This is a genomic window from Rhizocola hellebori, assembly GCF_016862955.1.
Classification (GTDB): domain Bacteria; phylum Actinomycetota; class Actinomycetes; order Mycobacteriales; family Micromonosporaceae; genus Rhizocola; species Rhizocola hellebori.
This window is the reverse complement of record NZ_BONY01000011.1, coordinates 1-53,864: the sequence shown is the minus strand read 5'-3', so window position 1 is coordinate 53,864 and position 53,864 is coordinate 1. Positions and strand designations below refer to the sequence as shown.

Genomic DNA, 53,864 nt, shown 5'->3' with positions numbered 1-53,864 from the left:
GCGCTGTGGGTGGTGCGGCCGCAAACGGTGATCGCTGTCGTGGAGGCCGAGTTCACCCAGCGGGCCACCAGATGGACCTTCGATGACTGAGGTCCGCCGCCTCGATCTGGGCTACTTCGTGCGCCCGGCCACCGAAACCGGCGGTGACGAGCCGCGCGTGGAGCCGGTGCTGGGCTACCTGATCCGCCGTGACGAAGGCGTCATCCTGTTCGACACCGGCATGGGCGAGGGCAGCCCTGAGGTCGACGCGCACTACCGTCCGCGGCGGCGCGCCATCCAGGCCGCCCTCGCCGATGCGGGGCTGTCGCACGCCGAGGTCGATCTGGTCGTCAACTGCCACCTGCACTTCGACCACTGCGGCGGCAACCTTCACTTCCCGGGCACGCCGATTCTGGTGCAGCCCAAGGAACTCGAGCTGGCCCGCGGCGAGCATCACACCCTGCCGTGGCTGATCGACTTCGCTGGGGTTTCCTATCGCGAGGTGGTCGGCGAGGCCGAGATCTGGCCCGGGGTGTGGGTCGTGCCGACCCCGGGTCACACCGCCGGGCACCAGTCTTTGGTGGTGCGCCAAAGCGACGGCACGGTGGTGGTCGCCGGGCAGGCGCACGACTTCGCCAGCGAGTTCGGCGCAGCCCGGCTCGCGGTGCGGGCCGGGCTTGACGGGGTTGGCGAGCCTTTGCCTTCGTACCCGAAATGGATGGAAACGCTGTTGGCCTTTGATCCCCGCCGGGTGCTCTTCGCCCACGACCAGTCGGTGTGGGAGCCGTAAAGCTAGAACTGCCAGCGCTTCTCGGCGTCGGCGAAGGCGTGCTCGTCGAAGAAGGTCAGCACCATCATCTCGCCGCCGGTGGGGTGCTGCTCGGAGACGGGCACCTGCCCGGCCACCAGCAGGCCGTCGCCCCAGCCCTGCACGGTCAGGCCCACCTGGTTGGGCGAGCGGAACCACACCTGCCCGGTCAGCCGCTCCCCGTTGGCCGGGGTCACGTCGTAGCCGGCGCCGACCGGGCTGTCCTTGACCAGCTCGAGGATCTCGCCGACCCGTTCGGTGGAGCCTTCGTGGTTGAAGTAGTGCGTGAGCCGGTCGACGCCGTCGTGGCGCTCCAGCGCGAAACGCAGCTGCTGCATGAATGTGGTCCAGCCCTCGTTGATGTCCTCGTAGTAGGCGTCCCATTCCGGGTTGCCGCCCTTGGGCGCGCGGACCATGCGCAGCAGAGCGCGGCCGTCCTTGGCGATGACGGTGAAGGTGGTCCCGTCGCCCAAAGTCAGCAGATGCCCCGACTCGGTGGCCCGGGTGAAGTAAATGAGCTCGATCTCCTCGTCGAGGCCTTCGGTGTGCCAGCCGTGCCAGCGCCTGAGCTGGTCTCGGTCGCGCAACGCCGCCCACACCTGTTCGGGTGACGCGTCGATGAAGACCTCGTATTCGAAACCGGTCATTGCTTTCCTGCTCCTATCTGCGGATGTCCGCCCACCACGAGACGGAACTCCCGCCCCTGCGGCTCGTCGAATTGCGCCACCACGGTGGCCACCGCCTGGGCGAGCGCGTCGCTGAACGCGTGCAGGTCGGCGGGTTTGCCGAGGCGCACCTGCGCCTCCAGGGTGAAGGTCAGCAACCGGCTGCCCTGCTCGTCGGCTTTGGCGCGCATGCGGGCCACCTGCCGCACGGTGTCGGCGGCCAGCGCCACCAGCTGCTCGGCGGCGAACTGGTCGCCCCGGTGAAGGTCATTCATCACCCCCGGGTCGACCAGGAACGACCCGGCCGTGGTGCGCATGATGCGCTCGACACAGCCGCGGCGCTGCCGCTCCTGCACCAGCTCGATGAGCCCGGCCTGCTCCAGCAGCCGCAGGTGATAGCCGACCCGCTGCCGAGGCATGTCCAGCTCCCCGGCCAATTGCGCCGCCGACGCAGGCTGGCGCAACCGCTCAAGCAGCCGCCTGCGCAACGGCGAGAGCGCCAACCGCACCCGGTCAGCCCCCTCCACCAACGCCATACTCGCCGCCACCCCACCAGCTTTCCATTAGACAGTTTTTCCTGTCAATTACCGACCCCGCGAACCACCGCAGCGCCGCCTTGGCCGGAGCTGCCCGCGACTTGCTTTAGCAGGAGCAAAGCTGGCAAGGAAACAGCCCGGCGGTGCGGGCCGGGCTGTTTCGTTTACACCAACGAGCTGTGCCAGCGGGCGAAGGTCATCCCAATGGTGAGAAGTTTGCGTCTTACGGATCGGCCGGATCAGGCGGGCAGCCAGCGGAAGTGGGTGGTGACCCGGCCGTTGTCGGCGATGACGTGGAAGGCCAGCGCCGGGGGCGGCCCGTAGTCGACGGTGTTCTTCCATGTCAGCTCGCCGCTGACTTCCCAGGGCAGGTTGAGGGTGGACGTCACTCCGGGCGCCATGAGCACTGGGCGCCCAGCAAAGGTGGCCGCGGCCGCGCTGTGGACGTGGCCGCAGAGCAGGGCGACGACTTTCGGGTGTTCGGCCATCAGTGCGGCGAGGCGTTCCTGCGAGCGGCGGCCGAGGTTGATCGTGTCGAGCAGGCCGTGGTGCACGTCCACCGGCGGGTGGTGAAAGCCAATCAGGACAGGCTTTTCCTCCGCCGCCGCGGCCAGGGTGGCGGCCAGCCAGTCAAGGGTTTCGTCGCTGAACTCGCCGTCGTCACGTCCCATGATCACCGAGTCGCAGAGGATCAGCGTCGCCTCGCCCAGGTCGTGCTCGCTGTTGAGCGGCCCGGCGTAGGGGGTGTAGCCGTCGTGGTTGCCCGGGCAGGTGTGGACGGGCAGCGAGGAACGCAGCACCTTTTCGGCCTGCTCGTGTTCTTCGGGCAGGCCGTGGTCGGTGATGTCGCCGGTGACGATGATGGCGTCGAGGTGGCCGGGCAGCGCGTGCAGGTAGTCCATCACCTGGCCGGCCCGGGCGGCGCTGCGCTGGCCGCCGTCGAAATGGGTGTCGCTCAGATGGGCCAGGACGATCACGGCCCCGTCTGCACCTTCGGCTCGTGGGTGACCGGGAAGTTCACCGAGTTAGCGATGTAGCACTTCTCGTGCGCCGGGTGGTGCAGCTGCTCGGCCTTGGCCACCATCGAGGCGTCGGCCACGGTGACCCGTGGGCGCAACACCACCGAGGTGAACTTCTCGTCGGTCATGGTTCCTTGCGGCAGGTCGTGGTAGTCGGTGACGACCACCCCGGCGTCGGCGCACAGGTGCAGGTACCACAACATATGGCACTGGGAAAGCGCGGCCACGAGCAGCTGTTCGGGGTTCCAGCGCTGCGGATCGCCGCGGAACTGGGGGTCGGAGGATCCGGCGATGTCGGGCCGGCCCGGCGCGCTGATCTCATGATTTCGGGAGTAGCCGCGGTAGGTGGCCGTGCCGGTGCCCTGGTTGCCCGTCCACACGACCTCGACGCTGTAGTGATGCTCGCCCACCCTTGCGAGCCTGCCACATCGGTGCGCCTGACGGTGTACCACCGCGAACCTCACAATTGCCCTAAACTGGATTCGTGGAGCTAAGCCTGGCCGAACAGCTGCTGTTGCTGAGCTACGACGATGTCACCGGGAAACCAGCGATCCCGATGAGCAACCTTGATCACGGCCTGGCAGCGGCGCAGCTGCTCGACCTGCACTATCAAGGCAAACTGACTCTCGATCACGGTCGGCTGGCCGCGGTCGACCGCGCCGACACCGATCCGGTGTTGGCCAAGATCAGGGCGCACAAGCCGCACACCCCTGACTGGTGGGTTTACCACCTTGCCGATCCGCATCGCCGCGAGCGGCTGCTCGACCGCCTGATCGACGCCGGGATGCTGGAGCGGCGCGAGCATCGGATCCTGGGCATGTTCCCGGTGCGCGCCTATCCGGAGGTCGACCCGACAGAGGAACGGGCGCTGGTCGACCATCTGCGCGACGTGGTCACCGGGCAGGCCGAGCCCGACCGGCGTTCGCTGGGCCTGCTCGCGTTGGCCCACGGCTGCGGGCTGGACCGGCACCTGTTCCCCACCCTCGACGCCACCCTGGTCAGGCACCGGCTCAACGAGCTGACCCAGGGCGACTGGTGCGGGCAGGCGGTGCGCAAGGTCGTCGAGGCGGAGAACGTGGCCATGCTCGCCGCGGTGTCGGGCGGGATTGTGGCGTCCACCGCAGGAGCTGTCGCCGGAACATGATCGAGGGCTAGCGTTCGTCCATGGGGATGAACGGACTTCCGCAAGACGGCGTCGACCTGGCAATCACCTACCGGACATTCGCGACGCGGGAAGCGGCCGGTCATTGCGCCATCTACGAAACGCTGTGCCTGGGTGTGGCCGGCGACCCGGAGTTGCTGGCCCGCATCGGCACGCTTCCGCTGCCCAAGCGTCAGCCCAATCTGCTGCTGGCCTCGGCGCGCTGGCACGGCGGCCCGATGGACAGCTATCCGCGGTTTCGGGCCTGGGTGCTGGAAAACTGGGAGCAGGTCGCCACGACGATGGCGCAGCGGCGCACCCAGACCAACGAGGCCGCCCGCATGGACACCATCCAGCCGGTGCTGGCCACGCTGCCGCAACCGTTGGCGCTGCTGGAAGTCGGCGCCTCGGCCGGTCTGTGCCTGTACCCGGACGACCCGAACGTCGAGGTGGTGTGGCGCGCCGGGATCGACCTCAACCCGCTGTCGGTCGCCAACCCGGACGATGTGCGCTGGCTGGAGTGCCTGGTGTGGCCCTCGCAGCCGCACCGGTTGCAGCGGCTGCGCCAGGCCGTGGAGATCGCTCGCCGCAATCCGCCGCTGCTGGTACAGGGCGACCTGAACCACGACCTGGATCCGCTCGTCGAGCAGGCGCCCAAGGACGCGACGCTGGTGGTCTTCCACACCGCGGTGCTGGCCTATGTGCAGCCCGCGCAGCGGGTCGCCTTCGCCGCCAAAATGCATGCGCTGCATGGACATTGGGTGTCCAACGAGGCGCCCGGGGTGATCAACGACGTGGTGGCCCCGCCCGGTCTCAACGTGCTTGCCCTCGACGGCACGCCGGTCGCGTTCACCGGCCCGCACGGTCAGGTGTTCCAGTGGATATAAGCTGCTCAGGTGTCCACTGACGACGATGCCACCCGGCCCTGCGCCCATTGCGGCAAGCCGGTGCCGCAGCGCGCCGCGGCCGGGCGACCGTTTCGCTACTGCCGCGACAACGACGGCGCGTGCCAGACCGCGGCCCGTAACTCGCGGATGCGCCACCGCAACTCCCCCGGCCTGGCCGGGCAGGTGGCCAAGGCCTATGAGGTCGTGGAGCGGCTGGAGCAGGTCGCCGAGACGCTGACCGACGCGCTGGCCGCCGAGCTGTCCCCGGTGGGTGTGGAACGCCAGCTCGCCGAGGTGCGGGCCGAGGCGGCGGCGCAGGTGGCCGCCGTGCAGACCGAACGCGATGCCGAAGTGACGCGCTTCCTGGCCGAACGCGATCAGGCCCACGAGGATGCCGAGCGGGCAACGCGGCTGGCCCGGTCGGCCGCCGAAGCCGCCGAGACCTCACGCGCCCACGCGCTGGCGGTGCAGGCCGCGGCCGATGCGGCGGTGGCCGACGCTGACGCCCGTGCGCAGCGGTCGCAGGATGAGGCGGCGCAGGCGCACGAGGGTAAGCAGGCGGCCATCGCCGAGCGTGACAGCGCGAAGCGGGACGCGGCAGCGGCCGAGGCGCTGCGGGTCGAGGCCCACCGCGACCGTGACGCTTCCCGCGCCTCGGCCGAACAGGCGGCCCGTGACGTAGAGGCGATCCGCAGCGCATTGTCCAAATCAGAAGAAGCACTTTCCGTGGTACGCACCGAGCACGCCACCGTGACCGAGCAGCTGCGCCAGGCCCAGGCCACCGTCAGCGCCCGCGAAAACGAGTTGGCACAACGCGACACCGAGCTGGCCAGGGTCAACACGCAGCACGACAATGATCTGGCCCGCCTCAACGCCCAGCGCGACAGCGACCTGGCCCGCGTCGAGGCGCAGCGCGCCGGCGCGGCAAGCGAAGCGGCGGCGCTGCGCGGCGAGGCCGCGGCCTTGCGCGCCGAGACCACCTCGGCGCGGCAGGAGGCCGCCGCGCTGCGTGCCCGGGTCGATGAGCTGACCGGCCAGGTTGGACAGTTGGCCGCCACGCTGACCCAGCTCAGCGCCCGGTTCACCGTGCCGGCCCAGGAACCGGCAACTGTCGCATTACCGACAGAGCAGGTCATGGCGGAGCGTTAGCCGGGTTACGTTGCCTGGCCGTGGCCCCTAGACCCCAGACCCCGCTTTCCATCAGCGTCAAACCGGGGGTCAAGGTGAGCGCGGGCCTTGGCCTGCTGGCCCTGGCGACGGCGGCCCTGCTCGGCTGGGCCACCGTGCACAGCCCGCTGCGGTGGCTTTTCCTGCTGGTGCTCGCGCCGGTGGGGGTGGCCGCGCTGCGGGTGGCCCGGCACCGGTGGTGGCTGGAAGGCACCGTCATCTACAAACAGCGGGCGTTGCGCGCCAAGCGAATCGACCTGTCACACGCCAATGTGGAGCCCGGCTATGTGGCCGGCGGCACCCGGCTGACCACTTTCAAGGCGCATGACCCGATCGCGAAACGGCGCATGACGGTGCCGCTGCTGACCGCCGCCGGCCGCCCGCTGCCTCCGCAGCAGATCCAGGGCTTGCACGACGCCATCGTCGCCGGGCAGCGCTGGCGGCAGAAGCGCAACGCCGAACGCGCGTTGCTGGTGCTGGCCTATCTCAGCGCGACGCTATGAGGTGGAACAGGCGCGCGGTCGACACGTAGGGCATCCGGTCGGAGAGCGCGATTTCCAGGCGCTCCAGCTCGGCGAAGAAGGTGGCGTCGTATTTGCGCTGGTCGTCGGGGATGTAGTCGCAGATGGAGCGGATGCCGTAGTGGCCGAGCAGGCCGCAGCCCAAGCCCCGCAACACCGCGGTCACCTCTTCGGCGGTGCGGGGGTAGACCGGGGTGCCGAAGGTCTTGGTGTAGTGGCGGGTGGCGTCGAGCGCCTCCAGCGCCGCGGTCAGGTCCAGATCGCGCACGGCCATGCGGATCGGCTCGGAGTGGGCGTTGGCGGCCAGCACGCTGAGCAGCCCGCCCGGCTTGAGCGGCTGCAGCACGGTCACCAGAATCGACTCGATGTCGGGCACGAACTGCAGCAGGTTGTGGCAGAGCACCAGGTCGTAGGCGCCCTCCTCCACCACGTCGGAAAGCTTCGCCGCATCCGATTCGATGCAGGTGACCCGGTGGGCGACTCCGGTGCTCACGGCCAGCGCCCTGGCCGAGGCGAGCATTTCGGTGGAATAGTCCACGACGGTCACGTCGTGGCCGGCGGCGGCCATGCGGGCCGCTTCGACGCCGTTGCCGCCGGCCACGTCGAGCACCTTGAGGGGGCGCCCGTCGAGGTGACGGCGCAGGTTGTGTTCGGCGAGGGTGTACCGCAAGCGCCCCCACGGGGCGTCCTGCCACTGCCGCCAGGCGGCCATCGCCGCGCCAAAGATGTCCCTGGTCGGTCCAGCCATGGACTCGACCCTAACCGCCCAGCTCGCCCCGCCGATAGTGCTGACGGCACAGGACCTGATATCGCACCTGCTCGTCATCGGCGGCCGTATCGCCGATGACAATCTGCTCGCCCTCCCGGGCGACCTGGCCGTCGACGATGCGGGCATTGAGCCGGCCCGGCGCGCCGCACCAGCACAGCACCTGTACCTGCAGCCGGTTCACCTCGTCGGCGAGCTCGAAAAGCCGTTGTGCCGCAGGGAAAAGGCGGGACCGGAAGTCGCTTGCCAGACCGAAGGCGTAGACGTCGACGTCGTGTTCGTCGGCCAGCTCGGCGAGCTGTTCGATCTGCTCGACGGTGAAAAAGCACGCCTCGTCGCAGATCAGGTAGTCCACCCGTTCGGGTTGCGCGCCGACCAGCTGCACCAGATCGAGGTCGGGTTCGACCTCGATCGCGGCGGCGGAGAGCCCTATCCGGGTGGTGATCTGTGGTTGCAGAGAACGGTCCAGCCGGGTCAGCACCAGCCCCCGCCGGCCCTGCCGGGCATGGTTATGCCCGATTTGCAGGGCCAGCGTCGACTTGCCGCAATCCATTGGTCCCCAGAAAAAGCGCAGCGCAGACACGAGGCGCGAGAGTACTACAGCTTCGCTGGTGGGTTGTTGCCGGCTGCGATGATGGCGCGGCGCATCGGTACCAGTAGCAGCAAAAGGAACCCGAGCACGAAGAAAAACAGCACGACTCCCACACCGAGGCGGTAGTTGCGCGTCGCTTCGAAGACCAGGGTGAACGCCAGCGGGCCCATCCAGCTGGTGCCCTTGTCGGAGATCTCGTAGAAGCCGAAGTATTCGCCCTCTTTGCCCTTCGGGATGAGCTGGCTGAAAAGCGACCTGGACAGCGCCTGGCTGCCGCCCAGCACCAGGCCGATGGTGGCGCCCAGCGCCATGAACGGCACCGCCTCGCCGTGCGGCAGGCTGTAGGCGGCGAAGATGATCGCGCACCAGATCACGAGGCTGATCAGCACGGTCTTCTTCGCGCCGATGCGCCCGGCCAGCCAGCCCATGCCCAGCGCGCCGCCGAAGGCGAGGAACTGGATGATCAGGATGGTGATGATCAGCGTGTTGGTGGTCATGCCCAGTTCTTCGGTGCCGTAGATGCTCGACACGTTGATGACGGTCTGGATGCCGTCGTTGTAGACCAGGTACGCGCCGAGGAAGAACAGGGTCAGCGGGTAGGCCCGCATGCCCTTGACGGTGTGCCCGAGCTGCTTGAACCCGTCGGTGAGCACGTTGCCGCGGGCCACCCCTTCCAGCGGCGGGCGGTCGCGCAGCCACTTGAGCGGGAACAGCGTGAACAGGCCCCACCAGATGCCGGCCGAGGCCATGCTGGCGCGGGCCATGAAGCCGGTGCCGTAGGTGTCCTCCAGCAGCGTCAGCGCCGCCAGGTTGAGCACGAGCAGCAGGCCGCCGCCCAGGTAGCCCCATGCCCAGCCGAAGCTGGAGACCCGGTCGCGGTCCTCCTCCTTGCACAGCTGGGGCAGGAACGACTGGTACACCACGACGCTGGAGGCGAACGCGATGGTGGCGATGACGGTGAGCACGCCGCCGAGCATGAAGTTGCCGTCTTTGACGAAGAACATGCCGGCGGTGGCGCCCGCGCCGATGTAGGCGAAAACGCCCAGCATCCGCCGTTTGTGCGGGGTGCGGTCGGCGATGGCGCCGACGATGGGCAGGGTGAGCACGTTGAGGATGACCGCCAGCGCCAGGACGGTGGTGTAGAACGAGCCGGCCTTCAGATCCATGCCCAGCACGTTGATCGGCGCGGACAGGCACTCGTCGACCTTGGTGGCCTCGTCGTTGACGCAGCCGGAGGCGTCCTTGGCCATCGCGGTCAGGTAGGGGCCCAGGAACACCGCCACGACGGTGGCGGAGAAGGCGGAGTTGGCCCAGTCGTAGAAATACCAGCCGGTGCGTTCACGTTTGGTGCTCTGGCCGTAGTCGGGTGGGCCCTGCTCGCTGGTTTCGGCCAAAGCCGTCATTGGCTTTCCTTCCAAAGACCTCGCTGGATGAAGACTTCTCGCAACACCTCGATGCGATCGGTCATGATGCCATCTACACCGAGATCAAGTAACCCGGCCATTTCGCCAGGATCGTCGACCGTCCACACATGGACCTGAAGCCCGAGCCGGTGGGCATAGTCAATAAATCTACGTCTGGCGATGCTTCGTGGGATCTGAGCGGCCACGATGTTGGGCGGCAGTTTCAGCCGCAGGCCCACCCGGGAGGCCAGCCAGACCCGGGCCGCTTCCCGCTGGGCCAGCGAGGTGGCCACCGCGCCCCGGGTCAGGGCTCGCATCCGGCGGAGCCGGCTGTCCGAAAAGGACGCCAGCAGCACCCGATCGCCGGCCCCGGCCCGCAGCACCGCCTCGACGGTGGGCTGCACGGCGGCGTCGGACTTGACGTCGATGTTGAATTTGATCTGCGGCCAGGCGTCGAGAACCTCGTCCAGGCGGGGAATCGCCGAGCTGGCGGCCACGCGGAAATCGGCCAGCTCGGCGTAGCTCAGCGACGCGACGGGTGTGCGGTGCGCGCCGGTGACCCGGTCCAGCGTGGCGTCGTGCAGCACCACCGGTACCCCGTCGCGGGTGGCGTGCACGTCGGTTTCGACGTAGCGGTAACCGAATTGGACAGACCTCGCGAACGCCTCAGCGGTGTTCTCATCACCTTCAGCGGCACCGCCCCGATGGGCGAAGGCCAGGGGTGGCGACTCCAGATAGGGGAAGATCACGCGAAGAGTGTGACACTACTTCCAGTTGACGGGTCGCCAACAATGGGTGAATCAGTGAGAATGTCGGAACCACCCACGTTGAGGATAGTCGATCTGTTGGAGGAGCTGTGGCCGACCAAGAGCCAACCGACTGGCTCAGCCGCCTTTCCCCTATGGAGAAGGCGCTGCTGGAGCGGCTGGCTTCGGGTGCCACCATCGCGGCTGCCGCTACGGCGGAGTTTCTTTCGCTGCGTACGGCCAACCGCCGCATCGCCGAGCTGCGCCGCCGCGCCGGGGTGGGCACCACACGGGAGCTGGTCGGGCTCTACAAGGCGGGGCGCTGAACCTTCCGCCCGCGGGGACGTCCAACCACGACGGTGGGCGGGGTGGGCGGCCCTCACCGGTGTGGTGTCCACGGAAACCGGGGCGCGCGGCGCTGCAGGAAGGCCGCCGCGCCTTCGGCCGCTTCGCCGCTGTCGCGCACCTGGTCCATCCAGGCCTGCACCTGGGCGGCGGGTAGCTGCGGATCGGCCATCATCTGTTTCATCGCGACCTGGCTGAGCAGCGATCGGCTGGCCAGGGTCGCCGCCACGTCGGCGGTGCGCTGCTGCAGTGTGTCGGCGGGGCACAGCTCGTGGACCAGGCGCAGCTGCTGGGCCTGGGTCGCGTCGAGCAGCTCGGCGGTCAGCAGCAGCCACTGCGCGGTGCTGAGCCCGGCGACGTTGACCAGCCGCCGGATGCTGGTCGCCGGGTAGACCACGCCCAGCTTGGCCGGGGTGATGCCGAACCGGGCGTCGTGCGCGGCGAGCCTGATGTCGCAAGCCAGGGCCAGCTGGCAGCCGCCGCCCACGCAGTCGCCGCGAATCTGGGCGATGGTGGGTTTGGCGAAGCCGGCCAGGGCCTCCTCGGCCGCGACGGCAAGGTTGTCCCCGGCGGTTTCGGTGCCGATGGTGGCCAGGTCGGCGATGTCGGCCCCGGCGCAGAAGGTGTCCCCCGCGCCGGTGAGAACTACGGCCCGGACCTGAGGGTCGTCTTGCAGCTGCGCCAGCAGGACCGGCAGGGATCGCCACATCGCGGCGGTCATGGCGTTGCGTTTGGCGTGATGGTCGATGCGGATGGTGGCGACCGGGCCGGCCGTTTGCACCGTCAATGTGCCTGTCATGACGCCACCCGGGGGTGGGTGCGCCGGGTCTCGACGTCGCGGGTCGGGTCGACGTGGCGCGGCAGGTCGGGTTCGCCGGCGCGCAGCGGCGCCAGCTCGTCGATGATCGCGTTGAGGAGCCGGTCGGTGACCTGTTGCGCCGCACCGGGACGGGCGGGGTCTATATCGGACAGCTGCAGCGGCGCGCCGAAGCGCACCGACACCTTGGGCCGGTGCCGCATCGCCTTGAACACGGCGGGCCACAGCCCTTTGGGCGCGGCATAGGGCAGCACCTCGTGGGTGCCCCAGATGGCGACCGGGATGAGCGGGGCTCCGGTGGCCAGCGCCAGCCGTCCGGTACCGGTCTTGCCGCGTTCGGGCCACAGCCCCGGGTCGCGGCTGATGCGTCCCTCCGGGTAGACGATGATCACCGCGCCTTCGGCCAGCGCTTGGCGTGCGTCGGCGAAGGCCTGCGGGGCGGTGGGCTTGTCGCGGTCGACCCGGATCTGCCCTGCCCGCTGCAGCAGCCAGCCCACCACCGGCGTGGTGAACAGCTCTTCCATGGCCAGGTAGCGCGGGGCTATGCCCAGTCTGGAGCAGGCCGCGGTCAGCGCGATCGGGTCGAAGTTGCCGATGTGGTTGCTGGCCAGGATGACGCCATGACCTATCTCATGGCCGGGCGCGACACTGACCTCCAACTTGGATACCAGGCCGGTGAGCAGCCGAGAGACGCGCAGCGCGGCCCGCCACAGCAGGGGTGGCTGCCAGCTTGTGAAAGTATTCACAAGCGAAACCTCCTTTCAGGCCGTTATCGCTCAGTATGGTCAGCTCATGGACGCGACAGAGCTGGCCAGGTGGCAGTTCGGCATCACCACGGTCTACCACTTCCTGTTCGTACCGCTCACCATCGGCCTGTCGTTCATGGTCGCCGGGATGCAGACCGCCTGGGTACGCAGCGGAAACGACAAGTGGCTGCGGCTGACCAAACTGTTCGGCAAGCTGTTCCTGATCAACTTCGCGATGGGCGTGGTCACCGGCCTCGTGCAGGAGTTCCAGTTCGGGATGAACTGGAGCACCTACTCGCGCTTCGTCGGCGACATCTTCGGTGCTCCGCTGGCGATCGAGGCCCTGCTGGCATTCTTCCTCGAGTCGACCTTCCTCGGCCTGTGGATCTTCGGCTGGGATCGTCTGCCCAAGCGGTTGCACCTGGCCTGTATCTGGATCGCGGCCATCGGCACCGTGCTGTCAGCCTATTTCATCCTCGCCGCCAACTCGTGGATGCAAAATCCGGTCGGGTTCACCTTCAACGCCGAAAGGGGCCGCGCCGAGCTGACCGACTTCTGGGCGGTGCTGACCAACAAGGTGGTGCTGGTCACCTTCCCGCACACCATCGCCGGGGCGTTCCTGGCCGCCGGTGGGCTGGTCGCGGCGGTGGGCATGTGGCACCTGATCCGCCGCGCCGGAGCCGACACGTCCGAATACCGCAGCGCCGTGAAGATCGGCTCGTGGACGACGGTGGTGGCGATGGCCGCCCTGCTGATCACCGGCGACACCCAAGGCAAGATCATGACCGAGGTGCAGCCGATGAAGATGGCCGCCGCCGAGGCCCTCTACGAAACCGAGCAGCCCGCCCCGTTCTCGATCCTGACCATCGGCACCCTCGACGGGACCAAGCCGGTGTACCAGCTGGACATCCCTGGTGTGCTGTCGTTCCTGGGCACAGGCAGCTTCGACGGCGAGGTCAAGGGCATCAACGATCTGCAGGCCGAGTACGTGTCCAAGTACGGCGAGGGCGACTACCGGCCCATCATCCCGGTGACCTACTGGACGTTCCGGCTCATGATCGGTTTCGGGATGCTGGCCGCGCTGATCGCGCTGTGGGCGCTGTGGTCGATGCGCCGCGGCCGGGCGCCTGCCTCGAAATGGCTGTTGCGGGCGATGGTGGTGCTTCCGCTGCTGCCGCTGGCCGGCAACGCCACCGGCTGGATCTTCACCGAGATGGGCCGGCAGCCCTGGATCGTGTTCACCCAGATGCTGACCGCCAACGCCGCGTCGCCCACGGTCGGGCCGGGCGATGTGATCACCTCGTTGTCGGTCTACACGCTGCTCTACGGGGTGCTGGCGGTGGTCGAGGTGGGGCTGCTGCTGCGTTACGCCCGCGCCGGTGTCCCCGATGTCACGCCCGCCGAGCCTGCCGGTGATGACGACCGGCCGCTGGCCTTCGCCTACTAGTTCGCCTTGCTGGGGAGTCCACAGTGGAGCTGCACACCGTCTGGTTCCTGCTCATCGCCGTGCTGTTCATCGGCTACTTCGTGCTGGAGGGCTTCGACTTCGGCGTCGGGATTCTTTTGCCTGTACTGGGACGCGACGACAAACAGCGCCGCGTAATGATCAACACGATCGGGCCGGTGTGGGACGGCAACGAGGTGTGGGTGATCACCGCCGGTGGCGCCATGTTCGCCGCGTTCCCGGAGTGGTACGCCACCCTGTTCTCGGGTTTCTACCTGCCCCTGCTGCTGATCCTGGTGGCGCTGATCCTGCGCGGGGTGGCCTTCGAATATCGCGGCAAGCGCCATGACGCGCATTGGAAGCACCGCTGGGACCTGTGCATCTTCTTCGGTTCGCTGGTGCCCGCGGTGCTGTGGGGGGTGGCGTTCGCCAACATCGTGCGCGGGGTCAAGCTCGACGCCGACCACGAGTACGTCGGCGGATTCTTCGACCTGCTCAACCCCTATGCGCTGGTGGGTGGGCTGACGACGCTGGCCCTGTTCGTCACCCACGGTGCGATCTTCCTGGCGCTCAAGACCACCGGTGACATCCGTGCCCGCGCCAACCGGATCGCCTTCACGGCCGGCCTGGCGGCGGCGGTGGCGGCGGTGGTCTTCCTGACCTGGACGCTGGCCCACCGCTACACGGCGGGTTCACTGATCCTGGCCGTGCTGGCCGCCGTGGCGCTGCTGGCCGGGCTGGCCTTCAACCGGGTCGGGCGGGAGGGCTGGGCGTTCGTGGGCACCGCCGCGGCGATCGGGCTCGCGGTGGCGGCCCTGTTCGCCAACCTCTACCCCGACGTCATGCCCTCGACGCTGGACGAGGCCAACAGCTTGACGGTCGTCAACGCCTCGTCCACCCCGTACACGCTGAAGATCATGTCGTGGGTGGCGTTGGTGTTCACCCCGATCGTGCTGCTCTACCAGGGCTGGACTTATTGGGTCTTCCGCAAGCGCATCGGCACCCAGCACATCCCCGACTAGGCCTGCGTGCTGTCCGGCTCCTGCATGAGCAGCCGCGCATAGTTGCCCATCGAGCGCTGGTAGCGGGGCAGGTGCGGGGCGAGCGCGGCGACGGCGATCGACACCGCCTCGCGTGCCTGGCCGCTGTCGGCCAGGCACAGCGCCAACGTCGCGCTGATCGCGTCGTCCAGCCCCCGCGTCTGTTCGTCCAACGTGGACGCATCGATGGCGCGTTCGGCCCGCAGCAGCGCGACGGCCGCTTCGGCCTGCCCGATGTTGCGCATGGAGCTGGACATCTGGATCACGGCGCGGCGCCGCCGGTAGCCGGTCAGCCCATGGTCGAGCGCCCACTGATACAGCGGCACGGCACGGTCGGAGTGCCCGGTGGAGTCCCAGGCGCAGGCCCGCTCGAACGCCGCGACCGGGTCGCCGTCGGGCAGCTGCGTGGCCAGTTGGTCGATCAACGCCCGGAACTGTTCCTCGCGACCCTCATAGTCATCGATCGACGCCCACGCCTGACTCACCAGTGTTTCCCAGTCGCTCATAGCCACAGGCTGCCGCCCGTGGACGCCGGCGAGCCATCCGCCCCCACCCCACAGAGATCCGCGCCACACCCCGACATCGCCCGTTTGCCCTGCCGAGGCAAATCGCCCGTTGGCCCTGCTGAGGTAGGAGGCCGCACCGCACCTAGGCCAGCCCGCGTGTGTCTCGCTCAGGCGGATGCGGCGACACCACCACCGCCGCCCGCGCTCGGTCGGGGCCTGAGGCGGGCGGTGGTGGTGGTGAAGGCGCGGTGGGTTAGGCGCCGAGGTCGGCGAGTTTGGCTTCGAGCTCGGCGAGCTCGGCGCGCAGCTTTTCGGCGTGGGCCTTGGCCTGTTCACGCTCGGCGGACACGATCGTTTCTACCGCCTCCTGCACGCCGGGGACGTCGAGCATCGACACCATTTTCAGGGCGTCGGCGGGCTTGATGAGGTAGGGCTTGGCCAGGGTCTTCGCGCCCTGGACCGCACCCACCATCCACTCCCCCTCGGTGTAGGCGAGGGTGACCGTGAACGACGGCGACGGTTTGGCCTTGGCCGCTTTCGGGGTGGCGGGTTTGCGCGGGGCTGGGGGGATGCTCTCGGGCTCGGTCACGATCTTCTCCTGGCTGGCTGCAGGTGGGGCCTTTTCCTTGCGAGCAGCGGGGACCTGCTCGCGGACAATCTTGAACTCGGGCTCGGGGGGCGCCGCTTTGGCTGGTGGCGCGGGCTCAGGCGCCTTTTTGGCAGCGGCGCCGCGGGGCGCGATGCTCAGATCGGCCGGTGGAAAGGGCAGAATATCGGCCCCGAATTTGACCAGGATCCAATCCTCCTGAACGGAGGGATCGTCGAGCTGCACGACATGGCCGATCTGCCCGGCGATCTGCCCTGCCGACTCGGTGAACATCACCCGCGGCTTTTTGCCGGCGGCGAGTGTCTCCTTGATTGTTGTGAGCTCCTTGGTGGAGAGTCCCATGACCTCGCCTCCTTGTTTGATACGCCTGTTCTACCAGAGGTGGGTGACAACGGCGACAGCGACACCCGAGTGACCTTCAGCATGATCTACTGGCGGGTATGGCGGTCACTGTCGTTACCGGAGGGTCGCGCGGCATCGGCGCGAGCACCTGTGTCCATTTGGCACGTTCGGGCCATGACGTGGTGGTGGGCTTTCACCATGATGAGGCAGCCGCGGTGGAGGTGGCGCGGCAGGTGCGTGACCTGGGGGCGAAGGCGATCACGGCGCGGGTGGACACGGCCAGTTCGGCTTCGGTGCAGGCGATGTTCGCCGCCGCCGCGGCCCTGGGCCAGGTCACCGGCCTGGTCAACAACGCCGGCATCATCGAGGGCCGGGGCAATCTGGTCGACGTGGCTGAGGCCGACATCCGGCGGGTCATCGAGGTCAACGTGCTCGGGGCGATCTTCTGTGCGCAGGAGGCGATCCGGGTGATGACCGCGGGCGGCGGCGGGTCGATCGTCAATGTCTCGTCGGGCGCGGCGACCCTGGGCGGCCCTGGTGAGTATGTGCACTATGCGATGAGCAAGGGCGCGCTCGACACGCTGACCGTCGGGCTGTCCAAGGAGCTGGGTGCGGCCGGGATCAGGGTGAACACGGTCTCCCCCGGCGTGATCAGGACCGACATCCACGCGCCGGGCCGCCTGGAACGGGTCGGCCCGCTGGCCCCGATGGGCCGGGCGGGTGAGCCCGACGAGGTGGCGGCGGCGATCGTGTGGTTGCTGTCCGACGAGGCGTCCTACGTCACCGGCGCCAACCTGCGCGTGGCCGGCGGCCGCTAGCCACGCCGCCCGCCCGCGGGCGGGTTTCAGGCTGGGCGGCGGGCCAGCACCAGGGTGGTGGGCAGGCGCAGGCGGATGAGCCCGCCGAGGCCGTCGACGGCGTGGCGCAGCGCGGCCAGGATCTTGTCCTGTTCGGCTGGGCTGCGCCGCAGGAATGGGGAGAAGGTCTGGTGCAGCTGCAGGTACCGCTCGGTGGTGCAGTCCCAGTCGCGGGTGAACACGGTGCACCGCACGTCTGACCACAGTCCACTGGCGACGATGTCGTCGTGGAACCACTGCTGCGCCTTGTCCTGCTTGGCTACGCCGCACGAGGCGAACGCGTCGTCGACGGCTTGTTCGTGGGCCGGGTCGGCGAAGGCGTACTTGTGGCCGAACACGGCCAGGGCGCCGCCGGGGCGCAGCGTGTCGAAGGCGCGCCGGTTTCTGGTTTGCGGGTCGAGCCAGTGCCACGCCATGGCGCAGCACAGCAGCGCCGTCCCGCCCGGTGGCGGGGTCCATTGTTCGAAGGTGCTTATCGTGATGGTGGCCTGCGGGAATTTGGCCTGCAGCAGTGCGGCCATGAGCGGGTCGGGTTCGATGCAGGTCATCGGCACGCGCAGCCCGGCGAGCACCTCGGTTCCCTTGCCTGTACCCGGTCCCAGCTCGGCCAGGCCGTCGGCGTCGGGGGCGTAGGCGGCGATGGCGGCGGTGATGTCGCCGGGGTAGCCGGGACGCACGTCGTCATAGGATTGGGCCACCTGGCCGAACAGGGTCGTCACGTCGCCTATCCTGGCACGGTGATCAAGGCTGTGGTGTTCGACGTGGGTGAGACCCTGATCGATGAGACCCGCATCTGGTCGCGGTGGGCCGATCGCCTTGGTGTGCCACGGCTGACGCTGCTGGGGGTGCTGGGCGGGATGGCCGCCCTGGACAGGTCCTACGCCGACGCGTTCGCGCTGGTGCGTCCGGGCCTGGACCTCGAGGAGGAGTCGCGCCGGTGGGCGGCGGAGGATCCGCTGGGGTTGCGGGAGAATTTCGACGCCGACGACCTTTACCCCGATGTGCGCCCGGCCCTTGCCGCGTTGCGCGGTCTGGGGCTTGGGGTGGTGGTGGCCGGAAACCAGCCGGTGCAGGCCAAGGCGGCGCTGGAGGCGATGGCGCTGCCGGTCGATGCGATTTACACCAGCGCGCAGTGGGGTGTGGAGAAACCCGATCCGGCGTTCTACGCACACGTGGCACAGGTGGCGGGGGTGGCGGCCCGCCATATTCTTTATGTCGGCGATCGGCTGGACAACGATGTGCTCGCCGCGGCCCGCTCGGGCTTGCGCACGGCGTTGCTGCGGCGCGGGCCGTGGGGTTTTCTGCATGCGCAGCGGCCGCAGGCGCGCAGTGCCGATCTGATCGTCGACGACCTGTTCGAAGTGGTGGAAGGGGTGGCAACGCTGTGAGGATCCGCATCGTCGACGCATTCGCCCATGAGCCGTTCACCGGCAACCCGGCCGGGGTGTGTCTGCTGGAGCGCGACGACTGGCCGGCGGTGGAGTGGATGCAGGCGGTGGCGGCGGAGATGAACCTGTCGGAGACCGCGTTCGCCCATCGCCTGACCCAGGACGCCACGGCCGATTGGGCGTTGCGCTGGTTCACCCCGGTCACCGAGGTGGATCTGTGTGGGCATGCGACGTTGGCCACCGCGCATGCGATGCGTGAGTCGGCGGTGGTGTCGGGGTCGGTGCGGTTCGCGACCCGAAGCGGGGTGCTGGCGGCTCATCTGAGCGCCGACGGCACGATCACTTTGGATTTCCCGGCCAATCCCCCGGTTCCGGCGCCGGTGCCGGCCGGTCTGGGGGCTGCGCTGGGGGCGGTGCCGGTGGCCGTGTACACGACCGGCGAGCTGGGTGATCTGCTGGTGGAGCTGGAAGGTGAGCAGGCTGTGCGCGACCTGGACCCCGACCAGAGCGCTTTGTCCAAGGTGGAGGTTCGCGGGGTGATCGTCACCGCGCGCGCCGCCCAGGCTGGTGGGCAATACCATTACGTGTCAAGGTTTTTCGGCCCGAGGGTGGGCATCGCGGAGGATCCGGTGACGGGCAGCGCGCACACGGCTTTGGCGCCGTTGTGGTCGGCCCGGCTGGGGTCGGCGTCGCTGACCGGTTTGCAGGCTTCGGCGCGTACAGGTCTGGTGCACACCCGGGTGCTCGGTGAGCGGGTGGAGCTGACCGGGCGGGCGGTTACGGTGCTCGACGGGCAGCTATTGGCGGGCTAGGCGTTGCCGGATGTCGTCTTTGAGGTCGGGTGACAGGCCGTCGACGTCGAGCAGGCGCGGCAGCGACTGCGGCTCGAGCATCCATAGCCGGAACATTTCGGCGATGGTGATGTCGTGCGGGGGCCGGTGTTCGATGGTGACCTCGTCGCCTTGCCCGACGTCGCCGGGGTGCACCACTTTCAGATAGGTGCCTGGGCGCAGCCGGTGGGTGAAACGTTTGACCCACTGTTTTTCGCCCATCTTGGCTTGGAAGGTGGCGCAGGGGATGCGGGCGTAGGTGGTCTGCAGCACCAGGTCCGCGCCGATGCGCCACTGCTCGCCGACGAGGGCGCCGTTGACGTCCACGCCGGTGGTGGTGAGGTTGTCGCCGAACAGCCCGCTGCGCAGCGGCCGGCCCAGCTCGGTTTGCCACCAGTCGTAGTCTTCCCGGGCGTAGGCGTAGACGGCCTGGTCGTCGCCGCCGTGGTGGGCGATGTCGAAGACCTGGTCGCCGACCAGGCCGCTGCCTAGCCCGGTGGTTTGCGGGCCGGGGGCGCGCACCGGCACCCGGCCGGTGGCGGGCATTTTGTTGATGCCGGTGATGCCGACGGATTTGGCGGTGCTCTGCTCGGGGACGGCCAGGTTCACCGAAAGAATGCGGCCCATTTCACGAATCTACTAGCGCCGCGCCCATCCACTGGGTGTATCGCGTCGAGAGCAGCCCGGGCAGGCCGCCGGTGTGCACGAAGACGACGCGTTTGCCGTCGAGGCGTCCGTGGCGGGCCCACGCGATCAGCCCGGCCATCGCTTTGCCGGTGTAGACCGGGTCGAGCAGCAGCCCTTCGGTGCGGGCCACGAGCAGCAAGGCTTCTTCACATTCTTTGGTGGGTACGCCGTAGGCCAGCCCGATGCGGCCGTGATCGATCTGCGCGGCGCCGTTGGGGGTGGGCAGGCCGAGTGCGGCTGCGGCTTGTGCGGCCAGGTCGGTGACGAAGGCGTCGATGCCGTCCTGCGCGCCGACGTTGACTCCGGCGACGCGGGCGTGGTCGCCCAGCCCGGCGGCCAGCCCGGCCTGGGTGCCGCCGGATCCGTTGGCGACCACCACCAGGTCGAAGGTGAGCTGGGTGCTCAGTTCCTGGGCGACCTGGGCGTAGGCGATGGCGCCGGGCAGCGACGAGCCGCCGATCGGGATCGGGTAGGCCTTCTGCGTGTGCGCCCCGGCTATGTCCACAATGGACTGGTTGAGCGCGGCGAAGGGGATCGGGTCGACCCAGTGGATCTGCGCGCCGAGCATCCTGTCCAGCAGCAGGTTTCCGGACAGGTCTTCGGTTTCGGGGCGGCGCAGCACCAGCACGCAGCCCAGCCCGTTCATGGCGGCCGCGGCGGCGGTCATCCGGGCGTGGTTGCTTTGCGGGCCGCCTCCGGTGACCAGCACCCGGTACCCCCCGGAAAGGGCTTCGGACATGAAGTGCTGAAGTTTGCGGGCTTTGTTGCCGCCTCCGGCCAGGCCGGTGAGGTCTTCGCGTTTGACCCACAGCTGTTCGGGTTCCAGGCCTAACGCCTTGGCCAGGCGGGGAAGCGGGTGCACCGGCGTGGGTGTGGCGGCGACGAGCGGATGCATGCGTGGACAATAACCCGTGTGATCCGACCAGCTACCCCAAACGATGTTCCGATCATCGTCGAATTCATCCGGGAGCTCGCCGACTACGAAAGGTCGGCGGACAGGGCGATCGTGACGGCCGAGCAGATGCGCGAGGCCCTGTTCGGCCCGCAGCCCGCCGTCTACGCCCACATGGCCTGCACCGACGCCGGTGAGCCGGTCGGTTTCGCGGTGTGGTTCCTCAACTTTTCCACCTGGCTGGGTGTGCACGGCATCTATCTGGAGGATCTGTATGTGCGCCCGGCCGCCCGCGGCGAGGGTCACGGCAAGGCTCTGCTGGCGGCCCTGGCCGACATCGCGGTGCGGCGCGGCTATTTCGGGGTGCAGTGGTGGGTGCTCAAGTGGAACACCCCCACCATTGACTTCTATCGTTCGATCGGTGCGGTGGAGCAGGACGAGTGGGCGGTGTGGCGGGTGTCCGGCGCGGCGCTGCGGGCGCTGGCCGGCTCAGACGTCGCGGCCCAGTAGCGTCCACGCGCCCAGGCCCAGCGCGCCGGCCGCCCACAGGGCCAGCACCCCGAGCCCGGCCCACGGGCTCAGCGGCAAGTCTTGCAGGTCGCGGGTGGCCTGGATGGCCAGCCCGGCGCTCATCGGGGCGCTCTGTTCCAGGTGGCGTTGCCAGGCCGGGTCGGAGACGGCCTGGGTGAGGATGGGGATGACGAACAGCAGCCCGAGCACGGTGCCGATGGCTGCGGCGGAGCTGCGCATGGCGGTGGCCAGGCCCAGGCTGAGCAGGGCGATCAGGCCCAGGTAGAGCACTGTGCCGGCCCCGGCGCGCAGCACCGCCGACGCCGGTGGGGTGAAACTTTGGGCGGGCAGCAGGGCGTGCCCGGCCAGCATGCTGATCGGCACGGCCACCGCGGCGGCGGCGACGACCGCCGCGGTGACCACTGCTGCCTTGGCGGCCAGCACACCCAGCCTTCTTGGCATGGCGGTGTAGGTGACCCGGGCCAGGCCGGTGCTGTATTCGCCGCCGACGGCCAGCACGGCCAGGATGGCCACCACCGCCTGGCCGAGCAGGGTGCCGGTGAGGCTGAGCTTGACCGGGTCCTGGCCGCAGTCGGAGGCGCGGCACACGATGGCGGCGCAGGCCAGCGCGCTGAGCGCCACCGTGGCGGCGATGATGCCGGCCAGCAGCCATTTGGTGCCGGGCGAGGTGCGCAGTTTGGTCCACTCCGCGTGCAGCTGTCTCATGCGTCTCTCCGGTGCAGCCGGTGGGCGGCAAGGCCGAGCACGGCGGCGGTCCAGGCGGCCAGCACGGCCAGGCCGGCCCAGCCCGGCAGCGGGTAGTAGCCGCTGTTGGGCAGGTAAAGGTTGGCTACCTGGTAGTACTGCGGTGTGCTCTGTTGCAGGGCGAAGGCGGCGGCGGGGCTGATGCGCAGCAGCCATTGCGCCGCACCGGCGGGCAGCACGGTCATGGCCAGCAGGTAGGGCAGCACGATGGTGAGCACGGCGGCGGTGACCGCGGTGGCGCTGCGCCGCAGCAGGGCGCCCCAGCCCAGCGCCAGCACCGAAGCCACCGACAGCAGGGCGGCGGTGCCGGCGATGACCCGCAGCTGGGTGGCGCCGGTGGCGGGCAGCACGTAGACCCCGTTGCCGCGCAACACTTTCTGGCCGAAGATGACCACGATCGCGGCGACGGCAAGCCCGAGGGTGAACACGGTGGCGCCCAGCACGGCGGCTTTGGCGGCCAGCACCCGGCCGCGGCGTGGGGTGGCCGCCAGCGTCATGCGGATCATGCCGTGGCGGTATTCGCCGGTGATGTAGCCCACGCCGATGACCACGACGAAGATCAGGGCGGCGAAGGTGCCGACGAGGGTTTCGGTGATGCTGACCCCTGCCCCGGCCGGGCCGGCCACGGCGGGGGCGATGTCGCCGGATCCGGTGATGGTGAAGCCGGTGTCGGTGGGTTCGAACCCGACGCCTGGTACCTCGAAGTTGGTTGACCCGCCCAGGCGCTGCTCGCTCCACGGGCCGGTGCGGTCGAGGTGGTCGAAGGTGGCGGTGGCTTTGGTGGGCCCGCCGCTGGCCCCGACCGCGCCCAGCGATTCGTTCATGGCTTCGGCGTATTGCGGCGAGGTGACGAACATGCCGATCAGCACGGTGGGTGGAAGGTGTTTGAGGGGCACGGTCGCGACTGTGTTCCAGGTGACGCCGTCGGGCGACGATTGCCCGGTGATGGTGTCGCCGCTGCGGGTCAGGCGCAGCCAGCGCGGCTGGGTTTGGGTGACCTGGCCGGCCGGCCCGGCCTTGTCGTACAGGTAGTTGTGCTGCATGCGCACGCCGTGGGCGCCGGTGACCATGACCGCGGCGTAGGCCGATCCGGCGGCGGTGCCGTCTTTGACGATGAGCCCGGCTTTGGCCCAGGGGGCCATGGCGTCTTGTTCGCCGTCGGGTCCCAGGCGCTGCCCGGTCATCTGGCTGACCCGGGCGGTGATGGTGCCGTCGCCGGTCATGGCCTGGTGCACGAAGGTGAAGCTGTCGCTGACCTCCAGCCCGTCGGGGCCGACGGCGGCGACACATTGCGACTGTGGGCCCTGGGTGCCGCATGAGCCTTGCAGCCCGGGCAGCAGGCCCAGGGCGAGCATCGCGCCCGCCGCGGCGATCATGGCGAATATCCAGCCGGGCAGGGTACGCAGCTTGGTCCATTCGGCGTGCAGCAGGTTTCTCATCGGGTCACCGGCCCGTCGGCGGCGCGGAACTCGACGGCGTCACGGGTCAGGTCGAGGTAGGCCTGTTCCAGGGTGGCCCGGTGCGCTGACACTTCGGAGAAGGTGACGCCGCCGGCGTTGAGCGCGGCCACGACGGCCTGTGCGCTCATCCCGGTGACGCTGAGGGTTTGCGCGCCGGTGACCGTCACGCCGGTGGCGCCGCTGCGCGCGAGGACCTGCGCGGCGGCCGGGTCGTCGGTGCCGACGGTGACGCGGCCTTGCGAGGCGGCGGCCAGCAGCTGCGCCACGGAGGTGTCGGCGATGACTTTGCCGCGCCCGACGATGACCACGTGGTCGGCGGTGTCCTGCAGTTCGCTCATCAGATGGCTGGAGACCAGCACGGCCCGGCCTTGGGCGGCCAGTGAGCGCAGGAAGCCGCGCATCCACACGATGCCTTCGGGGTCCATGCCGTTGAACGGTTCGTCGAGCATGAGCGCGGCCGGGTCGCCGAGCATGGCGGCGGCGATGCCCAGGCGCTGGCGCATGCCCAGGGAGAAACCGCCGGCGCGGCGGCGGGCCACCGAGCCCAGCCCGGCCTGGTCGATGACTTCGTCGACGCGCCGTGCGGTCAGCCCTTGCGAGTGGGCCAGCCACAGCAGGTGGTCGCGGGCGGTGCGGCTGGGCTGCAACGCTGCGGCGTCCAGAAGCACCCCGAGGTGGTGCAGCGGCTTGTGCAGCCGCCGGTAGGGTTGCCCGCCGACCAGCGCGCTGCCTTCGTCGGCGGCGTCGAGGCCGACGATGACCCGCATGGTGGTGGATTTGCCGGCGCCGTTGGGGCCGACGAAGCCGGTGACCTGACCGTGCGCGACGGTGAAGGTCATGGCGTCCAGGGCGGTGGTGGGCCCGAACCGCTTACGCAGCCCGGTGACGGTGATGGTGGCGTCAATCATGGGTCTGAGTTCTACGCGGGCGCCGGTGTCAGCACGGTGCCAGCGGCGCACACCGCGCTGACACCCGGCCGTCACCTGTGACCTGGCATGGTGGCAGGTATGCGGGTGCTGGTGGTGGAGGACTTCGAGATTTTGGCGCGGACCATCGGGACGGGTTTGCGCCGCGAAGGCATGGCCGTGGACGTGGTCGGCGACGGCGATGAGGCGTTGCAGCATCTGGCGCACACCCGTTACGACGTGGTGGTGCTCGACCGGGATCTGCCCGGGGTCTCCGGCGATGAGGTGTGCCGCCGGATCGTGGCCGGCCATTCGGCCAGCCGGGTGCTGATGTTGACCGCGGCCAGCACTGTGCGGGAGCGTGTCGACGGTCTGGGTCTGGGCGCGGATGACTATCTGCCCAAGCCGTTCGACTTCGCCGAGTTGGTGGCGCGGATCCGGGCGCTGGGGCGGCGCAGCGCCGCGGCGGTGCCGCCGGTGTTGCGCTACGCCGATGTGAGCCTGGACTCGGCGCGCCGTGTCGCGTCGCGCGGCGGCCTGCGTCTGGAGTTGTCCCCCAAGGAGTTCGCGGTGCTGGAGTGTCTGCTGGGTGCGCAGGGGCGGCTGGTGTCGGCCGAGGAGTTGCTGGAGCAGGTGTGGGATGCGCAGGCCGATCCGTTCACCACGACGGTCAAGACGACGATGAGGCGGCTGCGGGCCAAGCTCGGCGAGCCGCCGCTGATCCACACGGTGCGTGAGGGCGGCTACCGGATCGGCCAGCCGTGATGGCCCGGCTGGGTTTGCGCGCGCAGCTGACGTTGCTTTACGCGGTGCCGTTCTTCCTTTCCGGTACGGCGCTGCTTTCGGTGCCGTTGTTGCAGAGCAGCCAGACCGAGCCGGCCTACCCGCAGCTGCCGGGGCCGGGCCCCGGCCGCGCCCCGCAGGAGGAGCATTTCTCGCAGCTGGTGACGGTGTCGGCGGCCGCTCTGGCGGTGATGGTGGTGGTGTCGGTGGTGCTGGGGTGGCTGGTGGCGGGCAGGTTCCTCAAACCGTTGCGCACCATCACCGCCACGGCCCGCGACATTTCCGCGACCAACCTTCACCGGCGGCTGGGTTTGGGTGGCCGCAACGAGTTCAGCGAGCTGGGCGCCACCCTCGACAGCCTGTTCGCCCGGCTGGAGGCGGCTTTCGCCTCGCAGCGCCACTTTGTGGCCAACGCCTCCCACGAGTTGCGCACGCCGCTGACGGCGCAGCGCACCGTGCTTCAGGTGGCGATGGCCGATCCGCAGGCCAGCACCGAATCGTTGCGCGCGGCCGGGTTGGAGGTGCTGGCGTTGGGGGCGGCGCAGGAGCGGCTCATCGACTCGCTGCTGACGTTGGCCAGCAGCGAGCAGGGAATCGACCGGCGGGAGCCGTTCGACCTGGCCGATCTGGCCGCCGATGCGGTCGCGGCCCGCGCCGGGCAGGCCCGCCGCCGCGGTATAGACCTGCGCAGCGACCTGGCCGCCGCCCCGGCGGCCGGTGAGGTGAGCCTGGCCGAGAGCCTGGTCGCCAACCTTGTCGCCAACGCCTTGCGCCACAACGTTTCCGGCGGCCACGTCGAAGTCCGCACGGCGACGGTGGCGGGGCGGGCCCACCTGTGGGTGAGCAACACCGGTGCGGTGATCCCGCCGGAACGGGTGCATGAGCTTTTCCAGCCGTTCCAGCGCCTCGACACCCGCCGGGCCCGGCCCGGCGACGGGCATGGGCTGGGTTTGGCCATTGTGCAGGCCATCGCCGGCGCCCACGACGCCACCGTGACCGCGCGGGCCCGCCCGCAGGGCGGGCTGGACATCGAGGTCAGTTTTCCTCTGCGCGTGCCATCAGATGCTGTACCAGGCCGATGAGCACCGATTTGACCGAGGCGCGGGAGCGGGCGTCGAACTGGCACACCGGGATGGCGGGGTCGAGGTTGAGGGCCTGCTTGATTTCGTCGCAGTCGTAGCGGCGGGCGCCTTCGAAACAGTTGACTGCCACCAGGAACGGGGTGCCGCGCTGCTCGAAGTAGTCGATGGAGGCGAAACTTTCGGCCAGCCGGCGGGTGTCGGCCACGATGATGGCGCCGATCGCGCCGTAGGCCAGCTCGTCCCAGACGAAAAGGAACCGCTGCTGGCCGGGGGTGCCGAAAAGGTAGAGCACCAGCTGTTCGTCGATGGTGATGCGGCCGAAGTCCAGCGCCACCGTGGTGGTGTTTTTGGCCTCCACGCCTTGGGTGTTGTCCACGCCGATGCTGGCGCCGGTGAGGATCTCCTCGGTGATCAGCGGGCGGATCTCGCTGATGGAGGAGACCAGGGTCGTCTTGCCGACCCCGAAGCCGCCGGCGACCAGGATTTTGTACGACGAGGGAAGTTCGTCACAGGGACCGTAGTCCATTGAGCACCGCCCGGAAGGTTTCCTCGGTGGGCAGCTGCGTGGCGCGCAAAGGGTTGTTGCGCCGCAGCAGTGTCCGGTCGAGCAGATCGGATAGCAGCACCCGCACGATGCGGGTGGGCAGGGTGAGATGCGCCGCGATTTCCGCGACCGATTGCGGCTGCTGGCACAGGGCGATGATCTGGGCGCATTCCGAGCCGAGGCCACCGTCGAGAATGGACGGTGGGCGCACCGCGACCAGGACCGTGATCAGGTCGAGGTCGCCGCGTACGGGTCTGGTCCGCCCGGCGGTCAGCGCGTAGGGCCGCACCAGCGGCCCGGCGTCGGCGTCCAGCCAGGTCGGCTCGGCGTGTGCGCGGATGCTGTCCATGCTCACTGGGCCGCGGTGCTCACCCGTGCGGCGGCGCCCAGGTGCTGGCCGGCGCGGGCCACCAGCATGGCCATCTCGTAGGCCATCAGCCCGGCGTCGGTGCTCTCGCCGGCCAGCACCGCCAGGCAGGCCCCATTGCCTGCGGCGGTGACGAACAGGAAACCGGTCTCCATCTCCACCACCGCCTGGCGCACCTTGCCTTTGCCGAAGCGCCGGCCCGCGCCGCGGGCCAGCCCGAACAGGCTGGCCGCCACCGCCGACATGTGCTCGGCCTCGTCGCGGTCGTGTCCGGCCGTCGCGGCCATGGGCAACCCGTCGGCGGAAAGCAGCACCGCCACATCGGCTTCGGGCACCCGGGCCACCAGGTCGTCGACAAGCCAGGCCAGCTCAGTTATCGCCTGTGTTTTCATCGCCTTCCTTCCACTGAACGGCCTCGGTGCGGGCACGCTGGGTACCGGACTGATAGGACTGCATGAGGCTGCGGGCCCTTTCTAAATCGGTGCTTTCGGCCCGCACCGCCGACGGCTGACGTTGCCGCACCGGAAGACCCGAAGGGGTGAGGGATTCGGCGGGCACACCCACGGCGACACTGACCCGTTCGGGTTCCCAGTCGTCGCGGTCGGCCGGGTCGGGCAGGATCTGGGCGCTGGAGATGAGGCTGGCCGGAATGCGCACCGCGGCGGCGGTCCCGCCGGTGGCGCAGCGGCGCAGCCGCACCCCGATCTGGTGGCGTTGCGCCAGCCGCCCCACCACGTAAAGGCCCAGCCGCACGGTGCTGGTGAGTTTGAACTCCGGCGGGTTGGTCAGCTGCTCGTTGGCTTCGGCCAGCTCGGCCTCGGTCATGCCCAGGCCGTCGTCTTCGACCTCGACCAGGTACCCGTCGGCGGTGCGCCGCCCGTTGACCCGCACGCCGCTTTTGGGCGGGGAGAAGTTCAGGGCGTTTTCCATCAGCTCGGCCAGCAGGTGCACCACGTCGCTGACCACCATCCCGGCCAGCTGCGCGGCGTCGACCTGGCCCAGGCTGATGCGGGGGAAGTCCTCGACCTCCGAGACAGCCGAACGCAGCACATCCATGACCGGCACGGCGTGACGCCAGCCGCGGCCCGGCGCGGCACCGGAGAGCACGATGAGGTTTTCGGCGTTGCGGCGCATGCGGGTGGCCAGCTGGTCGACCCGGAACAGATCTTCCAGCTCGGCGGCGTCGCCGCTGCGTGACTCCATCGCGTCCAGGATGCGCAGCTGCCGGTGTACCAGGGTCTGGCTGCGCCGGGCCAGGCTGACGAACACGTCGCGGACACTGCGGCGCAGCTGGGCCTGTTCCACGGCGACGCGCACCGCGGTCTGCTGCGCCAGCGTGAACGCCCAGCCGACCTGGCCGATCTCGTCGTTGCCGAACCGCAGCGGCGGCGCCTCCGCGGCGATGTCGATCTCCTCCCCCGCGCTGAGGCGGCGCACCACCCGCGGCAGCCGTTCGGTGGCCAGATCGGTGGCCGCGTCGCGAAGCCGGCGCAGCTGACCGACCAGCGCCCGGGCGGTGGTCACCGACACCACCACCGAGGCGATCAGCGCGATGAGGCCCAGCCCGGCCGCGAGCACCAGGCGCACCAGGATCCACACCGCCGGCCCGGTGGCCCGGGCGATCGTCGCCTCGGCCAGGTCGATGTCGAGTTTGGCCAGCACCCCGGCCGCACCGTCGACGGCTATGCGCCACCGTCCCGCCTCCACCGCCGGGGCGGCCCCGCCGCGGGCGTATGCCACCACCAGATCCTCGACCAGGCGCAGCTCGGCCATTTCCGGCCCGGCCATCACCGGGCCGTGCACGGCGACGTCGTCGTCGAGCCCGGACAGCCCCAGCGAACGCATGAACCGTTGCGCGCCAACAATTTCGATCAGGCGCAGCGCTTCAGCGTCGGTGAACGCGCCGCTGGCCAGCACCCCCGACATCAGCGCGTCCTCCTGCGCGAGCAGCTCACGGCCCCGCGACATGATCAGCAGGTTCGCCAGATGAGTGTCGATATCACGGTCGTCGAAGAAAGAGATCGCCCCGAAAATCTGGTACGCCACACCGATCGCGTCGGTGTAGGCATCCACCGCGCGCACCCGGTCCAGCCTCGCCGAATCGACCGCCTCACGCAGCAGGCCGAGGCGATCCAAATGTTCGGTGAACTCGGCCACCCGCTGCTCGGCCAGATCGGTCGCGGCGCGCCGCGCCGACGCGGCGCCCACCGAGGCCCGGAACCGGGCCACCGCCGCGTCGGTGCGTTCCCTCGCCCGGGCCAGCGCCTCCCGCCGCGCCGCATCAGGCCCGGCCAGCATCACCGCCGAATCACGCCGCTCCGCCTGCAGCGCCGCCACCAGCGCATCGGTGGGCCTGCCCACCTCCTGGTCCAAGGTGCGGATCCACAACAGGTTCAAGCCCTCGCGCACCGTCACGAACGCGGCGAACGCCCACAGCGCCGCCAGCGACAGCAACAGACAGACAATCTTGACTCGAAGGTTGGTGGTCCGCGGACCCATCGTCACTCCCATACCGCACCGTCACCCCGTGGACGCAGGGGACTTAACCGCATCAGAGCCACCCACCATCGCACTGCGTGTGCGATGTGCTGCCGATTTGCACTGTGCGGGCGCAACGGTCACTCTGCTCAATGTGGACAGTCGCATGTTTGCCCTACCTGAGCACTATTTCGACCCGGGTGCGCCGATCACCTACGACCCGCAGACACAATCGTGGCCACTGTCGGCCTACGACGACGTGTTCGCGCTGTTCACCGACCGCGACACCTTCACCGGCGCCGACGCCGGCCCCGACCCGGGATTCACGCCGCTGGACGCCGCCGACCTGCAACGCCTGCAACCCAGCCTGCACGAACTGGCCGCCCAGCTGATCGCCGCCCTGCCGGCCGGCCGCTTCGACCTGGCGCCGGCCGTGCGCCAGCTGGCGCAGCTGCACACACCCGACCCGGCCACCGCCGACACCGCCGCCGCAGGCATCGGCAACTGCCTGCTTTTCCTTTCCCACCACGGCGACCTGGCCCACGCCACCACCGACGCCCACCGCCTCGCCCACGCCGTCGACGAGGTGCTGCGCTGGTACCCGCCCACCCCCGTGATCACCCGAAGCACCCGCCGCGAGGTCACCTTCGGCCAGGCCACCATCCCGGCCGGCGCCACCGTCACCGGCCGGGTCAGCGCCGCCAACCGGGACCCGAAACGGTTCACCGACCCCCACGCCTTCGACATCAACCGCCAACCCAACCGGCACCTGTCCCTGGGCCGCGGCCCCCACTACCATCCCGGCGCCGCACTCATCCGCGTCCAGATGGCCGTCATGGCCAGCCAAGCCGCGCGGCTGCTACCCGGCCTGCGCTGGGACCCCGCCGAGCCGCTGCACCGCCACCCCGGGCCGGTGCACTACCTCACCAGAGCCGTCTTCACCGCATAAAGTCAGCGTCACTGCTTGATGACCAGCTTCGCCTCGCTCGACTCGGCCGCCTGCAACGTGCGCAGCCGCAACAACGACGGATGCCTGTCCAACAGATCGGCCGTGTTGGCCAGCGACCGCAACGCCGCCACCTCACCACGCGCCCGCTCCAGCTCCACCCGGCCCCGCTGACGCGCCAGCACCAGCTCGGCGAAAGCCTGCTTCAGATTGCCCGGCAACATCAGGTCCCGCACCGTGAACTCCTCCACCGACAGGCCCACCCGCGCCGCCGCGGCGCGCACCGGCTCCAGCAACTCCGCCGGCAACTCCAGCCGCCCCTGCACCAACGTCTCCACCGCCACCCGGGCCACCGCGTCACGCACCGCCAGCTGAGCCGCCGCGTACACCTCCGCCTGCGGATTCTGCGCAGCCACCAGCAACGCCACCGCATCGGCGGCAGCCACCCGCAACACCGCCGACACCTTCACCGCCACCCCATCAGCGGTGAGCACCTCCTGACCCGGCACATTCACCAGGTACGGCCGCATGTCCACCCGATGCAGAGTGGTGCGCCGGCCGCGGTAACGATGCCGCCCCGGGCCGAGCACCTCACGCACCCGCCCGTCGACCAACCGCACCACCCGCTCGTACTCCAGCACAGTCACCTTCGCCATACGACACCACCATCACTCTCGTCTTTGGACAGACCCGCCCGCCCCCGGCCCTCCCGGCGGGGAAATGTCCACAAACGACAAATCCGCAAGGCCGTTCAAACCGTTGCCGCATCAGCAGGGGCGGGCGAGCCCGAAATCCTGGATTTGAACCAGAGGCTTTGCAGGCCCTTACCTATTACCCGGCGGCAGAACAAATTCCGGCGATGCCGGACAGCCGCCACAGCGCCGGGTGATGACGCCACGCTACGCACCGGGACATCGCGACGCGACCTATTTCACTACCATCGGCGACGTGATCACACTCCTCGACGTGGCCGCGGACCACCCCTATCCACTCATCCGCGGCGGCGGCCTGTTCCTCATCTGCGTCGGCACCGGCTTCCTGCTGTGCTGGCTGCTGCCCAAATACTGGGCGCAATGCGCCATCGCCGGCGGTGTGGCCGGCTTCATCGCCAGCGGGCTCAGCGCCCTGCTGCCCTCCCTGGGCACGCCCTCGGCCGTGCAGATCAGCGCCCTGGTCGGCTCGTTCCTGCTCGAAGCCGGCCTGATCTACCTCGCCGTCACCAGATACAAAGACGCCGGCGACCGAAAACTGATCATGGCCATCCTCTTCGTCGTCGGCATCCACTTCATCACCATGGGCCTGGCCCACGGCCCCCTCATCGCCATCCTCGGCGTGCTCACCACCATCAACGCCGCCATCGGCTTCCACGCCAAAGCCATCACCTGGAAAGCCTTCGGCGTCACCGACGCCCTGCTCAAACTCGGCTTCGGACTGGTCATGTTCCTGGCCTACCCCGCCCTCACCTACAGCTAAGACAAATCGGTTGCCAGGCCTGCCCCAGCCCGGAGTAGGCTTGGCACCACTATGTGAGAGCACGCCACCGACACCAGATCCCCGTCAGCCGACAACCCCTCGGTGGTGTTTGCATATGCGTGCTCAATCCCTCATCGCTGTCGACGTCGTCAAATTCTTCGGCGAACGCCGCATCCTCGACGGCATCCACCTCACCGCCAACCCCGGCCAGCGCCTCGGCCTCGTCGGCGAAAACGGCGCCGGTAAAACCACCCTGCTCAGACTCCTCGCCGGAGCCGACAACCCCGACGCCGGCGACATCACCCGCCCCGCCGACACCGGCCTGCTGCACCAAGAACTGCCCTTCACCGCCGGCCAAACCGTCGGCGACGTCATCGCCGACGCCCTACGCGAAAGCCACGACCTGCTACGCCGCCTCGACCAGCTCCTGCACCAGCCGCACCGGCTCACCGAATACGGCGCCGTCCTGCAACGCGCCGAACAGATCAACGCCTGGGACGCCGACCGCCGCGCCGACGAAATCATGCACGGCCTCGGCCTGCCCGCCATCGGCCGCCAACGCACCCTGGGCACCCTGTCCGGCGGACAACGCTCCCGCGTCGCCCTCGCCGCCCTGCTCGTCAGCCGCCCCGCCGCCCTCCTGCTCGACGAACCCACCAACCACCTCGACGACCAAGCCGTCGCCTTCGTCGAAACCCAGCTACGCCAACTGCCCGGAGTCGTCATCGTCGCCAGCCACGACCGCGTCTTCCTCGACGAAGTCTGCACCGACATCATCGACCTCGACCCCGCCCGAGGCGGCATCACCCGCTACGGCGGCGCCTACAGCGCCTACCTCGACGCCAAAAAAGCCGAACGCCTCCGCTGGGAACAAGCCTTCGCCAACCAGCAAGACGAAATGAACGCCCTACGCCACGCCATCAACACCACCGCCCGCCAAGTAGCCCACGGCCGCCCACCCCGCGACGGCAACAAAATGAGCTACAACGCCCACGGCGAAAAAGTCCAAGCCAGCATCGCCAGCCGCGTCCGCAACGCCACCCAGCGCCTGGAAACCCTGCAACGCCACCAAATCCGCAAACCCCCCGCCCAACTACACTTCCAAGCCCCACCCCTGACCACCAAAGACACCGGCGACGGCCACCTGGTCAGCATCCGCGACCTGCACATCCCCGGCCGCATCCAGCTGCAGCGCCTCGACATCGAACCAGGGCAACGCCTACTTGTCACCGGACCCAACGGCTCAGGCAAATCCAGCCTCCTGCACGCCATCGCCGGAACCCTCCACAGCGGCAATGTGCTACGCCGCAAAGGACTGCGCGTCGGCCTGCTGGCCCAAGACGACACCTGGCCAGACCTCACCCGAACCCCGCGACAGCTCTACGGACATCACGAGACTCCCCTGGCCGACCTCGGCCTGGTCGCACCCAAAGACCTCGACCGCCCCATCGCCACCCTCTCCGTCGGCCAACGCCGCCGCCTCGCCCTCGCCCAGCTCATCGCCGACCCACCACACCTGCTCCTGCTCGACGAACCCACCAACCACCTCTCCCTCACCCTCGCCGACGAACTCGAAAACGCCCTCGGCACCGCACCCGGCGCCGTCATCATCGCCACCCACGACCGATGGCTACGCCGCCGCTGGCAACACCCTGAACTAACCCTGAACTCCACCCCCACCCAGCACGCCACCACCTAAAAACCTGGCCCCCGGCTGGTACACATGACGACATGGTTTTCAAGAAAATGCTCGCCGCACTCGGCGTTGGTGGACCCTCCGTCGACACCGTCCTGGCCACACCCAGCACCCAGCCAGGCGGCAAGCTCACCGGCCACGTCCACATCAAGGGCGGCGACCACGACACCCAGATCGAATACGTCTCCCTCGCCCTGGTCACCCGGGTAGAGATGGAAAGCGGCGACCAGGAATACAGCAAGAACGTCGAATTCCACAAAGTCCGCGTCGCCGGCGCCTTCACCCTGCCCAAAGGCGCCACCCACCAGCTCCCCTTCACCATCGACCTGCCATGGGAAACCCCCATCACCGCCGTCTACGGCCAACACCTGCACGGCATGACCATGGGCGTGCACACCGAACTGGCCGTCGCCAAAGCCGTCGACAAAACCGACCTCGACCCCCTCCAGATCGCCCCGCTGCCCATCCACGAAGCCATCCTCGACGCCTTCCTGCGCCTCGGCTTCCGCTTCAGCCGCGCCGACCTGGAACGAGGCCACATCTACGGCCTGCACCAAACCCTGCCGTTCTACCAAGAGATCGAGTTCTACCCGTCACCCAACTACAGCGGCGGCATCCGCCAGCTCGAAGTCACCTTCGTCACCAACCCCACCGGCGTCGACATCGTCCTGGAGTTCGACAAACGCGGCTTCCTCGGCGCCTCCCACGACAGCTTCAGCCGCTACCACGTCCGCCACGACCAAGCCGCCAGCACCGACTGGGTCCAGGTCGTCGACGGCTGGGTGCGCCAAGCAGTCCAGAAGCACAGCGCCCACGGCATGCCCCACCAAGGCCACCACGGCAAACCCCACAGCCGCGGCCACGGCATGGGCGGCGTCGCCGCAGGAGTCGCGGGCGGAGTTATCGGCGGAATGATCCTCGGTGAGGCACTCGACGACATGGGCGACATGGGCATGGACTTCGACTTTTAGAAACCGGCTATTCTCGGCGGGTGTTCAAGGCTCTCGTCTGCTTCATGCTCGTCTTCATCGCCGTAGGCGCGATCGGGATGTGGCTGGCCACGCAACGGCGTGGACGCGGCTGACCTGACGCTGCTGCTGACCGCCGCCACCGCCGCAGGATGGGTGGACGCGGTGGTCGGCGGCGGCGGACTTCTCATGCTGCCCGCCATGCTCATCGGCGCACCCCAAATCCCCATCGCCACCGTGCTGGGCACCAACAAACTCACCGCCATCGCCGGCACCTCCAGCGCCGTCATCACCTACGCCCGCCGCACCCCCATCGACTGGAAAGTCGCCGGCCCCGCCAGCGCCACCGCCATCATCTTCGCCGGGCTCGGCGCCTGGTACGCCTCCAGCGTCACCACCGCCATCTTCCGCCCCGCCATCCTGGCCGCCCTGCTCGCCGTCGCCGCCTTCGTCACCTTCCGCCCCGCCATGGGCACCATCGCCCTGCCGCACAAACGCACCCCGCCCCGCGTCGCAGCCGCCACCGGCCTCGCCGGCACCGCCATCGCCTTCTACGACGGATTCATCGGCCCCGGGACAGGTACCTTCCTCGTCCTCACCATGACCGCCACCATCGGCACCGACTACCTCGCCGGATCGGCCATCGCCAAAATCGTCAACGCCGGCACCAACCTCGGCGCCCTGACCGTCTTCGCCTACCACGGACACGTCTGGTGGAAACTCGGCGCCGCCCTGGCCATAGCCAACATCATCGGCGCCCAGCTCGGCGCCCGCCTGGCCCTGCGCAAAGGCGCCGCCTTCGTGCGCGCGGTGCTGCTCACCGTCGTGTGCGGCCTGGTCGCCAAACTCGGCTTCGACATGCTGGCCGGCTAACGATTCTCCTTACGCCACACAAACTTCAGCCCCGACCAGTCCTCGTCCAGCGCGGCCACCTTCACATCCACCAGACCGGTCGGCAGCACCAGCTCCCGGAGCAGGTTCTCGGTGATGTCGCTGACATGCCCGCCAGCCTTACGCGGCCAGGCGATCCACCACGACGCCGCCTTCCCCAGCGCACCGGGCACCACAGCCACGTCCGCCGAAAGCTCGGCGCGGCTGCGATAGAAAGCCACTACGACATCGGCCTGCTCAAAACCCACGTCGCTCGCCGCCACGCCCTCGATGCCCCATCCCCCGGGCGCGTGCCGTAGCACCACTTCCAGCCCCGGTTTGGCACCGAGCTTGCGAGCCAGCGGCGTCGCCGAATATCCAGCCATGACGCTCATTTTGTCGGTGAGGCTGGCGCGAAGCGCCAGTCCTTCTAGGTTTTTTAGGTTTGTGGCGGGGTCACACCCCGTAAGCAATCCTAGGACGCTAGGAATTGAGTCAACGCCGCCGCCTCGGCATCGACCTCCGCCTTCTGCGATTTCGTCAGCTTCCCGAACGGCTCCACCACGATTTCGCCCTTCACCGCGCGCCAATCGGCCCGGTAGAAACCCTCCACCAGGACCGTCCCGTAAGCGGCGCCATTGCCCGGGGGCAGCGGCACCCGCCTGCCGTCCTCGATGAACCGGGTGCGGTCGGCATGCGAGAGCAGCAGGTTGTCGTATTCGGGCAGGAACCGGACCGGGGCCGGCACGTCCTCCTGCGGCGTCGGCGCGCCGGGCACATCCAGCAGGTCGCCGGGTAGCCGCAGCACCTTCTTGCCCAGCCGATCGACGATCTCGCGCAGCTTGGTCAGGCCCGACCACATCTGCGCGTCCATCACGGTGGCCGGACCATAGGCCGCCAGATAGCGCAAAACCATCTCCTCCAGCAGTTTCGGCGTCGGCTTACCCGGGATCGCCCGGCCCAGCCAATGCGCAGCGGGCGCGAGCACGGCCTGCCCTTTGCTCCCCCACACCCCGCGCGGTGGCAGCTGGATCACGGGCGCGACGTAGGACAGCAGGAAGCTCAGCGCGGTCGGGTCGGCCTCGGGATAGCGCTCGGCCAGTGCCTTGCCCAGCTCTGTGCGCATCCGTGGCTCGGCCTTGAGCAGCTTGAGGCCGAGCGTGACGGCCTTGCCGGTGTCGACCCCGGTGAGTTTCTTGCCGAACGGCTGCCCGAAATAGCTGCGCTCGAGGACGATCTGGGTGACCGGGCGCAGCTTGAGATAGTCGCGCGCGGTGACAAGGTGGACAGTGGCGCGCATCAGGCCGCCGCGTACCGCCTCCGCGTCTAGCACAAGCTTGGAAAGCTCCGAGTGGGTGAAGCCGTCCAACCGCGTCCACAGACCCACGTAGGGTGAAAGCGGTGCCTGCGCCTGCATGCCTACCAGATGCTCGATCGCCTCGGCGGCGGGCATGACGTGGCGGCGAAGGAGCAGCTGCCGGTCTAGAGTGGCGCGATTGAGCGCACGTGTGCTGAGCATTCGTCCATACTGGACCGTCCCAGTCGGGTACAGGTGTAGGAGGCCGCGATCAACATCGAGACCGATGGGCAGCTGCCCGGGGCGCGCGCCGCGGTGATGGCCCGCCTGTGGGGGGCGCTGGCACGTGAGCCCATCGACGGCATCGTGCAACGGCAGCGCTTCGGCGGCGACCTGCTGCTCACCCTCGCCAGCGGGCAGCGGGTGATCGGGGCGGTGGCACAGGCGGAACCCTTCGCCGTGCCGGCCGAGAGTCTGCGGCTGACCACGGCCGCCCGGTGGTACGACGATCCAGCCGCCCTGATGCGCGATCTTTCCCTGCCGGGCCGGGTCGCCCACTTCGCCGACGAGCTGGAACAAAGCGTCAACTATCTGGCGCTGGCCCGCGCCGGGCAACCCGAGCCGTCCTTCGGCGAGCACACGCTCACGGTGCTGGCGGGCAAGGTCGAGGGGCTGGCCCGGCTCGAGCAGGCGGTGGTCGACGGCCACCCGCTGCACCCGTGCTGCCGGACCAGAATGGGCATGTCCCCGGCCGAGGTCCTCGCCTACGCGCCCGAGCACCGCCCGACGGTGACCCTTGAGGTCTACACCGTCCCGCAGCAGCGCTGGCTGAGCACCGGGACAGGGCTGCCCAACCGGCTGCCCGTGCACCCGTGGCAACGCGAGCACGTGCTGACCGCCTACCCTTTCCTGCGCCCGGCGGGCCAGCAGATCGCGGCCCGGCCGCTGATGTCGCTGCGCACCCTGGCCAGCGTGGCGGACCCGACCCGGCACTACAAAACCGCGATCGATGTGCAGATGACCAGCGCGGTGCGGATAGTCTCCCCGGCCGCGGTCCGCAACGCGCCGCGGCTGAGCACGCTGCTGAATTCGATCACCGCCGATGTCGGGTTGACCGTGTGGCCGGAGCCGGCCGCGGGAGCGGTGCTCGACGAGGACGGGATGCCCATGCGGGAGCTGGCGGTTTCCTTGCGCCGTGCGGTGCTTCCCCGGCCCAACGAGGTGATCCTGCCGCTGGCCGCCCTCGCCGCGCCCTCGCCCGCCGACGGGCGGCCGCTGATCCGCGAGGCGGTGACCCTGGGCTACGGCGGGCACCCGGCCGGTTTCCTGGCCGACCTGGCCGGCGTGATCCTGCCCCCGCTGCTGACCCTGTTGCATCGCGGGGTGGCGCTGGAGGCGCACGGGCAGAACCTGCTGGTGACCCTGACCCACGGCCGTCCGTCCGGACTGTCCTATCGCGACATAGGCGGGCTGCGGATCAGCCCGGCCCGGCTGAGCCGGCACCACCAGGACATCCCCATCCTGTACGGAGACGTGGTCAGCGATGACCCGGTAACGTTGCGCAGCAAGGCATTCGCCTCCGGGATCGCGGTGGCGCTGGGCGAGCCGATCGCGGTGCTGGCGCACGAGTACGACCTGGACCCGCAGGGCCTGTGGCGGCTGGTCCGGGAACGGGCGGAACAGGTCTACGCGGCCCTGCCCAACTCGGCCGCGCCCGACGCGCACGCCCTGTTCCACGATCCCTTGCCGCTCAAGGCCACCACCGCCATGCGGCTGGCGGCCGACCCGCTGGCCGACCTGTGGGCCCAGCTGGACAACCCGCTGGCAAGCTGATGGGCCGATCAGTTCTCGACCTGAGCGCGACCCTGCCCGCCGCGCGGGTCGCCGTCGCCACCAAACTCGCCGAAGCGCTTTGGCGCGAGGACATCGGCGACGCCCGCCAGCGCTTCAGCGGCCGCGTGCACGCCTTCGACCGGGTGGTGCTCGATCCGGTGGATCTCGACCCGGTTTCCCTTGTGGAACACGAAGGTTTGCGCGCCGAGCTGGCCAGCGCGGTGACCGGGCTGGCGGTGGCCTACGCCCGCCGGGCGGAGCAGGACGCGGTGCGCCGGGCCAGTGGCGCGCCAGACATGCCTTCGCTGGTGGCCGACCTGGGCGCCGATGCCGCCTGCGTACGGCTGGAACAGCTCGCCACCGAGGGGCACAACCTGCACCCGTGCGGGCGCACCCGGCTGGGCTGGAGCATCGACGACATGCTCGCCCATGACCTGGAAACCCCTTCTACCTTGGTGCGCTTCCTTTCGGTACCCGAAAAATTGGCTCTCGGTGATGAGCTGAGCGAGCATCTGGGGGTCAAGGCGGGGGTGGGCCGGGCGCTGCTGCCCGTGCACGCCTGGCAGCTCGGCCACCTGCGTGAGCTGCTGGCCGACCGGTTCGCCGACGGCACCATCGAGGTGCTCGACGAGGAATGGCGGGCGCTGCCCACCGCCGCGCTGCGCACCCTGCTGGAGCCGGGCGGCGAATATCTGAAGATGTCGCTGGACATTCAGGTCACCTCGACCCGGCGCACCATTTCCGTCGCGTCGACCCGCAACGGCCCGATCCTGTCGGAGTTGCTTTCCCGATGCGTCGAGTCCGACCGGGTGTTGCTGATGGCCGAGACCGCCGGGGTCGCCTCACCGCTGGGCGACAGCCGGCAGCTGAGCACCATCGTGCGGGCCGGGCTGGCCGGCCGGCTGGCCGACGATGAGGTGCCGATTCCGGCGATCGCGCTGCCCGCCCTCGACCCGATCACCGGCGCGACGGTGCTGCAGGGCCTGGTGGCCCAGCATGGCGGTGACCCGCTGGCCTTTCTTATCGACTATGCAAATTTGTTGGTACCGGTGGTGCTGCGCGTCGCCGCCCAGCACGGCATCGGGCTCGAGGCGCATCTGCAGAACTGTGTGCCCACCTTCGTCGCCGGACGCCCGCATCGCCTGGCGCTGAGGGATTTCGCCGGCCTGCGCATCTGCGAGCAGCCCGGGGTGCAGCTGTGGCCCGGCTCGGTGATCACCACCGCCGACCGCGAGGTGATGCTGGCGAAGGTGGCCTACACGGTCTTCCAGGCCCACCTGGGCGAGCTGGTGTTGTCGCTGGGCGTCGAAGAGGAGGCGGCCTGGCGCGCCGTGCGCGCCATCGTCGATGAAACCCTGGCCGGCCACCCCGATCACGCCTTCTATACCGCGCCGTCGCTGCCGCACAAGGCGCTCACCCGGATGCGCCTTTCCGGCCGGGGAGACGTCTACGTCCAGGTAAGGAACCCGCTGCATGGGTGAGTACACCTATGACCTGGCGATCCTGCGCGAGCGCGCCGCCCGGCTGCGCTCGGCCCTGCCGGCGGAAACCATCCTCTACGCGGTGAAGGCCAACGGCCACCCGGCCGTGGTGGCGACCATGGCCCAGGCGTGCCACGGCCTCGACGTGGCCTCCCTCGGCGAGCTGTCGCTCGCCCTGGACGCCGGCGCGCAGCGCATCGTCTGCAGCGGCCCGGCCAAGTCCGCCGAGTTTCTCGACGCGGCGATCGCCGCGGGGGCGACCATCAACGTGGAGAGCCTCACCGAGCTGCACCGGCTCCCCCGCCGCGCGACGATCACCCTACGGGTCAACAGGATCCACCCGTCCTACGGCGGCAGTCATGCCATGACCGGCGGGCCCTCTCAGTTCGGTCTGACGCCGCAGGACCTGCCGCGGGCGCTGGAGCTGGCCGCCGGGCACGACCTGGCCGGGTTTCACCTGCATGCCATGTCCAACTGCCTGTCCGCTCAGACCTACAGCGAGTTCATCGCCGACGCGGTGGGGTGGGCGCTGTCGAGCGGCGTCCCGCTGCGCCAGATCAACCTGGGCGGCGGGCTCGGTGTCTCCTACACCAGCGCCGAAGAACTCGACCCGGCCCAGCTGGCTATCCCCCGCGTCGATGGGGTGGAGCTCATTTTCGAGCCTGGGCGCTGGCTCGCCGCGCACGCCGGAACATATTCGGCCGAAGTCGTCGATCTCAAGCTGAGCCACGGCACCTGGTTTGCCGTGATACGCGGCGGAATGCACCAATTCCGGACACCGATCGCCTACGGAGTTAACTTCCCTATAACGGTTTCGCAGCGGGATTTCTGGCCCCACCCTTGGCCCCGGCCCGGCGTTCGCGACGTCGAGGTCCACGTGGCTGGGGAGCTGTGCACACCCAATGATGTTCTAGCGCACGGCTTACGCGTCTCTGAGCTGCGCGTTGGCGATGTCCTCAATTTCGCCAAAGCGGGAGCCTACGGCTGGGATATTTCACCTCATCAATACTTACGGCACCCCTCGCCGGACTTTGTGATCTTGTCTTAGACTGTGGCCGTTCCGCCCCTGTTCCACCCCCTCATTCACACCCCCCGCACCATGCGCTCACCCCTGGAGGCCCTCGATGCCGAACGGCCGTAGCTCTGCTGTTCGCTCGCACCGGCGAACCGGCTCCCGCCGGCGGGTGCTGCCATGGGTGGTCATCCCGCTCGCGCTGGTGCTTGTCGGCTCGGGCCTCACCTTCGCCTATGCCTGGATCAAAGAGCAGGGCTGCTCCGGCTCGGCCAACGCGACCATCGTCGCGCCGGCCAACACCGCCGCGCTGTTGCGGGTGCTGGCCAATCAGTGGTCGCAGACCCAGCCCAAGGTGAACGGCACCTGTGCCTCGGTGACCGTGCGCGAGCAGGACACCTCGGTCACCGCGCAGGCGCTGAGCCACGATTGGGACCCCGCCGCCGACGGCCCGGCCCCTGACGTGTGGGTGCCGCAGGCCAGCGCTTGGGCGCGTGCCGCCGCCGCCAACAGCGCCACCGCCGACAAGCTCATGCCCGACAAGCTGCCCAGCATCGCCCGCACCCCGGTGGTCATCGCGATGCCCAAGACGCTGGCGGAAAGCTACGGCTGGCCCAAGTCCGAGCTGGACTGGAAAGACCTGCTCGACAAGCTGGCGGCCAACCCCGAGGTCAAGATCGGTATGAGCGACCCGGCCACCTCCACCGCCGGTCTGCTGGCGCTGTCGTCGATCATCGACGCGAACGACGACGCCGATGTCGACGCCGAGGAGATCAAGCGGGTGTTCACCCTCGAGCAGCGGGTGGCGGTCTACAAGCCGACCACCGAGGAGCTGTTCGCCGAGTACGTCTCCGGCAAGGGCGCCACGCTGTCCGCCTTCCCCGCCCTCGAGCAGGACGTGGTCAAGCACAACGAGACCAACCCGAGCCTGGCGCTGGTCGCGGTCTACCCGAAGAACGCCACCACCGAGGCCGACCACCCGTTCATGATGCTCAAGGACGCGCCGTGGAAGGACGCCAAGCGCCAGGACGCGGCCGCCGAATTCCTGAAGTATGTCAAGGGCGAGGCGGGCCGCACCGCCGTGCTCGACGAGGGCTTCCGCGACTCCAACCGCGCGGCCGGCCCGAAGCTGACCCCGGCCAAGGGCGTGGTCACCAAGCTGACCGCGCTGCCACGCGCGGTGCTGCTGGCCGACGCCATCGACAAGACCGTCAGCTACTGGAACGCGCTGACCCGCCCCTCCAATGTGCTTCTGGTGCTTGATGTTTCCGGCTCCATGAAGGAAGCCGTGCCGGGCACCGGCCTGACCAAGCTCGACCTCACCAAGAACGCCGCCCAGCAGGTGGTCAAGATGTTCGGCGACGACTCCCAGGTGGGGCTCTGGATTTTCGCGGCCGCCGCGCAGGGCAACGCCGCCTACAAGGAGCTGGTGAAGGTCGGCAAGCTTGCCGAGGGCGACCGGCGCAAGAAGCTCGGCGACGAGATCACCAAGCTGGTACCGGGTGGCAACACCGGCATGTACGACTCGATCTGGGCGGCCCACCAGTCGATGGTGTCCAGCTACGCGCCCGGCACCGAAAGCCTCGTGGTGCTGCTGACCGACGGCGCGGACGACAACCGGTCGACCCTCAAGCTGCCTGAGCTGACCGACAAGCTCAAGAACGCCGACAAGACCAAGCCGGTCAAGGTGGTCACCATCGCCCTCGGCGCGGCCACCGACAACCAGGCGCTGACCGACATCGCGGTCGCGACCGGCGCGACGCCCTACACGTCCTCACGCGCCTTCGACATCGACAAGGTTCTCATCAGCGCCCTGTTCGACATCCGCGCCACCACCGGCTCCTAACGGGCGGCACGCGCCAGAATTGCAGATCGCACTGCCTTCAGGGGCGATCTGCCCGCGCGTTGCTTTAGCGCGCGCAAGCATTACCGCCAGCCGGCCAGCGCTCGTTTCACCGGGGCAGCCTTCGCGGCGGCTTCGGAGACCTCGGCGGCCGGGTCGGAGTCGATGACGATGCCGCCGCCCGCCCACAGGTGCACGCGGTGCTCGTCGACGGCCGCGGTGCGGATGGTCAGGCCGAGGTTGAGGTGATCGGGGCCGATCCAGCCGAAGGCGCCCATGGCGGGGCCGCGGCCCACCGGCTCCAGCCTTTCGATCTCGGCCAGGGCGGCCAGCTTGGGGGCGCCGGTCACCGAGCCGCCGGGGCACACCGCGCGCAGCAGGTCGGCGAAGCCGACGCCGCTGCGCAGCACGGCCGCCACCTCCGACTCGGCCTGCCACAGGTCGGACCATTTGCGCACGGCGAAAAGCTGTGGCACGCGAACCGATCCGGTCACCGCGACGTGGGCCAGGTCGTTGCGCATCAGGTCGACGATCATCACGTGTTCGGCGCGTTCCTTCGGCGAGGAAAGCAGCGCGATCCTGCCCTCGGGGGTGGCCGGGGCGGTGCCCTTGATCGGCCGGGTGATCGCGCGCCCGCCGCGTACCTCCAGCAGAGTCTCCGGAGAAGCGCAAGCCACCGCCCAGCCGTCGCCGCCGAGCACCCCGGCGTGCTTGGCCCCCGCCAGCCGGGTCAGCCGGTGCAGGGCGCGCATCGGGTCGCCTTCGTATTCGGCCGAGGCATGCCCGACCACGTTGACCTGGTAGACATCACCGCGAGTGATGGCCTCGTGGACCCGGCGGACGGCTGCTTCGTGCTGCGAAGGGGTCCAGCTTGGCCGCCACGGCCCCAGCACCCACTCCCCCCGCTCATGGTCCGGGTTCTGCATTCCGGCGTGCTCATAGACCACCAGGGCCATATCCGGCACGGCCGGGGCGGGGGTCGGCGCGCCCTTGGGGCCGCCGATCATCACCGCCGAGGCGGCCGCGGAAATCAGCACGCTCGCCCCGCAGATCGGGTCTCCTCGTAACGCTCCGTGTTCGGTGAGGAACTCCTCGGCGAGAACCGCAGGATCGCCGGGGTCACCGACCCGCCATTCCAGGCGCACCAGCTCTCGGGCGTATGACCGGCAGCTACGCGGAATCCCGGGCGCTACGCTGGCCGAACTCTGGAGAGGTAATAGGCCGAGCGGGTTCATTGTGATCGTCCGAAGGGCTGATTCCACGCGGGTAACCCGAAAACTTGCTCGTTAATGGCTCGTTTAGGTTGGTAGCGTGCGTCACTGTTCATGTGAGTAACTCCACAGGGTGTGGAGCTAACCCCTAGCGAGAACCCCGGAGAAAGACCCATCATGTGCCAGCACCAACCCCCCTGCCCGTTGGCCGACGCGATCGACCACGATGCCGCCAAAGTAGTCGCATCCTTCCCGGAGCAAGGCTGGAGCCTGCTCTGCAATGGTGTGATCGTGTTCGAGGACACCGGCGAGCTCATGCCCGACGGCTCCACCATCTCCCCCCACCGCGGCCCTGCGCTGCACGCTCTGGCTGGATGATCTAAGCGTAGGCCTCCGGAGGGGGGCACGCGCAGACCAGGTTCCGGTCTCCGTATGCGCCATCGATGCGCCGGACCGGGGACCAATACTTCCCCACCCGCTTCACACCGGCCGGGTAGGCCCCGACCGAACGCGGGTAAGCGTGATCCCACGTATCCCCACTCACCATCGCCGCCGTGTGAGGCGCGTTCACCAGCGGGTTGTCTCCCGCCGGCCACTGCCCCTCCGCCACCGCGGCGATCTCCCGCCGGATCGCGATCATCGCATCGACAAAGCGGTCGAGCTCGGCGAGGTCTTCACTTTCAGTCGGCTCCACCATCAGTGTGCCCGCGACCGGGAAAGACATCGTGGGCGCGTGGAAGCCGTAGTCGATGAGCCGCTTGGCCACGTCGTCGACGGTGACGCCGGTCGACTTCGTGATCGGGCGCAGGTCGAGGATGCACTCGTGCGCCACCAGACCCTTGTTGCCGCTGTACAGCACCGGGTAGTGATCGCGCAGCCGGGCCGCCACATAGTTGGCCGCGAGCACCGCGACCCCGGTCGCCGCGGCCAGGCCGGTCGGGCCCATCATCCGGATGTAGGACCACGAGATCGGCAGGATGCCGGCGCTGCCGTGGGGGGCCGCCGAGATGTGCGCGGACAGGTGAGGCGCCAGATGCTCGCGCACCGCCACCGGACCCACCCCCGGGCCGCCACCGCCGTGCGGAATGCAGAAAGTCTTGTGCAGATTCAGGTGTGACACGTCCGCGCCGAACTTGCCCGGCTTGGCGAACCCGACCAGCGCGTTGAGGTTGGCGCCGTCGACGTAGACCTGGCCGCCCGCCTCGTGCACCTTCGCGCACAGCGAGGCGATGCCGGTCTCGTAGACGCCGTGGGTCGACGGGTACGTCACCATGATCGCGGCCAGCGAGTCGCTGTGCTGCTCGATCTTCGCGTCGAGGTCGACGAGGTCGACGTTGCCGGTGTCGTCGCACGCCACCACCACGACCCGCATTCCGGCCATGACCGCGCTCGCGGCGTTGGTGCCGTGCGCGCTGGACGGGATCAGGCAGACGTCGCGGTGGTCGTCGCCGTTGGCCAGGTGGTAGCCGCGGATGGCCAGCAGCCCGGCCAGCTCGCCCTGCGAACCGGCGTTGGGCTGCACGCTGACCGTGTCATAGCCGGTGATCTCGGCCAGCCACGCCTCCAGCTGGTCAATCAGGTCGGCGTAGCCGGCGGCCTGGTGCGCCGGGGCGAACGGGTGCATGTTGGCGAACTCGGGCCAGGTCACCGCCTCCATCTCGGAAGTGGCGTTGAGCTTCATCGTGCACGAGCCGAGCGGGATCATGCCGCGGTCGAGCGCATAGTCCAGATCGGACAGCTGGCGCAGGTAGCGCAGCATCGCCGTCTCGGAGTGGTGCGTGCGGAAGACCGGGTGGGTCAGGAAGTCGCTGTCGCGCTTGAGAATCAGCGCCTCAGCCTCCACAGTGGACGGCTCGACGCCGAACGCCTGCCATACGTTGGCCAGCACGGCTTCGGTGGTGGTCTCGTCGCAGGCGATGCCCACGCGGTCTTCGGAAGCCAGGCGCAGGTTGACACCGAGCTCCTCGGCCGCCGCCACGATCGAAGCCGCGCGGCCGGGTACGACCGCGGTGACGGTGTCGAAGAAGTGGTCGTGGGCAAGGGAAACACCGCCCGCGCGCAGGCCGTCGGCGAGGCGGGCCGCCATGGCGTGGGTGCGCCGGGCGATCCCGCGCAGGCCGTCGGGGCCGTGGTAGACCGCGTACATGCTCGCCATCACCGCGAGCAGCACCTGCGCGGTGCAGATGTTGCTGGTCGCCTTCTCCCGGCGGATGTGCTGCTCACGGGTCTGCAGTGCCAGCCGGTAGGCGCGGTTTCCCTCCACGTCCTTGGAAACTCCGACCAGGCGCCCGGGCAGGGTGCGCTCCAGACCGGCGCGCACGGCCAGGTACCCGGCGTGCGGGCCTCCGTATCCCATGGGCACACCGAAACGCTGAGCGGAGCCGCAGGCGATGTCGGCGCCGATCGCGCCCGGCTCCCGGACCAGGGTCAGCGCCAGCAGGTCGGCGGCCACGGTCACCAGCGCGCCCTGGGCGTGGGCGGCCTCGATCAGGGCGCTGTGATCGATCAGGGCGCCGGACGCGCCCGGGTATTGCAGGTGCACGCCGAAGAACTCCTGCGGCAGCTGCCCGTCGGCGAACACCTCGACGGTGATGCCCAGCGGCTCCGCGCGGGTCGCGATGACCTCGATGGTCTGCGGAAGGGTGTCGGCGTCGACGGCGTAGACCATGGACTTCGCCTTCGAGCTGCGCCGGGCGATGGTCATCGCTTCGGCGGCGGCGGTGCCCTCGTCGAGCATCGAGGCGTTGGCGGTGGACAGGCCGGTCAGGTCGCAGACCATGGTCTGGAAGTTGAGCAGCGCTTCGAGCCGGCCCTGGCTGATCTCGGGCTGATAAGGCGTGTAAGCGGTGTACCAGGCCGGGTTTTCCATCACGTTGCGCTTGATGACGCCCGGGGTGTGGGTGCCGTAGTAGCCCAGGCCGATCATCGAGGTGAGCACCCGGTTGCGAGCGGCGAAACCGCGAAGCTCGGCGAGCACCTCCGGCTCGGTCGCCGCCGCGGGCAGCTGCAGCGGGCCGTGCCAGCGGATCACCTCGGGAATCGCCGCATCCATCAGCTCGTCGACCGAGCCGTAGCCGATGGCGCCCAGCATGCGCTCGGTGTCAGTGGTGTCAGGTCCGATGTGACGATCAGCGAATGCGCTCACGAAGACTCCTGAAGGCGAGGACTAGTGCACCGTCCTCCCCCTCTGTCGCACCCTCGCTTCAGAGTTGCCTTCACCGTCCGGTCCGGGTGCCTGAGAGGTTCCGGGGAGGAATTGCCCCTTCGGCGCCGCGTGGTGGCGGACTCTCCCGCACGGTTTGCTAGCAAGCGCAACGCTACCAGCCAACTGTTACGGCAATAAGACCGTCTTACCCACAGTGGCGCGAGTCTCGAGCGCGGTTTGAGCCTTGGCCGCCTCCGCCAGCGGGAAAGTGGTGATCAGCGGCACCAGCTCGCGGGCGGCCAGCGCCGCCATGGACCGCTCTTCCAGACCCCGCATACCGCCCTTGAGCAGGGCGGGACCCAGGGCCACGTGGGCGGAGATGCTGCCCGAGTAGAGGTCCCCCGCGCTCAGCTCGATCATCGAACCGGCCGAGAAGCCGTACATCACCAGCCGCCCGCCGGGGGCCAGCGCCTTCATCGCGGTGCGGCCAATCTCACCCCCGACCGCCTCGAGCACGACTGTCGGTTTCGGGTCCAGGCCCTGCGCCCAATCCTGTTCGAGATAGTCACGTTTGACGTCCGCGTCGACCAGGTCGAGTTTCGCGGCGCCCCCGGCCGCCGCGATGGTCCGGGCGCCCACGCTGCGGGCCGCCTGGAGCAGAAGTGCGCCAAGGCCGCCGGCCGCCGAGGTCACCAGCACGACATCGTCCGTGGTCAGCGCGGCGATGGTGAGGATCCCCATCGCCGTGCGGCCTGTGCCGATCATGGCCACTGCCTCTTCAAACGAAGCATTGTCTGATACCACATGAAGGGAATCGACATTGGCAAGCGCTTGCGAGGCATAGCCGCCGCTGACCATGCCCAGATGCGCGGTGACCCGTTTGCCCAGCCAGGCGGGGTCCACCCCGGGCCCGGCCAGGGCCACCGTGCCGGCCACCTCGCGGCCGGGGGTGTAAGGCAGCGTGGGCAACGGCGGGCCGGCCTGGATGCCCTTGCGGAAGGTGGTGTCGATGAGGTGGACTCCGGCCGCGGCAACGTCGATGCGCACCTGACCCGGCCCGGGCTGCAGGTCCGGAGCGTCCTCATAGCGAAGGTTCTCGGCCGGGCCGAATTCGTACTGGCGAATCAGCTTCATGCACAGAACCTAGGAGTTCAAGTTAAGTTGAGGTCAAGACGGATCTTGGGTGATCTAGGCTCGGGACTATGACCTACGTCGCAGAAGCGAACCGCTACGACTCGATGACCTACCGGCGCACCGGGCGCAGCGGCCTGCTGCTTCCGGCAATCTCACTCGGCCTGTGGCACAACTTCGGCGATGACCGGCCGTGGCAGACCCAAACCGCGATCGTGCGGCGCGCCTTCGACCTCGGCGTGACCCATTTCGACCTGGCCAACAACTACGGACCTCCCTACGGAGCCGCGGAGGAGAACTTCGGCCGGATGCTCGCCACCGATCTGCGGGGCTACCGCGACGAGCTGGTCATCTCGACCAAGGCCGGCTATGACATGTGGCCCGGCCCCTACGGCCAGTGGGGTTCACGCAAATACCTGACCGCCTCGCTGGACCAGTCGCTGCGCCGGATGGGCATGGACTATGTGGACATCTTCTACTCGCACCGCTTCGACCCAGACACCCCGCTCGAGGAGACGATGGGTGCGCTCGACGCCGCCGTGCGGACCGGAAAGGCGCTCTACGTAGGCATTTCCTCCTACTCGTCGGCCAAAACCCGGGAAGCGGCCGCGATCCTGCGCCAGATGGGCACGCCGCTGCTCATCCACCAGCCCTCCTACTCGATGATCAACCGTTGGCTGGAGGAGGATCAGCTGCTCGACACCCTGGAGGAGGTCGGCGCCGGCTGCATCGCCTTTTCCCCGCTGGCGCAAGGTCTTTTGACCGATCGCTACCTTTCCGGGGTACCGGAGGACTCTCGTATTCGCACCGGAGGCGCCCTGTCGGAGTCCCAGCTCAACGACAGCAACATGGCCAAGGTGCGCGGACTCAACGACATAGCCCGGCGACGCGGCCAATCATTGGCACAGCTGGCATTGGCGTGGGCGCTGCGCGACGAGCGCATGACCAGCCTGGTGATCGGCGCCTCGAGCGTGAAACAGCTGGAAACCAACATCGCCGCCCTGGACAACCTGCTGTTCACCTCGGACGAGCTGGCCGAGATCGATCAATTCGCCACCGAAGGCGACATCAACCTGTGGTCGCGCTCCTCGGAAGCGGCGTAGTCAGCTGGCCTTGCGACGGGCTCGCCGCGCGGCGAGCTCGTCTTCCACCCCGCCCCACGCCTGCGGAACGGGAAGCTGGGCCACCTCTGGCGCGGTCGAGGACTCCCCGCGCTCGGCGGGCAGGTGCGAAAGCGAACCCTGAACCTCTTTGAACGCGCCCCCGATGGCGATGCCGAAGACGCCCTGGCCGCCCTGCAGCAGGTCGACCACCTCCTCCGGGGACCGGCACTCGTAAACCGTGGTGCCATCGGAGATCAGCGTGATCGTGGCCAGGTCATCGGCGCCGTAAGCGCGCAGCGTGTCGATCGCGCGGCGGATGTTCTGCAGCGAGACCCCGGCGTCGAGGAGCCGCTTGACCACCTTGAGCACCACGAGATCGCGGAAGGAATAGAGGCGCTGCGTGCCCGAGCCGGACGCGTCGCGGATGCTGGGCACCACCAGCGCTGTCCGAGCCCAGTAGTCGAGCTGGCGGTAGCTGATGCCCACCGCGTGGCAGGCGGTCACTCCGCGGTATCCCACCGCGTCGTCCACATCGGACGCGGTGCCGGCGTCAGGCGAACCATCGGGCTCGAGCATCGGTGAACCTCCCGCTATCTTTCTAGCGGCAACCCTATAGCGGATTCGCGCTCGATGAGGGGACGCAACCTCGCGACACGCCACAATGGTGTCCGGAACCGTCACCCAACAACGATTCGCTCGTTATTGCCCGACTTAACTGGCAAAGTCCTCTGGGCGCACCTGTTCCAGGAATTCCCGGAACTTCTCGACTTCATCCTCTTGCTCATCGGGGATAATGATCCCCGCCTCGTCGAGGACCTGGTCGGCGCAGCGCACCGGCGCACCCACCCGCAACGCGAGCGCGATGGCATCGCTGGGCCGCGCGGAGACCCGGATGGCACCGGCCTCTCCGAGCAACAGATCCGCGTAGAAAATGTTGTCGCGCAACTCCACGATCTCGACCGCCTGCAGCGGCGCGGAGAGCGCCTCCAGCAGGTCCCGAAGCAGATCGTGGGTCAACGGCCGGGCCGGTTTGACGCCCTGCTGCTCGTAGGCGATCGCTGTGGCTTCCACCGCGCCGATCCAAATCGGCAGGTAACGGTCGCCTTCAACTTCTCGCAACAGCACGATCGGCTGGTTGGTCGGCAACTCGACCCGAACACCGACCACGCTTAGCTCGCGCACCTCAGGCCTCCTCGTCCGCTGCCCATGTATTGCACGCTACACGCCTGAACCGTGCCAGCGCTGCGTGCAACGTCCCGCTACGGTCCCAGTGTGTCGTTGAGCCCTGACCGTAGCAGCGCTAGATGAAGCCGCTGCGAGAGCAACATCAGCTCACGCATGGCCGCCTCGGCGCGTGCCTCCCGCCCCGGTGACTGCTGGCGCATCAGCGGCGCGATGATCTGGGCGAACAGGCCCGCTTCGCGGTCGGCCGCGACCTTGTACGGGCGCAGGTGTCTTGCCTCTATCCCGTACTGGGCCAGCAACCCGGCGACCTCCGCTACGGCGAGCGCGTCGGCGTCGTACCAGCCGCCGGGCCGGGGCGCGATCAGGCCGTGCTGCTCCAGGCCGGCGAGCGTCTCGTCGGAGATTTCGGCCCGCGAGCACAGCTCAGAGCGCCGCAACCGGGCGTCGGGCGGGCCGGGTGGCTCGAGGTCGCGGACGGCCACCAGCGCCGGCCGCTGCGGCGCTGACGGGGGCGGGGCAACGTGGGCCCCGTCGTCGAGCTGCTGGCGGATGACGCGCAGGGGCAGGTACTGGTCGCGCTGGGCGGCCAGGACGTAGCGCAGCCGCGCCACATCGTCGCCGCTGTACTTGCGGTAGCCCGACTGCGTGCGTTGCGGCTGTACCAGCCCCTCGGTCTCCAAAAATCGCAGCTTGGAGATGGTGGTGTCGGGATAGTCGACCCGCAGCTGGGTCAGCACCTCACCAATGCTCAGCAGTGACGGGTCGCGCGCGGCCTGTTCCGCCGGCACCGCAGACCCCTCACCCCTCCTCAGTGCGCGGCCCCGCGACGTAAACCAGCCGGAACTTGCCGATCTGCACCTCATCGCCGTTGTTGAGGGTGGCCGACTCGACCCGCTCCCGGTTGACGTAAGTGCCGTTGAGGCTGCCCACATCGCGCACCGTGAACGTGGAGCCGTCCCGGTGGAACTCGGCATGGCGGCGCGACACAGTGACATCGTCGAGGAAAATGTCGCTATCAGGATGGCGGCCACTGGTCGTCACATCGTGATCAAGAAGGAAGCGGGCGCCTGCGTTAGGGCCGCGGCGCACCACCAGCAGGGCCATCCCAGGAGGAAGCTGGCTCGACACACGGCCCGGGACGACATCAGCGTCTGGCCCCTCGGGAATCTCGTCCAGGCCGAGATTCAGGGTCGACGTGACGTCGAGCTGGGGAAACTCGTCGTCTGGACGCGTCATCGGACCACCTCGTGGCTCTCGTTTGGCAAAGAAGCGTAGCTCGGGTCATCGATACTGGCTGGCGACCGCTGTGGGCGAGCCTAGCCAGGATCGAAATGGACGGTCAACCGCAACGCGCGGCAGGTGTCAGCTCTGCGTCAGCTCCGCATAGGCGGCGGCGGTGAGCAGCGCCTCGACCTCGCTGGGATCGGCGATCTGGATCTCCACCAGCCAGCCCTCCTCATAGGGGTCGCTGTTGATGATCTCGGGCGAGGCTTCGACCCCCTCGTTGCGGGCGGTCACCTCACCGCTGATCGGCGCATAGATCTCGGAAACGCTCTTGGTGGACTCCACCTCACCGAAGGAGTCGCCGGACGACACCTTGCTGCCGACGGCCGGCAGCTGCACGTAGACGATGTCACCGAGCGAGTCCTGGGCGAAGTCCGTGATGCCCACGCGCACGACGCCACTGGGCTCAACCCGCACCCACTCATGTTCGGCCGTGTACCGCAGGTCCTCAGGAACGTTCACTATGCGATCCCTTCGCGCAAGCCTTAACCCAGTCCGGCTCAGGAAGCCGGCCTGGCGTACTTCAGGTCTGGGGCGGGGCGGACATCTTTGATCTCCACCACGTCCCGTTTGTTGACGATCACGTTACCGCCGTCCTCCTTCACCCTTGGCACCACCCCGCCCGCGAATTGGACAGCGTCGCTGAGTGTGTCCGGCTCTCCGATCGCCAGGATGGTGTAGGGGCCGGTCAGCCTTGTCCCGTCAACGTTGACGCCGCCGTTGTCGTCCACAAAGGACGTCGACGCGATCACCCTGACCGAGCCGCCGGTGCCATCGATGAGAATGGCTTCGGCGCCCCCGCCGCGCAGCTCCTGCACGGCGTTCAGCAGACTCGCCGCCTTGATCGTCCCGGTGACCTCGGTGAGCACCACCTGAACGCCGGGCCCCTGCGCGGGCAGTGTGCCGGCCAGAATCCCCATGTCGTCCGCGCGCGCCTTGGCAGCGGCCTGGGCCGCCTCCTGGCCCGCCGCACCCGAGGCGAGCTCCCGTTTTGCCGCCTCAAGCGAGGCGATGTCCTGCTCCAGGCGCTTTTCCGCACCGTCCAAATCAGACATGATCTGGAGCAGATCGCCTTCGCGCGCCGACGCGTAGGCCGCGTCCGTGCTGTTGCTCTTCACCTGGACAACAAGCGAGAAACCCAGTAGTGCCAACAGAATTCCGATGACAAACCCGGCCCCGCTGATCCTCTTCTTGCGTTTAGTCTCCGACACCCCCGCCTCGGATTCCTCTCCCGGCACCGCACGCCGCCCCGCCATCGCAAAGTCGCCTGGGCCCGGCGTATCGTCCTGCTCCGCCTCGGCTATCTGGCCATTGTCCCAGGCATCGGCAGGTCCAGCCAGCTGCGCCCCGCCGCGCCGGTCGGCCGGATCCGGCCAAACCTGCAGGTCATCGGCCTCATCCCGCCAGCCGTTGGCCTCGCGCGCCGGCTCGGGCAGACTGTCCCGGCGTTCCGGGCCGCCTTCATCGTCATCGTCGTCCCACCGCCCAGCCCCGGGCCATTCAGCCGTGGGCTCCCCCACCCACCGCCGCTCCCCGGGCTCCGGCCACTCAGCCGTCGGCTCCCCGACCCACCGCTCAGCCGCCCGCTCGTCGCCCCACCGCCCGGTCAAAGGCTCCGACTCCGGCCATTCAGCCGTCGGCTCCCCCACCCACCGCTCAGCCGCGGGCTGCGACTCCGGCCACTCAGCTGTCGGCTCTCCCACCCAGCGCTCGGCAGGCGGCGAAGCGGCCGCGCGCTCCCCTTCCCAACGCTCAGCCGAA

60 protein-coding genes and 1 riboswitch (1 of these 61 running past the window's edge) are annotated in these 53,864 nt (G+C 68.9%); of the genes, 26 read left to right on the top strand and 34 right to left on the bottom strand.

Annotation, left to right across the window (positions count from 1 at the left end):
- Both Rhe02_RS10870 and Rhe02_RS10865 read left to right on the top strand, forming a co-directional pair.
- Window positions 1–90, top strand: partial view of a pyridoxamine 5'-phosphate oxidase family protein gene (locus tag Rhe02_RS10870; RefSeq protein ID WP_203908018.1) — the final stretch only. 363 nt of this gene lie to the left of the window's left edge; 90 of the gene's 453 nt are visible here — the last part of the coding sequence; its start codon lies off the left edge, out of view; it ends in the stop codon at window positions 88–90.
- Window positions 83–769, top strand: a complete 687-nt coding sequence (locus Rhe02_RS10865) for an N-acyl homoserine lactonase family protein (RefSeq protein WP_203908017.1) — start codon at window positions 83–85, stop codon at window positions 767–769. The genes Rhe02_RS10870 and Rhe02_RS10865 overlap by 8 nt, the downstream gene beginning before the upstream one ends.
- Before the next feature lie 2 nt (window positions 770–771).
- Here Rhe02_RS10865 and Rhe02_RS10860 read toward each other — a convergent pair whose 3' ends face one another.
- From Rhe02_RS10860 to Rhe02_RS10845, 4 genes are all read right to left on the bottom strand, one after another.
- On the bottom strand, window positions 772–1,434 hold the full coding sequence (locus tag Rhe02_RS10860) for an SRPBCC family protein (RefSeq protein ID WP_203908016.1): 663 nt from the start codon (window positions 1,432–1,434) through the stop codon (window positions 772–774).
- A complete protein-coding gene (locus Rhe02_RS10855; protein WP_373320618.1) occupies window positions 1,431–2,000 on the bottom strand; it encodes an ArsR/SmtB family transcription factor in 570 nt (189 codons plus the stop codon). Before Rhe02_RS10855 ends, Rhe02_RS10860 begins: the two co-directional genes overlap by 4 nt.
- Before the next feature lie 227 nt (window positions 2,001–2,227).
- Window positions 2,228–2,965, bottom strand: coding sequence for a metallophosphoesterase (locus Rhe02_RS10850; RefSeq protein ID WP_203908014.1), 738 nt, complete (start codon window positions 2,963–2,965; stop codon window positions 2,228–2,230).
- Window positions 2,962–3,417 (bottom strand): OsmC family protein, encoded by a 456-nt coding sequence (locus Rhe02_RS10845; protein ID WP_203908013.1) that lies wholly within the window; start codon window positions 3,415–3,417, stop codon window positions 2,962–2,964. Before Rhe02_RS10845 ends, Rhe02_RS10850 begins: the two co-directional genes overlap by 4 nt.
- A 74-nt stretch (window positions 3,418–3,491) precedes the next feature.
- On the opposite strand from Rhe02_RS10845, the gene Rhe02_RS10840 reads away from it, so the two are divergent.
- The 4 genes from Rhe02_RS10840 to Rhe02_RS10825 are packed head-to-tail and all read left to right on the top strand — an operon-like array spanning window position 3,492 to window position 6,705.
- Complete coding sequence (locus Rhe02_RS10840; RefSeq protein WP_203908012.1) at window positions 3,492–4,151, top strand: GOLPH3/VPS74 family protein; 660 nt, start codon at window positions 3,492–3,494, stop codon at window positions 4,149–4,151.
- Between the two features lie 26 nt (window positions 4,152–4,177).
- Window positions 4,178–5,035 (top strand): DUF2332 domain-containing protein, encoded by an 858-nt coding sequence (locus tag Rhe02_RS10835; protein WP_203908138.1) that lies wholly within the window; start codon window positions 4,178–4,180, stop codon window positions 5,033–5,035.
- A 9-nt stretch (window positions 5,036–5,044) separates the two neighbouring features.
- Window positions 5,045–6,184 (top strand): coiled-coil domain-containing protein, encoded by a 1,140-nt coding sequence (locus tag Rhe02_RS10830; RefSeq protein ID WP_203908011.1) that lies wholly within the window; start codon window positions 5,045–5,047, stop codon window positions 6,182–6,184.
- Between the two features lie 20 nt (window positions 6,185–6,204).
- Complete coding sequence (locus tag Rhe02_RS10825) at window positions 6,205–6,705, top strand: hypothetical protein (RefSeq protein ID WP_203908010.1); 501 nt, start codon at window positions 6,205–6,207, stop codon at window positions 6,703–6,705.
- Here Rhe02_RS10825 and Rhe02_RS10820 read toward each other — a convergent pair.
- Genes Rhe02_RS10820 through Rhe02_RS10805 form a run of 4 tightly spaced genes read right to left on the bottom strand, consistent with a single transcriptional unit; the run spans window position 6,689 to window position 10,233 of the window.
- On the bottom strand, window positions 6,689–7,471 hold the full coding sequence (locus tag Rhe02_RS10820; RefSeq protein WP_203908009.1) for a methyltransferase domain-containing protein: 783 nt from the start codon (window positions 7,469–7,471) through the stop codon (window positions 6,689–6,691). The genes Rhe02_RS10825 and Rhe02_RS10820 overlap by 17 nt on opposite strands.
- Window positions 7,472–7,481: 10 nt before the next feature.
- On the bottom strand, window positions 7,482–8,072 hold the full coding sequence (locus Rhe02_RS10815) for a thymidine kinase (RefSeq protein WP_239123651.1): 591 nt from the start codon (window positions 8,070–8,072) through the stop codon (window positions 7,482–7,484).
- A 14-nt stretch (window positions 8,073–8,086) separates the two neighbouring features.
- The gene (locus Rhe02_RS10810) at window positions 8,087–9,484 is read right to left on the bottom strand and encodes an MFS transporter (RefSeq protein WP_203908008.1); all 1,398 of its coding nucleotides are present in this window, start codon (window positions 9,482–9,484) and stop codon (window positions 8,087–8,089) included.
- Complete coding sequence (locus Rhe02_RS10805) at window positions 9,481–10,233, bottom strand: glycerophosphodiester phosphodiesterase family protein (RefSeq protein ID WP_203908007.1); 753 nt, start codon at window positions 10,231–10,233, stop codon at window positions 9,481–9,483. Before Rhe02_RS10805 ends, Rhe02_RS10810 begins: the two co-directional genes overlap by 4 nt.
- A gap of 107 nt (window positions 10,234–10,340) precedes the next feature.
- On the opposite strand from Rhe02_RS10805, the gene Rhe02_RS10800 reads away from it, so the two are divergent.
- Window positions 10,341–10,556 carry a hypothetical protein gene (locus tag Rhe02_RS10800; RefSeq protein ID WP_203908006.1) on the top strand — a complete coding sequence of 72 codons (216 nt, stop codon included), beginning with the start codon at window positions 10,341–10,343 and terminating at the stop codon, window positions 10,554–10,556.
- A gap of 53 nt (window positions 10,557–10,609) precedes the next feature.
- Here the strand turns inward: Rhe02_RS10800 and Rhe02_RS10795 are convergent, their stop codons facing one another.
- Together Rhe02_RS10795 and Rhe02_RS10790 are read right to left on the bottom strand one after the other, a co-directional pair.
- Window positions 10,610–11,374 (bottom strand): enoyl-CoA hydratase/isomerase family protein, encoded by a 765-nt coding sequence (locus tag Rhe02_RS10795; RefSeq protein ID WP_203908005.1) that lies wholly within the window; start codon window positions 11,372–11,374, stop codon window positions 10,610–10,612.
- Window positions 11,371–12,138: a lysophospholipid acyltransferase family protein gene (locus Rhe02_RS10790; protein ID WP_203908004.1), complete on the bottom strand. Its 768-nt coding sequence runs from the start codon at window positions 12,136–12,138 to the stop codon at window positions 11,371–11,373. Before Rhe02_RS10790 ends, Rhe02_RS10795 begins: the two co-directional genes overlap by 4 nt.
- Before the next feature lie 46 nt (window positions 12,139–12,184).
- Between Rhe02_RS10790 and Rhe02_RS10785 the strand changes: the two genes are divergently transcribed.
- Window positions 12,185–13,585, top strand: coding sequence for a cytochrome ubiquinol oxidase subunit I (locus Rhe02_RS10785; RefSeq protein ID WP_203908003.1), 1,401 nt, complete (start codon window positions 12,185–12,187; stop codon window positions 13,583–13,585).
- 23 nt (window positions 13,586–13,608) lie between these two features.
- Window positions 13,609–14,604, top strand: a complete 996-nt coding sequence (gene cydB, locus Rhe02_RS10780; RefSeq protein WP_203908002.1) for a cytochrome d ubiquinol oxidase subunit II — start codon at window positions 13,609–13,611, stop codon at window positions 14,602–14,604.
- On the opposite strand, the gene Rhe02_RS10775 is transcribed toward cydB, so the two are convergent.
- Entirely contained in the window at window positions 14,601–15,128 is a 528-nt protein-coding gene (locus Rhe02_RS10775) for a tetratricopeptide repeat protein (protein ID WP_203908001.1), read from the bottom strand. The two genes, cydB and Rhe02_RS10775, sit on opposite strands and share 4 nt — an antisense overlap.
- A gap of 253 nt (window positions 15,129–15,381) precedes the next feature.
- Window positions 15,382–16,077, bottom strand: coding sequence for a hypothetical protein (locus Rhe02_RS10770; RefSeq protein ID WP_203908000.1), 696 nt, complete (start codon window positions 16,075–16,077; stop codon window positions 15,382–15,384).
- 98 nt (window positions 16,078–16,175) lie between these two features.
- Here Rhe02_RS10770 and Rhe02_RS10765 point away from each other — a divergent pair, with 98 nt between their 5' ends.
- Window positions 16,176–16,895 (top strand): SDR family oxidoreductase, encoded by a 720-nt coding sequence (locus Rhe02_RS10765; protein ID WP_203907999.1) that lies wholly within the window; start codon window positions 16,176–16,178, stop codon window positions 16,893–16,895.
- A gap of 26 nt (window positions 16,896–16,921) precedes the next feature.
- Here Rhe02_RS10765 and Rhe02_RS10760 read toward each other — a convergent pair whose 3' ends face one another.
- Window positions 16,922–17,653: a class I SAM-dependent methyltransferase gene (locus Rhe02_RS10760; protein WP_203907998.1), complete on the bottom strand. Its 732-nt coding sequence runs from the start codon at window positions 17,651–17,653 to the stop codon at window positions 16,922–16,924.
- An 18-nt stretch (window positions 17,654–17,671) separates the two neighbouring features.
- Between Rhe02_RS10760 and Rhe02_RS10755 the strand changes: the two genes are divergently transcribed.
- Complete coding sequence (locus Rhe02_RS10755) at window positions 17,672–18,322, top strand: HAD family hydrolase (protein WP_239123649.1); 651 nt, start codon at window positions 17,672–17,674, stop codon at window positions 18,320–18,322.
- Entirely contained in the window at window positions 18,319–19,134 is an 816-nt protein-coding gene (locus tag Rhe02_RS10750; protein WP_203907997.1) for a PhzF family phenazine biosynthesis protein, read from the top strand. The genes Rhe02_RS10755 and Rhe02_RS10750 overlap by 4 nt, the downstream gene beginning before the upstream one ends.
- On the opposite strand, the gene Rhe02_RS10745 is transcribed toward Rhe02_RS10750, so the two are convergent.
- Window positions 19,120–19,779, bottom strand: coding sequence for an MOSC domain-containing protein (locus tag Rhe02_RS10745; protein WP_203907996.1), 660 nt, complete (start codon window positions 19,777–19,779; stop codon window positions 19,120–19,122). The two genes, Rhe02_RS10750 and Rhe02_RS10745, sit on opposite strands and share 15 nt — an antisense overlap.
- Window position 19,780: 1 nt before the next feature.
- Window positions 19,781–20,734 (bottom strand): 1-aminocyclopropane-1-carboxylate deaminase/D-cysteine desulfhydrase, encoded by a 954-nt coding sequence (locus tag Rhe02_RS10740; RefSeq protein WP_203907995.1) that lies wholly within the window; start codon window positions 20,732–20,734, stop codon window positions 19,781–19,783.
- Between the two features lie 18 nt (window positions 20,735–20,752).
- Between Rhe02_RS10740 and Rhe02_RS10735 the strand changes: the two genes are divergently transcribed.
- The gene (locus Rhe02_RS10735) at window positions 20,753–21,241 is read left to right on the top strand and encodes a GNAT family N-acetyltransferase (protein ID WP_239123648.1); all 489 of its coding nucleotides are present in this window, start codon (window positions 20,753–20,755) and stop codon (window positions 21,239–21,241) included.
- Here the strand turns inward: Rhe02_RS10735 and Rhe02_RS10730 are convergent.
- The 3 genes from Rhe02_RS10730 to Rhe02_RS10720 are packed head-to-tail and all read right to left on the bottom strand — an operon-like array spanning window position 21,221 to window position 24,374.
- A complete protein-coding gene (locus Rhe02_RS10730) occupies window positions 21,221–21,967 on the bottom strand; it encodes an ABC transporter permease subunit (protein WP_203907993.1) in 747 nt (248 codons plus the stop codon). The two genes, Rhe02_RS10735 and Rhe02_RS10730, sit on opposite strands and share 21 nt — an antisense overlap.
- Window positions 21,964–23,445 carry an ABC transporter permease subunit gene (locus tag Rhe02_RS10725; RefSeq protein ID WP_203907992.1) on the bottom strand — a complete coding sequence of 494 codons (1,482 nt, stop codon included), beginning with the start codon at window positions 23,443–23,445 and terminating at the stop codon, window positions 21,964–21,966. Before Rhe02_RS10725 ends, Rhe02_RS10730 begins: the two co-directional genes overlap by 4 nt.
- Window positions 23,442–24,374: an ABC transporter ATP-binding protein gene (locus Rhe02_RS10720; protein WP_203907991.1), complete on the bottom strand. Its 933-nt coding sequence runs from the start codon at window positions 24,372–24,374 to the stop codon at window positions 23,442–23,444. Before Rhe02_RS10720 ends, Rhe02_RS10725 begins: the two co-directional genes overlap by 4 nt.
- Window positions 24,375–24,473: 99 nt before the next feature.
- On the opposite strand from Rhe02_RS10720, the gene Rhe02_RS10715 reads away from it, so the two are divergent.
- Together Rhe02_RS10715 and Rhe02_RS10710 are read left to right on the top strand one after the other, a co-directional pair.
- Window positions 24,474–25,136 carry a response regulator transcription factor gene (locus Rhe02_RS10715; protein WP_203907990.1) on the top strand — a complete coding sequence of 221 codons (663 nt, stop codon included), beginning with the start codon at window positions 24,474–24,476 and terminating at the stop codon, window positions 25,134–25,136.
- Entirely contained in the window at window positions 25,136–26,236 is a 1,101-nt protein-coding gene (locus tag Rhe02_RS10710) for a sensor histidine kinase (protein ID WP_203908135.1), read from the top strand. The genes Rhe02_RS10715 and Rhe02_RS10710 overlap by 1 nt, the downstream gene beginning before the upstream one ends.
- On the opposite strand, the gene Rhe02_RS10705 is transcribed toward Rhe02_RS10710, so the two are convergent.
- From Rhe02_RS10705 to Rhe02_RS10690, 4 genes are read right to left on the bottom strand one after another with little or no spacing between them, the layout of a single operon-like run.
- On the bottom strand, window positions 26,190–26,762 hold the full coding sequence (locus tag Rhe02_RS10705; RefSeq protein ID WP_203907989.1) for a GTP-binding protein: 573 nt from the start codon (window positions 26,760–26,762) through the stop codon (window positions 26,190–26,192). The genes Rhe02_RS10710 and Rhe02_RS10705 overlap by 47 nt on opposite strands.
- Complete coding sequence (locus tag Rhe02_RS10700) at window positions 26,743–27,129, bottom strand: DUF742 domain-containing protein (RefSeq protein ID WP_203908134.1); 387 nt, start codon at window positions 27,127–27,129, stop codon at window positions 26,743–26,745. Before Rhe02_RS10700 ends, Rhe02_RS10705 begins: the two co-directional genes overlap by 20 nt.
- A gap of 2 nt (window positions 27,130–27,131) precedes the next feature.
- Complete coding sequence (locus Rhe02_RS10695) at window positions 27,132–27,539, bottom strand: roadblock/LC7 domain-containing protein (protein ID WP_203907988.1); 408 nt, start codon at window positions 27,537–27,539, stop codon at window positions 27,132–27,134.
- Complete coding sequence (locus tag Rhe02_RS10690; RefSeq protein WP_203907987.1) at window positions 27,517–29,646, bottom strand: sensor histidine kinase; 2,130 nt, start codon at window positions 29,644–29,646, stop codon at window positions 27,517–27,519. Before Rhe02_RS10690 ends, Rhe02_RS10695 begins: the two co-directional genes overlap by 23 nt.
- A 145-nt stretch (window positions 29,647–29,791) precedes the next feature.
- Here Rhe02_RS10690 and Rhe02_RS10685 point away from each other — a divergent pair, with 145 nt between their 5' ends.
- Window positions 29,792–30,574 (top strand): cytochrome P450, encoded by a 783-nt coding sequence (locus tag Rhe02_RS10685; protein ID WP_203907986.1) that lies wholly within the window; start codon window positions 29,792–29,794, stop codon window positions 30,572–30,574.
- A gap of 8 nt (window positions 30,575–30,582) precedes the next feature.
- Here the strand turns inward: Rhe02_RS10685 and Rhe02_RS10680 are convergent, their stop codons facing one another.
- Complete coding sequence (locus tag Rhe02_RS10680) at window positions 30,583–31,227, bottom strand: slipin family protein (RefSeq protein ID WP_203907985.1); 645 nt, start codon at window positions 31,225–31,227, stop codon at window positions 30,583–30,585.
- A gap of 292 nt (window positions 31,228–31,519) precedes the next feature.
- On the opposite strand from Rhe02_RS10680, the gene Rhe02_RS10675 reads away from it, so the two are divergent.
- From Rhe02_RS10675 to Rhe02_RS10660, 4 genes are all read left to right on the top strand, one after another.
- The gene (locus Rhe02_RS10675) at window positions 31,520–32,044 is read left to right on the top strand and encodes a DUF6609 family protein (RefSeq protein WP_203907984.1); all 525 of its coding nucleotides are present in this window, start codon (window positions 31,520–31,522) and stop codon (window positions 32,042–32,044) included.
- A 115-nt stretch (window positions 32,045–32,159) separates the two neighbouring features.
- On the top strand, window positions 32,160–33,743 hold the full coding sequence (locus Rhe02_RS10670; RefSeq protein WP_203907983.1) for an ABC-F family ATP-binding cassette domain-containing protein: 1,584 nt from the start codon (window positions 32,160–32,162) through the stop codon (window positions 33,741–33,743).
- A gap of 32 nt (window positions 33,744–33,775) precedes the next feature.
- Window positions 33,776–34,711: a sporulation protein gene (locus Rhe02_RS10665; RefSeq protein WP_203907982.1), complete on the top strand. Its 936-nt coding sequence runs from the start codon at window positions 33,776–33,778 to the stop codon at window positions 34,709–34,711.
- 99 nt (window positions 34,712–34,810) lie between these two features.
- The gene (locus Rhe02_RS10660; protein WP_203907981.1) at window positions 34,811–35,581 is read left to right on the top strand and encodes a sulfite exporter TauE/SafE family protein; all 771 of its coding nucleotides are present in this window, start codon (window positions 34,811–34,813) and stop codon (window positions 35,579–35,581) included.
- Here Rhe02_RS10660 and Rhe02_RS10655 read toward each other — a convergent pair.
- On the bottom strand, window positions 35,578–35,964 hold the full coding sequence (locus tag Rhe02_RS10655) for a DUF3052 domain-containing protein (protein WP_203907980.1): 387 nt from the start codon (window positions 35,962–35,964) through the stop codon (window positions 35,578–35,580). The genes Rhe02_RS10660 and Rhe02_RS10655 overlap by 4 nt on opposite strands.
- 89 nt (window positions 35,965–36,053) lie before the next feature.
- Window positions 36,054–37,097 carry a winged helix DNA-binding domain-containing protein gene (locus Rhe02_RS10650; protein WP_203907979.1) on the bottom strand — a complete coding sequence of 348 codons (1,044 nt, stop codon included), beginning with the start codon at window positions 37,095–37,097 and terminating at the stop codon, window positions 36,054–36,056.
- A gap of 96 nt (window positions 37,098–37,193) precedes the next feature.
- On the opposite strand from Rhe02_RS10650, the gene Rhe02_RS10645 reads away from it, so the two are divergent.
- From Rhe02_RS10645 to Rhe02_RS10630, 4 genes are all read left to right on the top strand, one after another.
- On the top strand, window positions 37,194–38,708 hold the full coding sequence (locus Rhe02_RS10645) for an IucA/IucC family protein (protein WP_203907978.1): 1,515 nt from the start codon (window positions 37,194–37,196) through the stop codon (window positions 38,706–38,708).
- On the top strand, window positions 38,708–40,189 hold the full coding sequence (locus Rhe02_RS10640) for an IucA/IucC family protein (RefSeq protein ID WP_203907977.1): 1,482 nt from the start codon (window positions 38,708–38,710) through the stop codon (window positions 40,187–40,189). Before Rhe02_RS10645 ends, Rhe02_RS10640 begins: the two co-directional genes overlap by 1 nt.
- Entirely contained in the window at window positions 40,182–41,237 is a 1,056-nt protein-coding gene (locus Rhe02_RS10635) for an alanine racemase (RefSeq protein WP_203907976.1), read from the top strand. Before Rhe02_RS10640 ends, Rhe02_RS10635 begins: the two co-directional genes overlap by 8 nt.
- A 76-nt stretch (window positions 41,238–41,313) precedes the next feature.
- Window positions 41,314–43,047 (top strand): substrate-binding and VWA domain-containing protein, encoded by a 1,734-nt coding sequence (locus tag Rhe02_RS10630; RefSeq protein ID WP_203907975.1) that lies wholly within the window; start codon window positions 41,314–41,316, stop codon window positions 43,045–43,047.
- A gap of 80 nt (window positions 43,048–43,127) precedes the next feature.
- Here the strand turns inward: Rhe02_RS10630 and Rhe02_RS10625 are convergent, their stop codons facing one another.
- Window positions 43,128–44,279 carry an anthranilate synthase component I family protein gene (locus tag Rhe02_RS10625; RefSeq protein ID WP_203907974.1) on the bottom strand — a complete coding sequence of 384 codons (1,152 nt, stop codon included), beginning with the start codon at window positions 44,277–44,279 and terminating at the stop codon, window positions 43,128–43,130.
- 153 nt (window positions 44,280–44,432) lie between these two features.
- On the opposite strand from Rhe02_RS10625, the gene Rhe02_RS10620 reads away from it, so the two are divergent.
- Window positions 44,433–44,633, top strand: coding sequence for a DUF5999 family protein (locus Rhe02_RS10620; protein ID WP_203907973.1), 201 nt, complete (start codon window positions 44,433–44,435; stop codon window positions 44,631–44,633).
- A gap of 1 nt (window position 44,634) precedes the next feature.
- On the opposite strand, the gene gcvP is transcribed toward Rhe02_RS10620, so the two are convergent.
- Together gcvP and Rhe02_RS10610 are read right to left on the bottom strand one after the other, a co-directional pair.
- Window positions 44,635–47,400: an aminomethyl-transferring glycine dehydrogenase gene (gene gcvP / locus Rhe02_RS10615; protein WP_203907972.1), complete on the bottom strand. Its 2,766-nt coding sequence runs from the start codon at window positions 47,398–47,400 to the stop codon at window positions 44,635–44,637.
- 68 nt (window positions 47,401–47,468) lie between these two features.
- Window positions 47,469–47,558: riboswitch (glycine riboswitch) on the bottom strand.
- A 28-nt stretch (window positions 47,559–47,586) separates the two neighbouring features.
- The gene (locus tag Rhe02_RS10610) at window positions 47,587–48,534 is read right to left on the bottom strand and encodes a zinc-binding dehydrogenase (RefSeq protein WP_203907971.1); all 948 of its coding nucleotides are present in this window, start codon (window positions 48,532–48,534) and stop codon (window positions 47,587–47,589) included.
- A 68-nt stretch (window positions 48,535–48,602) separates the two neighbouring features.
- On the opposite strand from Rhe02_RS10610, the gene mgrA reads away from it, so the two are divergent.
- A complete protein-coding gene (mgrA, locus tag Rhe02_RS10605) occupies window positions 48,603–49,634 on the top strand; it encodes an L-glyceraldehyde 3-phosphate reductase (protein ID WP_203907970.1) in 1,032 nt (343 codons plus the stop codon).
- Here mgrA and Rhe02_RS10600 read toward each other — a convergent pair whose 3' ends face one another.
- From Rhe02_RS10600 to Rhe02_RS10575, 6 genes are all read right to left on the bottom strand, one after another.
- Window positions 49,635–50,210: a MerR family transcriptional regulator gene (locus tag Rhe02_RS10600; protein WP_203907969.1), complete on the bottom strand. Its 576-nt coding sequence runs from the start codon at window positions 50,208–50,210 to the stop codon at window positions 49,635–49,637.
- 135 nt (window positions 50,211–50,345) lie between these two features.
- On the bottom strand, window positions 50,346–50,816 hold the full coding sequence (locus Rhe02_RS10595) for a bifunctional nuclease family protein (protein WP_203907968.1): 471 nt from the start codon (window positions 50,814–50,816) through the stop codon (window positions 50,346–50,348).
- A gap of 77 nt (window positions 50,817–50,893) precedes the next feature.
- Window positions 50,894–51,607, bottom strand: coding sequence for a transcriptional regulator FtsR (gene ftsR / locus Rhe02_RS10590; RefSeq protein WP_239123646.1), 714 nt, complete (start codon window positions 51,605–51,607; stop codon window positions 50,894–50,896).
- Between the two features lie 10 nt (window positions 51,608–51,617).
- Window positions 51,618–52,055: an oxoglutarate dehydrogenase inhibitor Odhl gene (odhI, locus tag Rhe02_RS10585; protein ID WP_020524342.1), complete on the bottom strand. Its 438-nt coding sequence runs from the start codon at window positions 52,053–52,055 to the stop codon at window positions 51,618–51,620.
- 126 nt (window positions 52,056–52,181) lie between these two features.
- On the bottom strand, window positions 52,182–52,565 hold the full coding sequence (gene gcvH, locus Rhe02_RS10580; RefSeq protein ID WP_203907966.1) for a glycine cleavage system protein GcvH: 384 nt from the start codon (window positions 52,563–52,565) through the stop codon (window positions 52,182–52,184).
- A 38-nt stretch (window positions 52,566–52,603) separates the two neighbouring features.
- The coding region (locus Rhe02_RS10575) for a DUF881 domain-containing protein (RefSeq protein ID WP_203907965.1) at window positions 52,604–53,864 on the bottom strand (1,261 nt) is incomplete at its 5' end.

What these genes read in the sequence shown, in the direction of transcription:
- Rhe02_RS10865 (WP_203908017.1), top strand. Translation starts at nt 83, where the DNA reads ATGACTGAGGTCCGCCGCCTCGATCTGGGCTACTTCGTGCGCCCGGCC.
- Rhe02_RS10860 (WP_203908016.1), bottom strand. Translation starts at nt 1,434, where the DNA reads ATGACCGGTTTCGAATACGAGGTCTTCATCGACGCGTCACCCGAACAG.
- Rhe02_RS10835 (WP_203908138.1), top strand. Translation starts at nt 4,178, where the DNA reads ATGAACGGACTTCCGCAAGACGGCGTCGACCTGGCAATCACCTACCGG.
- Rhe02_RS10820 (WP_203908009.1), bottom strand. Translation starts at nt 7,471, where the DNA reads ATGGCTGGACCGACCAGGGACATCTTTGGCGCGGCGATGGCCGCCTGG.
- Rhe02_RS10810 (WP_203908008.1), bottom strand. Translation starts at nt 9,484, where the DNA reads ATGACGGCTTTGGCCGAAACCAGCGAGCAGGGCCCACCCGACTACGGC.
- Rhe02_RS10795 (WP_203908005.1), bottom strand. Translation starts at nt 11,374, where the DNA reads ATGACAGGCACATTGACGGTGCAAACGGCCGGCCCGGTCGCCACCATC.
- Rhe02_RS10785 (WP_203908003.1), top strand. Translation starts at nt 12,185, where the DNA reads ATGGACGCGACAGAGCTGGCCAGGTGGCAGTTCGGCATCACCACGGTC.
- Rhe02_RS10775 (WP_203908001.1), bottom strand. Translation starts at nt 15,128, where the DNA reads ATGAGCGACTGGGAAACACTGGTGAGTCAGGCGTGGGCGTCGATCGAT.
- Rhe02_RS10770 (WP_203908000.1), bottom strand. Translation starts at nt 16,077, where the DNA reads ATGGGACTCTCCACCAAGGAGCTCACAACAATCAAGGAGACACTCGCC.
- Rhe02_RS10765 (WP_203907999.1), top strand. Translation starts at nt 16,176, where the DNA reads ATGGCGGTCACTGTCGTTACCGGAGGGTCGCGCGGCATCGGCGCGAGC.
- Rhe02_RS10745 (WP_203907996.1), bottom strand. Translation starts at nt 19,779, where the DNA reads ATGGGCCGCATTCTTTCGGTGAACCTGGCCGTCCCCGAGCAGAGCACC.
- Rhe02_RS10740 (WP_203907995.1), bottom strand. Translation starts at nt 20,734, where the DNA reads ATGCATCCGCTCGTCGCCGCCACACCCACGCCGGTGCACCCGCTTCCC.
- Rhe02_RS10730 (WP_203907993.1), bottom strand. Translation starts at nt 21,967, where the DNA reads ATGAGACAGCTGCACGCGGAGTGGACCAAACTGCGCACCTCGCCCGGC.
- Rhe02_RS10725 (WP_203907992.1), bottom strand. Translation starts at nt 23,445, where the DNA reads ATGAGAAACCTGCTGCACGCCGAATGGACCAAGCTGCGTACCCTGCCC.
- Rhe02_RS10720 (WP_203907991.1), bottom strand. Translation starts at nt 24,374, where the DNA reads ATGATTGACGCCACCATCACCGTCACCGGGCTGCGTAAGCGGTTCGGG.
- Rhe02_RS10715 (WP_203907990.1), top strand. Translation starts at nt 24,474, where the DNA reads ATGCGGGTGCTGGTGGTGGAGGACTTCGAGATTTTGGCGCGGACCATC.
- Rhe02_RS10710 (WP_203908135.1), top strand. Translation starts at nt 25,136, where the DNA reads ATGGCCCGGCTGGGTTTGCGCGCGCAGCTGACGTTGCTTTACGCGGTG.
- Rhe02_RS10705 (WP_203907989.1), bottom strand. Translation starts at nt 26,762, where the DNA reads ATGGACTACGGTCCCTGTGACGAACTTCCCTCGTCGTACAAAATCCTG.
- Rhe02_RS10700 (WP_203908134.1), bottom strand. Translation starts at nt 27,129, where the DNA reads ATGGACAGCATCCGCGCACACGCCGAGCCGACCTGGCTGGACGCCGAC.
- Rhe02_RS10695 (WP_203907988.1), bottom strand. Translation starts at nt 27,539, where the DNA reads ATGAAAACACAGGCGATAACTGAGCTGGCCTGGCTTGTCGACGACCTG.
- Rhe02_RS10690 (WP_203907987.1), bottom strand. Translation starts at nt 29,646, where the DNA reads ATGGGTCCGCGGACCACCAACCTTCGAGTCAAGATTGTCTGTCTGTTG.
- Rhe02_RS10685 (WP_203907986.1), top strand. Translation starts at nt 29,792, where the DNA reads ATGTTTGCCCTACCTGAGCACTATTTCGACCCGGGTGCGCCGATCACC.
- Rhe02_RS10680 (WP_203907985.1), bottom strand. Translation starts at nt 31,227, where the DNA reads ATGGCGAAGGTGACTGTGCTGGAGTACGAGCGGGTGGTGCGGTTGGTC.
- Rhe02_RS10670 (WP_203907983.1), top strand. Translation starts at nt 32,160, where the DNA reads ATGCGTGCTCAATCCCTCATCGCTGTCGACGTCGTCAAATTCTTCGGC.
- Rhe02_RS10665 (WP_203907982.1), top strand. Translation starts at nt 33,776, where the DNA reads ATGGTTTTCAAGAAAATGCTCGCCGCACTCGGCGTTGGTGGACCCTCC.
- Rhe02_RS10655 (WP_203907980.1), bottom strand. Translation starts at nt 35,964, where the DNA reads ATGGCTGGATATTCGGCGACGCCGCTGGCTCGCAAGCTCGGTGCCAAA.
- Rhe02_RS10650 (WP_203907979.1), bottom strand. Translation starts at nt 37,097, where the DNA reads ATGCTCAGCACACGTGCGCTCAATCGCGCCACTCTAGACCGGCAGCTG.
- Rhe02_RS10645 (WP_203907978.1), top strand. Translation starts at nt 37,194, where the DNA reads ATGGCCCGCCTGTGGGGGGCGCTGGCACGTGAGCCCATCGACGGCATC.
- Rhe02_RS10640 (WP_203907977.1), top strand. Translation starts at nt 38,708, where the DNA reads ATGGGCCGATCAGTTCTCGACCTGAGCGCGACCCTGCCCGCCGCGCGG.
- Rhe02_RS10635 (WP_203907976.1), top strand. Translation starts at nt 40,182, where the DNA reads ATGGGTGAGTACACCTATGACCTGGCGATCCTGCGCGAGCGCGCCGCC.
- Rhe02_RS10630 (WP_203907975.1), top strand. Translation starts at nt 41,314, where the DNA reads ATGCCGAACGGCCGTAGCTCTGCTGTTCGCTCGCACCGGCGAACCGGC.
- Rhe02_RS10625 (WP_203907974.1), bottom strand. Translation starts at nt 44,279, where the DNA reads ATGAACCCGCTCGGCCTATTACCTCTCCAGAGTTCGGCCAGCGTAGCG.
- Rhe02_RS10620 (WP_203907973.1), top strand. Translation starts at nt 44,433, where the DNA reads ATGTGCCAGCACCAACCCCCCTGCCCGTTGGCCGACGCGATCGACCAC.
- Rhe02_RS10610 (WP_203907971.1), bottom strand. Translation starts at nt 48,534, where the DNA reads ATGAAGCTGATTCGCCAGTACGAATTCGGCCCGGCCGAGAACCTTCGC.
- mgrA (WP_203907970.1), top strand. Translation starts at nt 48,603, where the DNA reads ATGACCTACGTCGCAGAAGCGAACCGCTACGACTCGATGACCTACCGG.
- Rhe02_RS10600 (WP_203907969.1), bottom strand. Translation starts at nt 50,210, where the DNA reads ATGCTCGAGCCCGATGGTTCGCCTGACGCCGGCACCGCGTCCGATGTG.
- odhI (WP_020524342.1), bottom strand. Translation starts at nt 52,055, where the DNA reads ATGACGCGTCCAGACGACGAGTTTCCCCAGCTCGACGTCACGTCGACC.